This window comes from Donghicola sp., assembly GCF_025210255.1.
Lineage (GTDB): Bacteria > Pseudomonadota > Alphaproteobacteria > Rhodobacterales > Rhodobacteraceae > Donghicola > Donghicola eburneus.
Genome location: NZ_JAOARZ010000029.1, coordinates 169,230 through 216,152 on the forward strand (window position 1 = coordinate 169,230; position 46,923 = coordinate 216,152).

Annotated in this window: 54 protein-coding genes and 1 tRNA gene (1 of these 55 cut by a window edge); 21 read left to right on the plus strand and 34 right to left on the minus strand. The window is 54.9% G+C overall.

Annotation, left to right across the window (positions count from 1 at the left end; all coding sequences use genetic code 11):
- From dnaN to mutM, 5 genes are all read right to left on the minus strand, one after another.
- Positions 1-507, minus strand: the beginning of a protein-coding gene (dnaN, locus tag N4A58_RS14595; protein ID WP_293710828.1) for a DNA polymerase III subunit beta. It extends 612 nt beyond the left edge of the window; only the first 507 of its 1,119 coding nucleotides appear in the window; it begins with the start codon at positions 505-507; its stop codon lies off the left edge, out of view.
- A 112-nt stretch (positions 508-619) separates the two neighbouring features.
- The gene (gene dnaA, locus N4A58_RS14600) at positions 620-2,002 is read right to left on the minus strand and encodes a chromosomal replication initiator protein DnaA (RefSeq protein WP_293710830.1); all 1,383 of its coding nucleotides are present in this window, start codon (positions 2,000-2,002) and stop codon (positions 620-622) included.
- A gap of 460 nt (positions 2,003-2,462) precedes the next feature.
- Positions 2,463-2,726, minus strand: coding sequence for a 30S ribosomal protein S20 (gene rpsT, locus N4A58_RS14605; RefSeq protein ID WP_072709104.1), 264 nt, complete (start codon positions 2,724-2,726; stop codon positions 2,463-2,465).
- Between the two features lie 112 nt (positions 2,727-2,838).
- Positions 2,839-3,615, minus strand: coding sequence for an enoyl-CoA hydratase (locus N4A58_RS14610; protein WP_293710833.1), 777 nt, complete (start codon positions 3,613-3,615; stop codon positions 2,839-2,841).
- Between the two features lie 63 nt (positions 3,616-3,678).
- Positions 3,679-4,530: a bifunctional DNA-formamidopyrimidine glycosylase/DNA-(apurinic or apyrimidinic site) lyase gene (mutM, locus tag N4A58_RS14615; protein WP_293710835.1), complete on the minus strand. Its 852-nt coding sequence runs from the start codon at positions 4,528-4,530 to the stop codon at positions 3,679-3,681.
- Between the two features lie 87 nt (positions 4,531-4,617).
- On the opposite strand from mutM, the gene ubiE reads away from it, so the two are divergent.
- Both ubiE and ubiB read left to right on the plus strand, forming a co-directional pair.
- Positions 4,618-5,373, plus strand: a complete 756-nt coding sequence (gene ubiE, locus N4A58_RS14620; RefSeq protein ID WP_072709098.1) for a bifunctional demethylmenaquinone methyltransferase/2-methoxy-6-polyprenyl-1,4-benzoquinol methylase UbiE — start codon at positions 4,618-4,620, stop codon at positions 5,371-5,373.
- A 3-nt stretch (positions 5,374-5,376) separates the two neighbouring features.
- The gene (gene ubiB, locus N4A58_RS14625) at positions 5,377-6,909 is read left to right on the plus strand and encodes a 2-polyprenylphenol 6-hydroxylase (RefSeq protein WP_293710839.1); all 1,533 of its coding nucleotides are present in this window, start codon (positions 5,377-5,379) and stop codon (positions 6,907-6,909) included.
- Here the strand turns inward: ubiB and N4A58_RS14630 are convergent.
- Both N4A58_RS14630 and N4A58_RS14635 read right to left on the minus strand, forming a co-directional pair.
- The gene (locus tag N4A58_RS14630; protein WP_293710841.1) at positions 6,906-7,562 is read right to left on the minus strand and encodes a flagellar hook capping FlgD N-terminal domain-containing protein; all 657 of its coding nucleotides are present in this window, start codon (positions 7,560-7,562) and stop codon (positions 6,906-6,908) included. The two genes, ubiB and N4A58_RS14630, sit on opposite strands and share 4 nt — an antisense overlap.
- Positions 7,563-7,565: 3 nt before the next feature.
- Positions 7,566-9,071, minus strand: a complete 1,506-nt coding sequence (locus N4A58_RS14635; protein WP_293710843.1) for a flagellar hook-length control protein FliK — start codon at positions 9,069-9,071, stop codon at positions 7,566-7,568.
- A gap of 93 nt (positions 9,072-9,164) precedes the next feature.
- Here N4A58_RS14635 and N4A58_RS14640 point away from each other — a divergent pair, with 93 nt between their 5' ends.
- The 6 genes from N4A58_RS14640 to N4A58_RS14665 all read left to right on the plus strand — a co-directional run bounded on the left by N4A58_RS14640 (position 9,165) and on the right by N4A58_RS14665 (position 12,902).
- Positions 9,165-9,437 carry a rod-binding protein gene (locus N4A58_RS14640; RefSeq protein ID WP_293710845.1) on the plus strand — a complete coding sequence of 91 codons (273 nt, stop codon included), beginning with the start codon at positions 9,165-9,167 and terminating at the stop codon, positions 9,435-9,437.
- Complete coding sequence (locus N4A58_RS14645; RefSeq protein ID WP_293710847.1) at positions 9,434-9,751, plus strand: hypothetical protein; 318 nt, start codon at positions 9,434-9,436, stop codon at positions 9,749-9,751. Before N4A58_RS14640 ends, N4A58_RS14645 begins: the two co-directional genes overlap by 4 nt.
- Positions 9,752-9,937: 186 nt before the next feature.
- Positions 9,938-11,287, plus strand: coding sequence for a flagellin (locus N4A58_RS14650; RefSeq protein WP_092464186.1), 1,350 nt, complete (start codon positions 9,938-9,940; stop codon positions 11,285-11,287).
- A gap of 66 nt (positions 11,288-11,353) precedes the next feature.
- Complete coding sequence (flaF, locus tag N4A58_RS14655) at positions 11,354-11,719, plus strand: flagellar biosynthesis regulator FlaF (protein WP_293710849.1); 366 nt, start codon at positions 11,354-11,356, stop codon at positions 11,717-11,719.
- Entirely contained in the window at positions 11,716-12,120 is a 405-nt protein-coding gene (gene flbT, locus N4A58_RS14660; RefSeq protein WP_072709082.1) for a flagellar biosynthesis repressor FlbT, read from the plus strand. Before flaF ends, flbT begins: the two co-directional genes overlap by 4 nt.
- The gene (locus tag N4A58_RS14665; RefSeq protein WP_293710852.1) at positions 12,117-12,902 is read left to right on the plus strand and encodes a DUF1217 domain-containing protein; all 786 of its coding nucleotides are present in this window, start codon (positions 12,117-12,119) and stop codon (positions 12,900-12,902) included. Before flbT ends, N4A58_RS14665 begins: the two co-directional genes overlap by 4 nt.
- Here the strand turns inward: N4A58_RS14665 and N4A58_RS14670 are convergent.
- Complete coding sequence (locus N4A58_RS14670; RefSeq protein WP_293710854.1) at positions 12,899-14,212, minus strand: FliI/YscN family ATPase; 1,314 nt, start codon at positions 14,210-14,212, stop codon at positions 12,899-12,901. The two genes, N4A58_RS14665 and N4A58_RS14670, sit on opposite strands and share 4 nt — an antisense overlap.
- Before the next feature lie 87 nt (positions 14,213-14,299).
- On the opposite strand from N4A58_RS14670, the gene N4A58_RS14675 reads away from it, so the two are divergent.
- Genes N4A58_RS14675 through N4A58_RS14715 form a run of 9 tightly spaced genes read left to right on the plus strand, consistent with a single transcriptional unit; the run spans position 14,300 to position 18,793 of the window.
- Entirely contained in the window at positions 14,300-14,665 is a 366-nt protein-coding gene (locus N4A58_RS14675) for a flagellar basal body protein (protein WP_293710856.1), read from the plus strand.
- Complete coding sequence (gene flgC, locus N4A58_RS14680; RefSeq protein WP_293710858.1) at positions 14,665-15,057, plus strand: flagellar basal body rod protein FlgC; 393 nt, start codon at positions 14,665-14,667, stop codon at positions 15,055-15,057. Before N4A58_RS14675 ends, flgC begins: the two co-directional genes overlap by 1 nt.
- A gap of 18 nt (positions 15,058-15,075) precedes the next feature.
- Entirely contained in the window at positions 15,076-15,363 is a 288-nt protein-coding gene (gene fliE, locus N4A58_RS14685; RefSeq protein WP_293710860.1) for a flagellar hook-basal body complex protein FliE, read from the plus strand.
- Entirely contained in the window at positions 15,360-15,632 is a 273-nt protein-coding gene (locus N4A58_RS14690) for a flagellar biosynthetic protein FliQ (RefSeq protein ID WP_092464184.1), read from the plus strand. The genes fliE and N4A58_RS14690 overlap by 4 nt, the downstream gene beginning before the upstream one ends.
- The gene (locus N4A58_RS14695) at positions 15,632-16,345 is read left to right on the plus strand and encodes a flagellar hook-basal body complex protein (protein WP_293710862.1); all 714 of its coding nucleotides are present in this window, start codon (positions 15,632-15,634) and stop codon (positions 16,343-16,345) included. Before N4A58_RS14690 ends, N4A58_RS14695 begins: the two co-directional genes overlap by 1 nt.
- A 12-nt stretch (positions 16,346-16,357) precedes the next feature.
- On the plus strand, positions 16,358-17,143 hold the full coding sequence (flgG, locus tag N4A58_RS14700; RefSeq protein ID WP_293710863.1) for a flagellar basal-body rod protein FlgG: 786 nt from the start codon (positions 16,358-16,360) through the stop codon (positions 17,141-17,143).
- A complete protein-coding gene (flgA, locus tag N4A58_RS14705; RefSeq protein ID WP_293710864.1) occupies positions 17,143-17,568 on the plus strand; it encodes a flagellar basal body P-ring formation chaperone FlgA in 426 nt (141 codons plus the stop codon). Before flgG ends, flgA begins: the two co-directional genes overlap by 1 nt.
- The gene (gene flgH / locus N4A58_RS14710) at positions 17,568-18,311 is read left to right on the plus strand and encodes a flagellar basal body L-ring protein FlgH (protein ID WP_293710866.1); all 744 of its coding nucleotides are present in this window, start codon (positions 17,568-17,570) and stop codon (positions 18,309-18,311) included. The genes flgA and flgH overlap by 1 nt, the downstream gene beginning before the upstream one ends.
- Positions 18,312-18,319: 8 nt before the next feature.
- Positions 18,320-18,793 (plus strand): flagellar basal body-associated FliL family protein, encoded by a 474-nt coding sequence (locus N4A58_RS14715; RefSeq protein WP_072709055.1) that lies wholly within the window; start codon positions 18,320-18,322, stop codon positions 18,791-18,793.
- Here N4A58_RS14715 and N4A58_RS14720 read toward each other — a convergent pair.
- From N4A58_RS14720 to N4A58_RS14760, 9 genes are read right to left on the minus strand one after another with little or no spacing between them, the layout of a single operon-like run.
- Positions 18,790-19,119: a hypothetical protein gene (locus N4A58_RS14720; protein WP_072709053.1), complete on the minus strand. Its 330-nt coding sequence runs from the start codon at positions 19,117-19,119 to the stop codon at positions 18,790-18,792. The genes N4A58_RS14715 and N4A58_RS14720 overlap by 4 nt on opposite strands.
- Positions 19,116-20,171 (minus strand): EscU/YscU/HrcU family type III secretion system export apparatus switch protein, encoded by a 1,056-nt coding sequence (locus N4A58_RS14725; protein ID WP_293710868.1) that lies wholly within the window; start codon positions 20,169-20,171, stop codon positions 19,116-19,118. The genes N4A58_RS14720 and N4A58_RS14725 overlap by 4 nt, the downstream gene beginning before the upstream one ends.
- Before the next feature lie 6 nt (positions 20,172-20,177).
- Positions 20,178-20,855, minus strand: a complete 678-nt coding sequence (locus tag N4A58_RS14730; RefSeq protein WP_293710870.1) for a flagellar biosynthetic protein FliR — start codon at positions 20,853-20,855, stop codon at positions 20,178-20,180.
- A complete protein-coding gene (locus tag N4A58_RS14735) occupies positions 20,848-22,899 on the minus strand; it encodes a flagellar biosynthesis protein FlhA (protein WP_293710872.1) in 2,052 nt (683 codons plus the stop codon). Before N4A58_RS14735 ends, N4A58_RS14730 begins: the two co-directional genes overlap by 8 nt.
- Positions 22,896-23,837 carry a hypothetical protein gene (locus N4A58_RS14740; protein WP_293710874.1) on the minus strand — a complete coding sequence of 314 codons (942 nt, stop codon included), beginning with the start codon at positions 23,835-23,837 and terminating at the stop codon, positions 22,896-22,898. The genes N4A58_RS14735 and N4A58_RS14740 overlap by 4 nt, the downstream gene beginning before the upstream one ends.
- On the minus strand, positions 23,827-24,681 hold the full coding sequence (gene motA / locus N4A58_RS14745; protein WP_072709043.1) for a flagellar motor stator protein MotA: 855 nt from the start codon (positions 24,679-24,681) through the stop codon (positions 23,827-23,829). Before motA ends, N4A58_RS14740 begins: the two co-directional genes overlap by 11 nt.
- Entirely contained in the window at positions 24,678-25,310 is a 633-nt protein-coding gene (locus N4A58_RS14750) for a hypothetical protein (protein WP_293710876.1), read from the minus strand. Before N4A58_RS14750 ends, motA begins: the two co-directional genes overlap by 4 nt.
- Positions 25,310-25,654 (minus strand): hypothetical protein, encoded by a 345-nt coding sequence (locus N4A58_RS14755; RefSeq protein WP_293710878.1) that lies wholly within the window; start codon positions 25,652-25,654, stop codon positions 25,310-25,312. The genes N4A58_RS14750 and N4A58_RS14755 overlap by 1 nt, the downstream gene beginning before the upstream one ends.
- Before the next feature lie 9 nt (positions 25,655-25,663).
- Positions 25,664-26,140: a hypothetical protein gene (locus tag N4A58_RS14760; RefSeq protein ID WP_293710880.1), complete on the minus strand. Its 477-nt coding sequence runs from the start codon at positions 26,138-26,140 to the stop codon at positions 25,664-25,666.
- Positions 26,141-26,252: 112 nt separating this feature from the next.
- Here N4A58_RS14760 and fliF point away from each other — a divergent pair, with 112 nt between their 5' ends.
- From fliF to fliP, 4 genes are read left to right on the plus strand one after another with little or no spacing between them, the layout of a single operon-like run.
- Entirely contained in the window at positions 26,253-27,821 is a 1,569-nt protein-coding gene (gene fliF, locus N4A58_RS14765) for a flagellar basal-body MS-ring/collar protein FliF (protein WP_293710882.1), read from the plus strand.
- Positions 27,818-28,411: a hypothetical protein gene (locus tag N4A58_RS14770; protein WP_293710884.1), complete on the plus strand. Its 594-nt coding sequence runs from the start codon at positions 27,818-27,820 to the stop codon at positions 28,409-28,411. Before fliF ends, N4A58_RS14770 begins: the two co-directional genes overlap by 4 nt.
- 3 nt (positions 28,412-28,414) lie before the next feature.
- Positions 28,415-28,669 (plus strand): FliM/FliN family flagellar motor C-terminal domain-containing protein, encoded by a 255-nt coding sequence (locus N4A58_RS14775; protein ID WP_072709031.1) that lies wholly within the window; start codon positions 28,415-28,417, stop codon positions 28,667-28,669.
- Positions 28,659-29,399, plus strand: a complete 741-nt coding sequence (fliP, locus tag N4A58_RS14780; protein WP_293710886.1) for a flagellar type III secretion system pore protein FliP — start codon at positions 28,659-28,661, stop codon at positions 29,397-29,399. Before N4A58_RS14775 ends, fliP begins: the two co-directional genes overlap by 11 nt.
- Positions 29,400-29,410: 11 nt before the next feature.
- Here the strand turns inward: fliP and N4A58_RS14785 are convergent, their stop codons facing one another.
- From N4A58_RS14785 to N4A58_RS14865, 17 genes are all read right to left on the minus strand, one after another.
- Positions 29,411-30,511, minus strand: a complete 1,101-nt coding sequence (locus N4A58_RS14785; protein WP_293710888.1) for a flagellar basal body P-ring protein FlgI — start codon at positions 30,509-30,511, stop codon at positions 29,411-29,413.
- Positions 30,511-31,479: a flagellin gene (locus N4A58_RS14790; protein ID WP_293710890.1), complete on the minus strand. Its 969-nt coding sequence runs from the start codon at positions 31,477-31,479 to the stop codon at positions 30,511-30,513. The genes N4A58_RS14785 and N4A58_RS14790 overlap by 1 nt, the downstream gene beginning before the upstream one ends.
- Entirely contained in the window at positions 31,479-32,801 is a 1,323-nt protein-coding gene (gene flgK / locus N4A58_RS14795; protein WP_293710892.1) for a flagellar hook-associated protein FlgK, read from the minus strand. The genes N4A58_RS14790 and flgK overlap by 1 nt, the downstream gene beginning before the upstream one ends.
- A gap of 10 nt (positions 32,802-32,811) precedes the next feature.
- Positions 32,812-34,107: a flagellar hook protein FlgE gene (locus tag N4A58_RS14800; protein ID WP_293710894.1), complete on the minus strand. Its 1,296-nt coding sequence runs from the start codon at positions 34,105-34,107 to the stop codon at positions 32,812-32,814.
- A gap of 49 nt (positions 34,108-34,156) precedes the next feature.
- Complete coding sequence (locus N4A58_RS14805) at positions 34,157-34,972, minus strand: flagellar motor protein MotB (protein WP_293710896.1); 816 nt, start codon at positions 34,970-34,972, stop codon at positions 34,157-34,159.
- Between the two features lie 284 nt (positions 34,973-35,256).
- Positions 35,257-36,555, minus strand: coding sequence for a calcium-binding protein (locus tag N4A58_RS14810; protein WP_293710898.1), 1,299 nt, complete (start codon positions 36,553-36,555; stop codon positions 35,257-35,259).
- A gap of 225 nt (positions 36,556-36,780) precedes the next feature.
- Positions 36,781-38,082: a hypothetical protein gene (locus tag N4A58_RS14815; RefSeq protein ID WP_293710899.1), complete on the minus strand. Its 1,302-nt coding sequence runs from the start codon at positions 38,080-38,082 to the stop codon at positions 36,781-36,783.
- A 140-nt stretch (positions 38,083-38,222) separates the two neighbouring features.
- A complete protein-coding gene (locus tag N4A58_RS14820) occupies positions 38,223-38,426 on the minus strand; it encodes a hypothetical protein (protein ID WP_293710900.1) in 204 nt (67 codons plus the stop codon).
- Positions 38,423-39,658 (minus strand): tyrosine-type recombinase/integrase, encoded by a 1,236-nt coding sequence (locus tag N4A58_RS14825; RefSeq protein WP_293710901.1) that lies wholly within the window; start codon positions 39,656-39,658, stop codon positions 38,423-38,425. The genes N4A58_RS14820 and N4A58_RS14825 overlap by 4 nt, the downstream gene beginning before the upstream one ends.
- 101 nt (positions 39,659-39,759) lie before the next feature.
- Positions 39,760-39,951, minus strand: coding sequence for a hypothetical protein (locus N4A58_RS14830; RefSeq protein ID WP_293710903.1), 192 nt, complete (start codon positions 39,949-39,951; stop codon positions 39,760-39,762).
- A complete protein-coding gene (locus N4A58_RS14835) occupies positions 39,944-40,186 on the minus strand; it encodes a hypothetical protein (protein ID WP_293710905.1) in 243 nt (80 codons plus the stop codon). Before N4A58_RS14835 ends, N4A58_RS14830 begins: the two co-directional genes overlap by 8 nt.
- A gap of 197 nt (positions 40,187-40,383) precedes the next feature.
- Positions 40,384-40,803, minus strand: a complete 420-nt coding sequence (locus tag N4A58_RS14840; RefSeq protein WP_293710907.1) for an HNH endonuclease — start codon at positions 40,801-40,803, stop codon at positions 40,384-40,386.
- The gene (locus N4A58_RS14845) at positions 40,800-42,338 is read right to left on the minus strand and encodes a DUF5906 domain-containing protein (protein ID WP_293710909.1); all 1,539 of its coding nucleotides are present in this window, start codon (positions 42,336-42,338) and stop codon (positions 40,800-40,802) included. The genes N4A58_RS14840 and N4A58_RS14845 overlap by 4 nt, the downstream gene beginning before the upstream one ends.
- A gap of 254 nt (positions 42,339-42,592) precedes the next feature.
- Entirely contained in the window at positions 42,593-43,939 is a 1,347-nt protein-coding gene (locus tag N4A58_RS14850) for a tyrosine-type recombinase/integrase (protein WP_293710911.1), read from the minus strand.
- Positions 43,940-44,119: 180 nt separating this feature from the next.
- Positions 44,120-44,195 (minus strand) — tRNA-Thr (locus tag N4A58_RS14855).
- Between the two features lie 69 nt (positions 44,196-44,264).
- Complete coding sequence (locus N4A58_RS14860) at positions 44,265-45,761, minus strand: heme biosynthesis HemY N-terminal domain-containing protein (RefSeq protein ID WP_293710913.1); 1,497 nt, start codon at positions 45,759-45,761, stop codon at positions 44,265-44,267.
- Between the two features lie 10 nt (positions 45,762-45,771).
- Positions 45,772-46,923: DUF6674 family protein (locus N4A58_RS14865; protein ID WP_293710915.1), on the minus strand; the 1,152-nt coding region annotated here is incomplete at its 5' end.

The following is a 46,923-nucleotide window of genomic DNA, read 5'->3' on the forward strand; positions in this document are numbered from 1 at the left end:
GCCCTCTTCGCCTTCGGACACGTGCATATACACACCATTCAAGTAGTACCGGGTCTCTTCGGTTGAGATTGCGAATTTCGACTTATCAAACAGGCGCCGCAGTACAGGCGCGGGCGCAGCAAAGGTCGTCTGGTATTCGGACGACGCCATGACCGGAAAGTCTTCTTTGGGCAGCGTCGCGAGCGAGAACATGGAGCGTCCTGCTTCGACCGTCAGGCGCCCTTTGCCTGCATCGTCGGTCAGCGTGACCAACGCACCGTCAGGCAGCTTGCGTACGATTTCGTGCAAAGTCACAGCCGACACAGTGGTCGAGCCAGCTTGTTCTACTTGTGCGGGTGCTTTGTCCACGACCTCGATATCTAGGTCGGTCGCGCGAAAAGAGACGGTGCTCTCAGACGCTTCGATCAGGACGTTTGCGAGGATCGGGATGGTGTTGCGGCGTTCGACAACCGACTGAGCCTGCGCCACTGCTTTGACCAGGACACCACGTTCGATGCTGAATTTCATTCCCTCGCTCCTGTCATTGTCGGGAGCGGTAAGGTACCGTAAATGGCAAACCGCTCAACCCTTTTTTAGATTTCTCCAAGGGTTTGAGCGGCCCGTCAAGGGTTCCTCGCAATTACGCTTCCAATGCGCGGCGCAAAAGCTCCAGATCTTCGGCCATTTGATGGTCTTTGATCTTCAGCTCTTCGATCTTACGAACACCGTGCATGACGGTTGTGTGGTCACGCCCACCAAAGCGGCGCCCGATTTCAGGCAGCGAACGAGTGGTCATCTGTTTGCACAAATACATCGCCACCTGACGCGGACGGGCAAAGCTGCGCACGCGCTTCGGACCGATCATATCGCTGAGGCGGATGTTGAAGTGCTCTGCCACTTTGCGCTGGATCTCTTCGACGGTGATCTTGCGATCGCTCGCCCGCAGCACATCGGCCAAGCAGTCTTGTGTCAGCTCGAGCGTGATTTCTCGGCCCACCAGCGACGCAAAAGCGAACAGACGGGTCAGCGCCCCTTCTAGAACGCGAACGTTGGTTGAAATGCGGTGCGCAAGGAATTCCAGAACACCGGGCGCAATCTGAAGCTCGGGGTACTGCAGTTTGTAGGCATCAACCTTGGACTGCAGAATGCCAAGACGCAGTTCATAGTCAGTTGGGTGCAGGTCGACAACCAGGCCGCATTGCAGACGGCTCTTGATCCGGTCTTCCAGATCCTTGATCTCACCGGGCGCGCGGTCTGCTGAAATGATGATCTGTTTGTTCTGATCCACAAGCGCATTGAACGTGTGGAAAAACTCTTCTTGAGTCGAATCTTTTCCCGCAATGAACTGGACGTCGTCCACCATCAGTACGTCTACTGAGCGGAACAGCTCTTTGAAGTCCATCATCTTGCGGTCACGCAGTGCCTGAACAAAGCGGTACATGAACTGCTCCGCGGACAGATACACCACGTTTAGATGCGGGGATTTCAAGTGTAACTCCCATGCAATCGCGTGCATGAGGTGCGTTTTACCAAGGCCAACACCACCGTACAGGAACAGCGGGTTAAAGCTGACGGGGCCACCTTCGGCAACGCGGCGCGCTGCTGCATGGGCCAACTCGTTCGGCTTGCCGACAACAAAGCGGTCAAAGCTGAAACGCGCATCCAGAGGCGCACCGGGCAGATCCATGTCACCGGGGCGGTCGGCCGATACAGGCGTTTCGACCTTATTCGCAGCCGCTGCAGGCGCCGTACCAACTGCAGCCTGCGCTTTGGCCTGCTGACGCGACGCAACAACGAACTGGATGCGGCGCACTGCAACGCCGGCAGAGTTCATCGAGGACAAAATCGTGTCCGCGTAATTTTGCGTTAAGTAATTGCCCATAAAGTTTGTGGGCACATTAAACGTAGCAATGCCGTCATGCAGGCTCTGGAACTGAAGGGGCTCGATCCAGGCAGTAAAATTGTTCTGTCCCAAAACCTGCCGAAGATCCTGACGGATCTGGCTCCATTGTTCTTGCGTCATTCTTCCCGCTCCAAGTCTTGCCGTCTAACTCGACGATCTCATTTGACACGCACACCACTTGCCTGCGCCTACAGGCAAATCGTTAACAAAACGTCACACCTCTTAACCTGCTACCAACAGACAAAAGGGGACCGTCCCGAGACACACACGTTTCTCGGGCACACTCTTTACATCAGTCGTCATGCTCAGAAGAACAGGGCAAAAGGAAACCGTCAGCACCGACAAAATCGGTGCGGTTTCAACTTTCGCATCTTGTTAGAAGATGCCTACCTCTGTTCCCCCAGGGCGATGTGACTCGCATGGATAACTTACCAACTGGCCTGACAGGGCGGCAACTGATCTTCGCTCTTGACGCTGAGATTCACAAAAAGAATCCCTAGAATCGGTCACAGCGTTGATTTTAAACGAAAAAGGGCATCACCGAAGTGATGCCCTTTTGTCAGTCAGACTTTCTGACTAATTATGCGATCGCTTTGACCCGAGCCGACAGACGCGACATTTTGCGTGCTGCGGTATTCTTGTGCACGAGGCCTTTGGTGACACCGCGCATCAGTTCGGGTTGTGCAGCGCGCAGCGCAGTCAGAGCTGCTTGCTGGTCGCCCGATGCGATGGCCTCTTCGACCTTGCGCAGGTAGGTCCGGATCCGCGAGCGGCGGGCCTTGTTAACGGCAAAGCGCCGTTCGTTCTGGCGGGCGCGCTTTTTGGATTGAGGCGTGTTTGCCATGTTGTCTCGGTCCTGTGCTTAGGATGAATTCGTGTAGGAGCGCTCTATAAGGGGCGACTCGCTTGTGAGTCAACGGGGCATCTGTGGAAAAGTGCCCCGAAGCCCGTTTTTCTTAGCGGTCGCGGAACTGCGGCTCGCGCTTTTCAAGGAAAGCGGACATGCCTTCCTTCTGATCTTCGGTCGCGAAAAGTCCGTTGAACAGGCGGCGCTCAAACTGAATCCCCTCGGCCAACGTTGTTTCGAAGCTGCGGTTAACCGCCTCTTTGGCAGCCAGAACGCTGATCATCGACTTCTCGGCGATCTTGTTGGCGGCGCTCATGGCTTCTTCCTTTAGCTTCTTGGCGGGCACCACACGGCTTACCAGCCCCGAACGCTCTGCCTCTTCAGCGTCCATAAAGCGACCAGTCATGTGCATATCCATCGACTTCGCTTTGCCAACCGCGCGCGTCAGACGCTGAGTCCCGCCAATTCCTGCGATGACGCCAAGGTTAATCTCTGGCTGGCCGAACTTGGCATTATCTCCGGCAATAATGAAATCGCACATCATCGCCAGCTCGCAGCCGCCACCCAGCGCGTAGCCGGATACTGCGGCGATCACAGGTTTGCGGGTCTTGGTGATCTTGTCGCCTTCGGCGCCAAAGAAATCAGACATGTACATATCGACGAAGGACATCTCGGACATTTCCTTGATGTCAGCGCCGGCAGCGAATGCCTTTTCCGAACCGGTGATGACGATGCAGCGCACCTTGTCGTTCTGATCCGCTTCGGCCAGTGCCGTGGCGAGCTCCCCGAGAAGCTGGCTGTTCAGCGCATTCAGCGCTTCGGGCCGGTTCAGGGTGATCAGTGCCACATGATCGTCGATATCGACGATGATCGTTTCAAAGGCCATTAACCTCGTCCCGTGTTACTTCGATCAGACCGATTCCTTAACAGTGTGAGCCGCTCGATCAAGTTATCTTTGACATGTCGGGCAGTAGAAGCTGGACCGCCCCGACTGCACGATTCGACGAACCTCAGCTTGGCACTCTTGGGTTTTGCAGGTCATCCCCTCTCTGCCATAGACGTCAAAATTGTGTTGAAAATAACCCAGTTCGCCGTCTGCTTGCCTGAAATCCCGCAGTGAAGAGCCCCCTGCAGCGATTGCTTCTTCCAGGACTTGGCGGATGATCGGCACCATCGATCTGACGCGACGTTCCGAAATCGCGCCAGCCTGCCGCGCAGGATGAATCCCAGCACGATATAAAGTTTCACAGACGTATATGTTACCCAGACCTGCCACATTCTTTTGGTCGAGCAGGGCAGATTTAATCGGCATTTTCCGTCCCTTGAGACGCGCCATCAAATGATCTTCGGAGAAGGCATTGCCCAAGGGCTCCGGCCCCAGACCCACCAGCCATTTGTGGGAATCGACCTCTGACGTTCGGGCCAAATCCATCGCCCCGAACCGGCGGGCATCGTTGAAAGTGATCCGCGCGCCGCCCACCATATTGAGGACAACGTGATCATGCTTTTCCGGTGCGGGGTGTGGATGCGCGAAGGCCCCTACCTGCGCGCCGGAAATCAGCATGCGCCCCGACATGCCCAGATGAATCAGCAGGGTCTCGCCGCCCTCAAGATCACAAAGGATATATTTCGACCGCCGCCGCAGCCCCACAACGCGCTGGCCTGTCAGCCGCTCCGACATATTTACGGGCAGAGGCCAACGTAAATCAGGACGGTTCACCTGCGCATGTTCAATGATTTTGTCGGTCATCACAGGCTCCAACCCGCGACGGACTGTCTCGACTTCGGGTAATTCGGGCATTGAGTCGCTCCTTCTTGGCAGGGGCTGCATTGTATCGGCCCCGCAGCGCCCTATAAGAAGGGGCAGTAACAAGGACGATCAAGACCCATGAGTACTGAAGACACCCAAGGCACCACCCATTTCGGCTTCCAGACCGTGAACGAAAGCGAAAAGGCAGGACGTGTGCAGGGCGTCTTTAACTCGGTCGCCTCCAAGTACGATATCATGAACGACGTCATGAGTATGGGGATCCACCGCGTCTGGAAGGATGCGATGATGGATTGGCTGGCTCCGCGCCCGAACACTCGTCTGCTGGACGTGGCTGGCGGCACCGGCGACATCTCGTTCCGCTACCTGAAACGGGCGGGCAACGCACACGCCACCGTTCTGGACCTAACCGAACCCATGCTGGTCGAAGGCCGCAAGCGCGCGGACGCCGAAGCGATGTCGGATTCGCTGGACTGGGTCGTCGGCGATGCGATGAAGCTACCGTTCGAAGCGAATACTTTTGACGTCTACACGATCAGCTTTGGCATCCGGAACGTCACCCGCCCCCAAGAGGCGCTGAACGAAGCTTATCGTGTGCTGAAACCTGGTGGACGTTTGATGGTGCTGGAATTCAGCCAGATCCCGAATAATGCGATGCAGTGGGTGTACGACCGCTATTCATTCAACGTCATTCCGCGCATGGGTCAGATGATCGCGAATGACTTTGACAGTTATCAATATCTTGTAGAGTCGATCCGCAAATTCCCAGACCAAGACACATTCCTTGGTATGGTGCGCAAGGCAGGCTTTGGCAACGCAAAGTACCGGAACCTGTCGATGGGCATCGCAGCCCTCCACTCAGGCTGGAAGATCTGATCAATGCGCGGTCCTCATAATATTCTTCGCCTGATCCGAACTGGTGCCACGCTCGAGCGCACGGGTGCGATGGGGCTGATCCTGGACGAGATGAAAGCACCGAACGCGCTGCGTGTGGTGCTCCGGACGCTTGCTTGGCCCTTCCGCTGGCTCGGCGAAGAGGGTGACCCTAATATGCCCCCTGCGCCGCGGGCGTTGAACGCGTTGGGACCCGCCTACATAAAATTTGGCCAGATTTTATCGACTCGCCCAGATGTCGTTGGTGCGGAAGTCGCGATGCAGCTGCGAGTCCTGCAGGACAAGCTGCCCCCCTTCCCCGTCGAAATCGCCAAAAAAATGGTGAACGAGGAACTGGGTCGGCCTGTCGAAGAAGTCTATTCGGAATTTAGTGAGCCACTGGCCGCCGCCTCGATTGCGCAGGTTCACAAAGCGCGTCTGTCCGAAACCGGCGAAGACGTTGCTGTTAAAGTCTTGCGACCAAACGTTGAGAAGGCGTTCCGCCGTGACATTGACGCGTTCTACTTCGCGGCAAAGGTCATCGAATTTTTGTCGCCATCATCGCGCCGTTTGCGCCCGACCGACGTGGTTGCGCACTTTGAAGGCGTGGTCATGGGCGAGCTGGACTTGCGCCTCGAGGCGAGCGCCGCCTCGGAATTTGCCGATAACACCAAGGATGATGCTGGCTTTACACTGCCAGAGGTCAAATGGGGCTATTCCGGCCGCCGCGTGATGACGATGGGATGGGCCGAAGGTATCTCTCTGGCTGACACCGAAGCGCTCGATCTGGCCGGTCACGATCGCACCGAACTTGGTGCGCGCGTGCTGCAACTTTTCCTTAGCCATGCGCTCCGAGACGGCTATTTCCATGCGGACATGCACCACGGGAACCTCAAGGTCGCAGCAAGTGGCGATATCATCGCCTACGACTTCGGAATCATGGGCAACATCGACGAATACACGCGCCGTGTGTACGCCGAAATTTTGTATGGCTTTATCCGCAAGGACTATCGCCGCGTCGCAGAAGTCCACTTCGAAGCGGGCTATGTCCCCGCGGACCGAGAGGTCGAAGAGTTCGCTCGGGCCCTGCGGGCCGTCGGCGAGCCGATCTTCGGCATGGACGCGACCCGAATCTCTATGGCCAAGTTGCTGGCTTATCTGTTCGAGGTCACCGAACGTTTCGGAATGGAAACCCGCACCGAACTGATTCTATTGCAGCGCACCATGGTTGTTGTCGAAGGGGTTGCGCGTTCTCTCGACCCCCATATCAACATTTGGGAAGTCGCCCGCCCCGTTGTCGAAGACTACATAAAGACAAATCTTGGCCCCAAAGCTGCTCTCAGGGATTTTGCCAAAACGGCCAAGGTTCTGGGTCGTTTCGGCCCTCGATTGCCTGGTCTGGTCGAGGCTGCATTGGTCGCTCAAGCGAACCCGAAGCCAATTCCCCAACCCAAGCGACGACTAAAGGATATCGCAATTGGCGGGGCTGTCGGCGCGGCTGCGGTAGCTGCGGCATGGACCGCGACGAACATCCACTAACGAATCGCAGTCACTTCTGATTCGTAGACGGTCTCCCCGTTCTCGAGGATGAGCGCACTATCGGTCCCGTCGGATTGCACTTGCCGGATCACTCCCCACGTGCGAGCTGAAGTCGTGGAGACCAGTTCGCCAGTGGCGTACCCCTCGATTGCGAATGTATACGTGCCTGCGCCTAGTTGCTGTCCGTCATCGGTCGCACCGCTCCAATTGATGACTTCTGGAGCGCCATCTAGCGCCCTTCGTCCTACTTCCACGCCGCTATCGTCCCGAATCACAAGCACGTGCGTGTCTGCGTCGGCCGAATAGTCGGGCGTCAGTTCAATCGTCCCGCCTGTATACTCAGACGCAGCCGCACTTTGTACAGAACGGCCTATCAACTGTGCTTGGCTTGCCAGTCCAGCTTTGCCAAATGCCAACGACAACTCATTCAGATAGTCGTTTGTCTGAACCTGCTGTTCGACTTGAGAGAACGTCGCCAGCTGGACCGCGAAATCTGTCGATTCAACCGGATTTAGCGGGTCCTGATTCTGCATCTGGACCGTCATCATTTTCAGGAATGTCTCAAAATCCGAGGACAGTGCACTGGCGCCTTTGGATGTTTGAGCCATCGTTGTTTGTACTGAGGCAGTGCTAGAAACATCGGTCACAGACATAGATCAGACCCTTATATCAAGATTTCCCGAGACGATCTCGGAATTCATTAGGCGATTCGCGTGAGTAGCAGCGTCCGACATATCGTCGCCAAAAGCTTTGGACCGTGATTTCCGCGCTGGTTGTTGCGGGTTTTGTCCTTCGCGCGTGCTCTGGCCAAAAGATCCACCCTCGAAACGGAAGCGCGGGACAATATCTCCCTGCGGTTTCAGGTCCGAAGACAAGTGTTCGAGGTGCCGCTTGATTTGCTCGACCGTCTCGGGCTTCTCAGCCTCCACGATGACGGTCATTCCCTGCTGGTCTTGCTTGAAAGTCAGCTTCATCCGGCCAAGATCAAGCGGCTGAAGCTCGACCTCAATTTTCCCGTCCATACCTGTCTTCGCAGCTACCCGAACCATTTCTTCGACTTGCGGCAGTGTCAGAACGATTCTGGTTGCCGATACGCTCTGTGTGGCCACAAAACTTCTTGAGACGCTCAGCGGCGTCTCAAATGCGGATAGCGGCTGTATCCGATTCTCTTCCGCCAGCTGTGTTTCCGGAGCCTCAGCAATAAATATGTCATCCGCACGCTTGGGTGCGGACTTGTTCAACGCGACAATATCCTCTTTTGGCGCGTGCTCTGGCACCATTTCAGAAGTCGGCAGGCTAAAATCTGATGCAATCTTCTGCGCAAACTCATCGTTCGTACCCACCTGCAACTCAGTCTTTTGCACTTGGCTATTTGCGATGATCTGGTTGAAAAGGATATTCTTCGCTGTTGTTTCAGACACGGCGTTCCGAGGCATATTCAAGCCATCATGCCGTAGTGGGCTTTCTCCTATGGCCTCTGCCAAAATTGGAGCCTCTTTACCGACTTGTCTGGTCAGAGCGGCTTCTGCCGCGGAAATGTCACGAAGAGCCGAGCTCGGAGATTTTGACTCAATCGCTCGTGCCAAAGGAAGCTCATTTACAGGCACGGTCCAAGCCTCAGGTACCTCTTGAACCTCGGTTCCACGTGAAACCAAGCTGCTTGAATGCCGCTCAACCGAACTCTCTGAAATCAGCGGGCTCGTGTCTTTGGGAGTGTCAGCTTGGTGATGCCTGTTTGAATCGAGATCATCAAAGGATTGCTCACAGACCTCTCCCTTTTTCTCTTCTGCCTGATCACTCTTTTCAGGGGTATCGACATCCGAAAGTCCGATCACATCGACGCTGTTGGCAGGAAATCCGGATTCAGCTTCTACTACCGCTGATTTACTCAGTTCATCTGCCCCGAGCACAACCAGTTCGCATGAACCAAAAGCTTCGGTTTTATCGGCAATGTCCTCGAATCTTTGAGCATCTAACGCCGTCTTGGACTCGTTCGAGCTAATCGTATCAGACGCTAGTTCGGCCGTGGCAGGGACTACGGCAGGGTTTCCATCACGGCGAAGGATGTCTTCAAACGAAATCTCGCCACTACTTTTCTCGGCGGCGCCCGCAGAGGTGCACAGCGAATCAAGCAAAGCAATCTGAACCAGAGGTGGAATCATTTCGGCCTCCTAAACCAGGCTCATTGCCTAAAGAGCCAAGGTTACGACTTCTTTACCGACACTTCGCATTCTCTCTGAAAATATGAGGGAAACATGATCCAGATAACTTCAAACACGACCCTGCCCGCTGCACGCCTCAACGAATTGAGAGAGACCGCGCAACAACTAGAGACCACTTTTACGACGGAGATGCTCAAAGCTGCGGGCCTCGGGAAATCTGTAGGCGGCCTAAATGGCGGTATCGGTGAAGAGCAATTTTCGAGCTTCCGCCTCGAACAGCATGCCGCTGCGCTGGTTCAAGCAGGGGGTTTTGGTCTGACCGAGGCACTGTTTCAGTCGCTGGTGCGATCGGAGGCCCAGACATGAGTTCTGCCGAAACAATTTTGCTCGGTGTGAAAAACGCTCTTATCTCTGGCAATTTTTATGAACTGAGCGAGATGCAAAATGATCTCGACTCGCTCGTTGGACTGCTTTCGGACACAGATCCATCTGAACTGCCGCGCATTCAGACTTTGGCGCAGCAGACAGCGAAGCTTCTGCAATCCGCGCAGCTGGGGATTCGAGAGGCGCGAAGCCTCTACGAAGACATCCAACATCCGGGCTCTCGCATCGTCGTATACCGTGCGGACGGGCAGAGACGCGACCTGTTGATCGGTGGACGCACTACAATTCGTGCCTGATTTTAATAAAGCTCTAGGCACATCAATGTTGGCCTTCATCGCTTGTTAGGAGTTGCCAGCCAGTACTGTAGAGGCATCGCAAGATGGCGCGGCGTAACTGCCGCAACTGTCAGAAAGACATGGAAAATGCCCGCTTTGGGCGCATCGTCAAAGGCGTCAAAACGCCATTAGTTTTTAGGGAAAAACATGTCCAGCATCCTGACCAATACCAGTGCAACCGTTGCCCTCCAGACCCTCAAGTCGATCAACAGCGACCTCAACAAAGTTCAGAGCGAAATCTCGACCGGTATGTCGGTTTCCTCGGCAAAAGATAACGCATCAGTCTTTGCCATTTCGAAAGTAATGGAAGCAGATGTCGCCGGCTTCGAAGCTGTCTCTGAGTCGCTTTCGCTTGGCCAGTCCACCGTCGCGGTCGCTGCAAGTGCCGCAGAAGAAGTTGGTGAACTGCTGAACGAAGTGAAAACCAAGATCGTCTCGGCAAACGAAGACAACGTGGACCGCAACAAGCTGAATACCGAGGTTCAGTCGCTGGTAGAGCAAATCACCGGCATCGTCGACTCGGCACAGTTCAACGGCCTGAACATTCTTGATGGTAGCAAAGACGGCAATAGCGGCTTTAGCGTTCTGTCCTCTCTGAACCGTAGCGCAGATGGATCGGTGAAAACCGGTAGCATCAGTTTCGATCCATCGCTGACCAACCTGTCGACCAAAAGCGGTACCGATCTGACCGCAGGCACCAACCCCGCGACCAACCTGACCACCCCGGTATCCTACGCGACCGCCGATATTGGTCCGGATCAGACCACCATTGCAACAATCGCAGGTGCGAACGGGTTTGGTCTGTCGCAGGCTTCGGGGGCTTCCGCCCAATTCGTGATCGGTGACTTCGAACTGCTGACCTCGGCAGGGGCCGTTGGCGGTGGCGTCGCCCTTGCCGCCAGCGACGTTGACCTGAGCGCAGCGACCGCAGATGACGGTCTAGTAGCTGGCGACAAAGTCTCGCTCACTCTTGGCAACACGGCAGCAACCTACACCATTGGCGTCGGTGACCGGACCGAGGATATCGCGTCCGGCCTGCGTTCTGCTCTGATTGAAGCTGGCCTCGACCAGTCTGAGTTCACGCTGGACACCAACGACAGCACTGGCTCGCTGACCATCGACAACAATACCGAGCAGACTGTGAACGGCTACTTCCAGATCAGCCGCGCATCGGGTGGCCTCGCAGGCCTAGATACGCTTGATGTATCGACTGCCACAGGTGCTTCGTCTGCACTGTCGCGGATCGAGAGCTACATTCAGACTGCCGTCGACTCGCAGGCGCAGCTGGGTACCACCGAAAAGCGTCTCGAAATCCAGAGCAACTTCATGTCGAAGCTCGTTGACAGCTTTAACAACGGCATCGGCTCGCTCGTAGATGCGGACATGGAAGAAGCCTCTGCGCGCCTGAAAGCTCTGCAAACCCAGCAGCAGCTTGGTGTTCAGGCTCTGTCGATCGCCAACCAGGCACCGTCGACCCTGATGACGCTGTTCCGCTAATAGCACTTCGGCACGGGGGAGAGTCCTCCGTGCCACTTTTTCTCCCACAAAATCGAGGATCATGCTGTGCTGGCTGAAAGAGCGCGCCAAGGATATGGTGCGATGGATCGTGGCGTCCATTCCCCCCGCGAAATTGAATACAAAGCATTTGCCAAGGTGACCCGAGCGCTAAAGCTCTCGGCCGATGATACGGCATCAAACATTGGCAAACGCGCCAAAGCATTACACGATAATCGACAGCTCTGGACCATTCTGGCAACTGATCTCGCCAGTGTCGGAAACAAACTAAGTGAAACTTTGCGGGCCGATCTGCTGTCGCTGGCGGCCTACTCGATCAGTCAAAGCAGCCGCGCCATCAAAGATCCCGCGCTCTTGCCTGGCCTCATCGAAATCAACACCAACATGATGCGTGGATTAGGAACAAAACAATGAGCGGCCTGATCCTGAAGTTACAACCCCGCGAGCGAGTGCTCATAAATGGCACGATCATCGAAAATGGCGACCGCAGAGCGCGCTTCAACATTTTGACCGCAGATGCCAAAGTGCTGCGCATGAAGGATGCTTTGCATCCCAACGAGGTAAATTCACCCGTGCGCCGCGTTGCTTACATCGCCCAACTTGCGATCATCGGGGATGCTGATCCCAAAGACGCCAAGCGGCAGCTCCTGAATGGCATTGAAAGCTTAAGCCAAATTCTGACCGACCACGACAGCCGCGTTCATTTGAACAAAGCGACCGAAGCTGTCATCGGGGACCACTTCTACAACTGCATGAAGGCCCTGCGCCAGCTTCTTCCCCGAGAGGACCGCCTTCTGGCGTATGATGGCTCATGACCATCTCGGCACTCGTGCCTATGGATGGTTTGGCAGGATACAGGTTCTTGCAGCGTACCAGAGAGCAGCAAGAAGACATGATCGCCCAGAGTCCCGTATCTCAGCGGTTGGAGGAGACTTTTCGGGATAGGATCGGCAGCATTACAACCGCAGCTCAGCTGGTGAACGAACGCGAACTCCTCGAAGTATCGCTGGCAGCCTTTGGCCTATCCTCGGACATCGATTCCAAATATTTCATCCAGAAAGTGCTGGAAGAGGGCACGACCGATCGATCGGCTTTGGCCAACAAGCTTTCGGATCAGCGTTATCTGGACTTTTCAAAAGCATTCGGTTTCGGCGATCGTGTCACCCCACGGACACAACTATCCACGTTTGCAGATGAAATTCTAACAGAGTTCAAAAGCAGCAGCTTTGAGACATCAGTCGGAGACCAGGACGAAACCCTGCGTATCGCCCTGAACGCTGACCGGCTCTTGGCCGAAGTCGCCGCCGAAGAGTCTACTGACCGCGCAAAATGGCTCGGCGTGCTCGGGAATGAACCTCTTTTACAGCTCGTCCAAGGCGCCTTGGGGCTGCCAGATAGTGTCTCGCAGCTTGCGCTTGATCGCCAAATCGAGATTTACGACGAGAAGTTGCAACGTCAGATGGGGTTCGAAATCAGTGACCTGACAAATGACGAGAACAGAGATTCGTTAATCGAGCGATACTTGTTGCGGAGCTCTATCAACACAACTGACAGTTCTTCGCCGGGTGCCATGGCCCTCACGTTGCTTAGCAGTTAACGGGCCCCAGACAATATATCCGCAAGCAGGCGAAATGCCCCCTCGGGACCCAGCGCATTCCGCTCGGAGATAAATCCATCCAGCCGCGGCCAAAGATGGATGGCGCGATCGAGCGAAGGATCAGCGCCCGGGCTGTGGAGACCGGCGCGGATCATCGGCTCTGCGCGCTCATACAAACCGATCGTCGCGCGCATCTCCGAAATCATGTGGTTTTCTATGAGGCTCGCGGCGGACGGCAAGCTACGAGAGACCGATTTCAGCACGTCTACGGCCGGATATCGTCCCCTTTCAGCGATCTTGCGTTCCAATATGATGTGACCATCCAATGTTCCTCGTACAAGATCCGCGATAGGCTCTTCCATATCGCTTCCTGCGACCAAGACCGTCATCAGCGCAGTAATATCGCCAGCATCTCCAGCACCAGGTCCAGCCCGTTCGGCCAAACGCATCAAGGCAGGCGTCATACTTGCGGGATATCCCCTCAGCGAAGGAGACTCGCCACCCGCGACGGCTATCTCCCGATAAGCCTCGGCGAAACGCGTGACCGAGTCGGCCAACAACAAAACTTGCTTTCCTTGATCACGAAAGAACTCGGAAACACACAGCGCAGCCGGTAAACATCCCAAACGCAGGAGCGGCGATTGATCCGATGTGGCGGCAATAACAACACTGTGCCGCAGGACCTCTTCGCCCAGAATATCGTCCACAAAGGCACCAAGTTCTCGCCCCCGCTCGCCAATCAGAGCGATGACGCGGACGTCTGCATCAACCCCTGTCGCCATTTGCCCAAGAAGGTGAGACTTCCCGACGCCAGACCCAGCAAAGATCCCCATTCTTTGTCCACGTACCAACGGCAGCACAGTATCAAAGACATTCAAACCAGTTGCCATACGTCGGCCCAAACCGCGCCGACGAGCCGCCGGAGGGGGCGACTGATCCAAGCTCATTGGATTGGGGCCGCTTACCAAGGGGCGTCCGTCCAGTGGCCGCCCCCATGGATCGATAATCCGGCCCAGCCAGCTCTGATCCGGCGCTATTCGGCGCCCTCCGCGAAATTCCACCGAATCGCCGATCGCGCAGCCGGTAGGGGACCTTTCGGGCAGAGCTATGAGTGTATTTTCCTCTAACCCTATGACCTCTGCTTCAAACCGATGATCATTTGTCTCCAGTCCCAACACGTCCCCCAAACAGGCACGGTGGGTTAAACCTGAGACTTCCAAAACGCCTGCTTTTATTGATGTTATGCGACCGGATTCCTTGAGCGCGCGCAATGCGCTGATCTGGTGTCCAAGATTTGCTAGGTTTGTCATCGAAAATCCCCGAACAGGTTTATGCAAACCGTTTCTAAAGGAATCGCAGTTAACCCTTGATTGAAGCTAATCGAGGGAGAAGCCCCGATGTTCGAAAATATCGGCATTTTCAAAGTGGCGACGGGCATGATGTCCCATGCCTCTGCGAGACAGAACGTGACAGCAACCAACATCTCGAACGCAGAGACGCCGGGATATACCGCGCAGAAAGTGCGCGATTTTGATCTGGAAACGCCGCGCGCACCGATGGCGATGCACGCGTCCAGAGGCGGCCACTTGGACGCCTTTGCCACTACAAACGCCAACGGGTTTGATCGGTTCGACACAGATCAGCCCGTCGACCTTGAGAACGAACTCCTCTCAGCCGCCAAGACACAGAGCGATCACCAAAGAGCGGTCAGCGTCTATCGCTCGACCCTTAGCATTCTGCGAACCAGCCTAGGGAAAATGTGATGACCGATCTTTCACAATCTCTAACCATCTCCTCTGATGGCCTGCGTCTGCAGAGTCAGCGGTTACGGCATGTATCCGAAAACGTCGCGAATGCGGATACGCCAGGCTATCAGCGCAAATTACTATCTGTGAAAACGACGCCCTTCTCCCTGTCCGACACCCAAGGACCGCAGGCGGGTCGCGTTATTCTGGACCAGACACCGGTTCAAGAAATTTACGATCCCGCACATCCCTTGGCCGATGCCTCGGGACATTACCGAGGGTCGAACGTGGATCTCGTGATCGAAATCGCAGATGCCCGCGCGGCGCAGCGCGCCTACGAGGCCAACCTAAAAATGTTCCAACAAGCCAGAGAGATGTCGGGCAGTCTGCTCGAGCTTCTGCGCAAGTAATCCAGAAGGATCAAAAAAATGGATATCTCCAGCGTTTTTGCCACCCAGAAATTCTCTGCGGCCAAGGAAATCCTAACCCCTGTCGCCGAGCCTGAGGTGCCCAAAGAGGCACTCAGCAAGGTTCAGAGTTTCGCAGACGCCCTGAAAGCCACCGAAGAAACTGCCGTCAGCGCGATGGCAGGCCAGACCGACACGGCAGCATTAGTGCAGGCAATTGCTCAAACCGAGCTCGCGGTCGAAACCGTCGTCACTGTGCGGGACAAGGTCGTTCAGGCCTACCAAGAAATCCTACGCATGCCGATCTGATGTCAGAAACGGTCATCTTTGATCTGATGCGCGTCGGGCTTTGGACAGCGGTGCAAGTCTCGCTGCCTATTTTGGCGGTCGCGCTGATCACAGGTCTGGTCATCGGCCTTCTACAGGCGTTGACCTCAATTCAAGAGATGACCCTCACCTTTGTGCCGAAACTCTTGGCCATCGTGATCACCTTCTGGATGAGCATGGATTTCATGACCGGCAGTCTCGTCGGTTTCTTCCAGAACGAAATCATACCGATTGTTGCGAGGTACCATTAATGGATCCGTCATCCCTTGCCCCATTGTCGCGGCAGCGCGGTTTGCTGCACGAAATGTCCGTGATCGCACAGAATATCGCGAATGCCCAAACCACAGGTTACCGCGAGCAAGGCGTTCTGTTCTCGGAATACCTAGCCCCAGAGGCAGCTCAGGACGGCGTTTCGATGACCCAAGCCCACGGGCGACTCGTCTCGAATGTTCAGGGCGCTCTACACGAAACAGGCGGACAATTCGATCTCGCGATCGATGGCCAAGGCTATTTTCAAGTCGACGACGGCGGCACAGCGCGCCTCACAAGGGCGGGACATTTCGTTCCAGACGCGGTTGGTACCCTGCGTACACCAGATGGCTATGCGTTGATGGATTTGGGTGGCATGCCCGTCCAAGTCCCCCCTGACGCGCAAGAGATCGCGATTGCTCCGGATGGGACAGTCTCTGCAGACGGACAACCCCTGGCGCAGATCGGTATTGTGAGCCCCGAAAATCCAAGCAATCTGACCCGCAGCGCGGGAGCAGTTTTTGCCGCACCCGATGGATTGATCCCCGCAGCCGACGGCATGCTGCGCCAAGGATATCTGGAATCCTCTAACGTCGACCCGATCAAACAGATGGCCCGCATGGTCGAGGTGCAGCGCGCCTATGAGATGGGCCAAAGCTTTTTGCAGTCCGAGGATGAACGCCTTCGGAACGCCATCGATACCCTCACCCGATAACGGAGCCCCAATATGCGAGCCTTAACCATCGCCGCCACAGGCATGAGCGCCCAACAGACCCGAGTCGAGGTGATTTCTAACAACCTCGCGAACATGAGCACCACTGGGTACAACGCCCGCCGTGCCGAGTTTTCTGACCTCCATTACCAGCAGGTGACACGGGCGGGCAGTATCAGTGCCAGCGACGGCAGCGTGGTGCCCACCGGCATCCAGCTTGGCCTCGGCGTGCGCCCCTCTGCGGTTTCGGTGAACTTGTCCCAAGGCGCCCTGACCGCAACAGGCGGTGATCTCGACCTAGCGATTGAGGGGGCGGGCTACTTCGAAGTCTCCCTGCCTTCAGGAGAGTCAGCCTACACTCGTGATGGCGCGCTGAAACGTTCCGCAGATGGTCTCTTGGTCACGTCAGACGGTCATGCGTTGAACCCCGATATCATGATCCCTGTCGACGCCCAAAGCGTCCACATCAATGCAGATGGGGAGGTGTACGGCTATTTTGCAGACAGCGCCGAAGGGCAGATTTTGGGGCAGATCGCTTTGTCGAACTTCTCGAACCCCCGCGGGCTAGAAGCGCTGGGGTCTAACCTGTTCCGCGAGACCGAAGCTTCTGGCGCCCCCTATAACGCGGACCCCGGCGAAGAGGGGCTTGGCACCCTGCGCCAAGGGTACCTAGAGGACAGTTCCGTCGATCCGGTTCGCGAGATCACAGCACTAATCGAGGCGCAGCGGGGCTATGAGCTGAATTCCAAGGTGATCTCGGCCGCCGACCAGATGCTTGGCGCGACCACGCAGGTTCGGTGATGCGAGCCTTGATTTTCGTGCTTTGTCTCTGCGCAGGATCGCAGGCGCAAGCAGAAACGCTGGTGGCCAGTCGCACCTTGCCCGCGCGGACGATCATCACGGAAACGGATATTACTATCGCAGCTGGAGACACAGCCGGCGCAGCAACTGCGATCACAGATGTTCTGGGTAAGGAAACACGCGCCACAATATATAGCGGTCGGCCCCTGTTTCTCTCGGCTCTGTCCGAGCCAGCTTTGATCGAACGCAACCAATTCGCGACGCTCGTGTACGAATTGGGCGCCCTGACAATTTCTGCCGAAGGTCGCGCAATGGAACGTGGCCCAGCTGGCGCGTTGGTCCGCGTGATGAACCTGTCGTCGCGCACGATCGTCCAAGGCACAGTGCAGCCGGACGCCACAATATCAGTATCTGGTAGTAGATAATGAAATCGTATCCCGTATTTAGCTTTGCTTTAGTCGTCACACTCACACTCGCTGGCTGCAACAGGCTGGATCACGTGGGACGCGCGCCGACGTTTTCCCCCGTTGAAACCGAGAATGCCGAGCATTCAGCGATGCTAAGCCCTGGTATCCCGCTTTATACGGCGGCGCCGGGAATGGTCGGCGACCAAGCCTCTTTGTGGGACGCAGGGCAAAAGTCACTGCTTGGGGACCGACGTGCTGAAAAACGCGGGGATATCATGACCGTCGTGATCGAAATCGACGACAAGGCAGAGATTTCGAATACGACCCAACGGTCCAGAGACGGGTCCGAAAGCCTGTCCGTGCCGTCGCTGTTTGGCCTACCCCAACGCATCCAATCGAGCCTGCCCGAGGGCGCGAGCCTAGCTGATGCGGTCTCGCTCAATTCCTCTGGCGAGAGTGCCGGTAAAGGGTCGGTCCGTCGGAACGAAAAACTTACCCTGCGGATTGCTGCTACAGTCACCAACGTAATGCCAAACGGTGTTCTGGTCATAGAAGGGCAGCAAGAAGTCCGGGTGAATTTCGAACTCCGCGAGCTTCTTGTCGAAGGTTTTGTCCGCCCCGAGGACATTTCGCGGGGGAACGAAATCACCTACGACAAGATCGCTTCTGCACGCATCTCTTACGGCGGGCGCGGCCAAATTACCGACGTACAGCAGCCCCGCTATGGCCAGCAAATCACAGACATTATTCTGCCGTTCTGAGGTCACATATGAAAATCCTTGTCCCTGCCATCATGATGATCGTCGGCCTTGGCGCTGGCGCCGGAGCGGGCTTCTTTGTCCCATTAGATCCGGAAACGCTGCCCTTCTTGCACCAGAAGGAAGCCTCTTCGATCGAAATGCTTGAAAGCCATGATGTGCCTACGCAAATCGTCAAGTTGAACAACCAGTTCATCGTGCCTGTGATCGAAGACGACGGAGAAAGCTCTCTTGTCATCATGAGCCTGAGCCTTGAGGTAACCGACGAAAAGAGCGACAGCGTCTTCGACCTTGAGCCGCGTCTGCGAGACGAGATCATGAAAGTGCTGTTCGAACATTCTAGTCACGGCGGATTTTCCGGGCGCTACTACACTGAAGACAAGATGGCCGTTCTGCGCAAATACCTGCTCGAGAGTGCCCAGGATGTCATCGGCGAAGATGTGCACCGCATCCTGATCACCGACTTGGTCCGGCAAACTGCCTAACCGGCTTCGTTGAAAATGTCCTCTAGCGCGATGCGGCGTCCCAAAGCCCGTCGCGCTTTTTGCTTGGCTGTTTCCTCGAGCAAAGTGGATTTGGCGAGTTCTAGGTTGAGCGCAGAGATTTCTCGCCGACGCCACTCGCCCCATGCATTCCCCATCACCTGAAGCCGCGGAGCTCCCTCATCGGGTCGCAACATTTCCACCGCTTTGAGCTGCTCGATCTTGGCACCGATTGCATGGGTTTGCGCCTTGCGCTCTGCCACTTTGGCGATTTCACGATCAGCGACCATTTGCGCGATCTCGATCAGGCTTTTTTGTTCTGGCGTCATGACGTGCCTCCGAACGGACTTTTGCGGGCTTGCTCTCTGACCCCGTCAGCAAACCGGATCGCGATTGCCACGGCAGCGTAAAGGTCAGGAGGGATTTCTTCGCCGACATCGCAGACCGAATGGATGGCGCGCGCAGTGGGAATGTCCTGGTGTATCGGCACAGCATTTTCGATCGCGATTGCTTTCAGATTCTGTGCGACCAGATCTTGTCCCTTGGCGATGCACATCGGCGCGGTGCCCTTCTCGCGCGTCCATTTCAGAGCAACAGCGATATGCACAGGATTCACGATCAGAACATCGGCTTCTGCAACATCCTGCATCATCCTTGAAGAACTGATCTCGTAGGCGCGCTGGCGGCGCTTTTGCTTAACCTCGGGTGTGCCTTCATTGTCCTTGTGCTCGTCCTTGACCTCTTGGTCGGTCATCTTGTTTTCGGTAAGGAACGCGTTCCGTTTGATCAGGAAATCAATTCCACCGAACAGAACAAAGATCAGCGCACAAATCAGGATCAGGCGCTTGAGGCCTTGCGCCGCAAGCCAAATGTGTCCCTCTAGACCCCGCGAAATCTGCAGATCGTCTATAAAGAGCAGCGTAATCACTGCCCCAAGGCATGAAACTGCGAACATTTTACCAAAGGACACGGCGAACGTGATCAGGCCCTTAGTGCCAAATTTCTGCATGGCGTTCTTGAGGGGATTTATCCTGTCCCATTTCAAGGACAGGTTTTCAGACCGCGGGTTCCACCCCTTCAGCAAGAAGCCAACGAGCAGCACGCCAACCACAGCCACTAAAAACAGCAGCGACATCACCCAAAAAGTTGCTGTCATCACGCCACCAATTTCCGGCGGCGCACCGGTATAAGCGAGGAAAACACCAAAAACCCGTAGGATCGATTGCCCCAAGCTGCCGCTCGCACCGAAGAAGCCCAGCGCCAGAATGATCAAAGAAATAGACGCAATCAGGTCGGGCGACTCAGGCACTTTGCCATCTTTGCGCAGACGATCCAGCTTCTGCGCACTTGCGGCATGCTTCTTCTGATCCTGATCTGCCACCAGCTCCTAGCCCCCATAAATCGAGGATACTTGGGTCAGCCACGTTGCGATGATTTGATCGGAGAAGCGCATCATGAATAGCAAAGCAAAACCGATGACCAATGGCGCAAACACGAGCATCACCATCAGCTGAGGCATCGCGCGGTTCACAAAGCCTGACAGCAGGTTAAACATGACAGAAAACACCAGGAACGGCGCAAAAACCTGCAAGGCGACTTGAGTTAGAAAATCGAGCAGAGACACGAACACAGCGACATCAAGCGCCAGCGGAATCGTTAAACCCTCGGCTGCGACCCAAACCGCGCCAAATGAGAGCATGGTTAGTGACACGCCCCATTTATAAAGCTCTGCCACGACGCCCGCGCTCGTTTCATGACTGGTGTTCAGATATTGCGACAGGCTGAACGACTGGCCGAAGGCCGAGGTCGCCAGATGAAGCAGAAGAAATGGCAGCCGGCAATACAGTCCCAAGCAGCAGCCCATCGCTGTCTGTATCAGAGTTCCAAACAGAGATGGCTGCGCGCTATCAGAGAAATTCGGCCAGATAGCTAGCATTAACCCCATAGACAGCACCAGTTTCGTCGTAATCGAGACACGAAAATCGTTAACGATGGGGGCAAATGCTACAAATCCACTGGACTTCAGGAACGCCCCCAAGAATGCAAAGAGAATTGCGTTATCCATCAAAGGGCACCACGCCCTCAAACTGGATATTGCCGCCCGATCCCAATTCCTCGAACGATAGAACAGGCATCCTGACCTGCGAGGCATCCAGCACTGACCGCAAGAAGCGGCGCCTCTTGGCGCTGACAACCAGAGCAACATTCGAGCCCGCTTGCGCTGCTTGGGCCGCACTTTCGGCAAGCCGCGTCGACAGCTTCTTCAGGTCACTCGGTTGGATCGCGATCTCTGATCCCTGTTGCGGCCGTTCTGATTGGGCAAAAACTTCTTCCCATCGTTGATCAAGGGTGATCGCACGATGATGTGCCTCTCCTTCGAATGCAGCGTCAACCACTTGGCGATTGATGCGTTGCCGGACGAATTCGATCGCGCCGTCTCCGCGGAAACCGTTGTTCTTAGCCTCGATCGTCGCGTCTAGAATAGCACTGAATCCTCGGATCGAGATCCGTTCTGCCAATAGACCTTTGAGAACGTCCAGCAGATACTCGTTGGAAATCTTATCTGGAATTGCCTCGGACAGGCATTGTTTGATGCCTTCGGATTTGACAGCATCGGACTGCGCGATCAGGGCATTCAACGTGTATTTCAGGGTCTTGGCTGTCATTAATGTATCTAGGTTTGCAACCACCACGTCCATGAGATGCGTTAGCATGACTTCGTCGCCAGACAGCGCGGTGTATCCGCCAAGGATCAGTTCGTCCCGCTCAATCGCGGGCACCCACTTGGCCGGTGCTCCGTAGACCGGATCTTTGACCCCCGAATGGACCTCTTCGTGATCGAGGAGCACCAATAGATCGTCGCCTTGTAACTCTCCCTCCGCGATGTTCGCGCCGTGCAGCAGAATTCGGTACTTCCCGCCCTCTAAACCAGGCCATTCTGAAACGCGCACCTGCGGGATCAATAGGCCGTATTTCTCGGCAATATGCATGCGAAGCGGCCTGATCCGGTTCTCTAGTCCGCTTTCGGACCGCAAGAAGTTTCGCGCAATCGAAGACGACACCTTGAGCAAGATATCGTCCGCTTCAATCAGGTCTTCGATTTTTTGCTCTTCGGCTACGGGAAGGATAGGCGCTTCTTCCGACACATCCTGCTGTTCAGCCAAGAGACGCAGGCGATACCAAAGGGCGCCTGAAACGGTCGAGACAGCCAGAAACGGAATCGTCGGCAAACTTGGGATAAAGGCCAAAGCAGTTGAAACCACGCACACCGCCAAGAGGACTTCCTTTTGCTCAACGACCTGCCTCGAAATCGCGTTCGAGGTTCTGGTGCGGTCCGACCCTTTGGCCAAAAGTAGACCGGTCGCAAACGAGATAATAAGCGCAGGGATTTGGGAGACGAAGCCATCCCCGATCGTCAGGAAAGAGTATAGCTTCAGGGACTCGCTCAAGGGCATATCGTAGCTCAGAACACCGAACGCGACCCCGATCAGCAGGTTGATCGCGGTCAGCAGTAATCCGAGCACCGCGTCACCTTTGACGAATTTCGCGACACCATCCAGAGATCCAAAGAACGAGCTTTCATTCGACAGCTTCTCTCGCCGTTGAGAGGCCTCTTCGTGCGAGATCGCGCCAGACGAGAGGTCGGCATCAATCGCCATCTGTTTCCCCGGCATTGCATCGAGTGAGAAACGCGCGGACACCTCGGCCATGCGCGAAGCGCCCTTGGACAGAACGAGGAAGTTCAGGAGCGTGAAAATAATGAAAACGACGATCCCGATATGGAGCCCCTCGCCCATCACGAACGTAGCGAATCCATAGAGCGTTTGACCCGCCACCTTGTCCCCATATGCCCCAGCAGTGAGGATCAGCTTGGTGGACGCGATGTTGATGTAGACCCTGAAGAACAGTGAAATCAGGATAAACTGGGGAAAGGCCACAAAGTCCGCAGCAGAGGACGTTAGGAGGACCAGCGACAAAATCAGGATTGCAATTGAGAATGAAACAGCCATCCCGAAGTCAAGAAGCATCGATGGCATCGGCATCAGCAGTGACACGAAAGCCAGCGCCGCAAAGACCGCTAAAATGATGCTGGAATCGAGCGCTTTCATTCCAACTCCGCCTTGTAGCTTTCTAGAAAACTGAGGGCCCGTGTATGGACATCGCTGTCGGCGTTTACCGATGTAACGGCAAGGGCTGGCACCTCCGGCTCTGGCTCTTGCTCTGGCGCATCGGCAATTGGGATCATTTCAGGATCTTGGGCTGGCTCGGCCTGTGTTGTCCAATCTATCGCCAGCTCACGGGTTTTAACCCACGCCAGTGTTTCCTGTTTTGACGCGCAGGCGGGGTGGTCGTCAGCCTCAGCCTGCCCCGTTCTAATGAACGGTTCGGAAGAGGCTCCTGCGGACATCTCATCAATCAAAAGCGCCGCTTCATCCCACCAGCCTTTGTCCAAATACGCGCGTAGACGTTCTGCTTGCGGTGCGGCAGATCCCTGCAGCGCAGTTAGATTAACGAGCGTTTCTGACGCAAACTGGCAATAGTCATCGTTGTCGATTTCAGGCTCGATCGACAACAAATCTTGGCACCATGCCCCCACGGAGCAAGACGCGAGGATCGAAGTTTTTGGGATTTTCCACTCTTGGAAGGCCGTATCAGGATGAGGCGCCGCAGACTGTGCAACCGGTTCTTTTCCTTCCGCGATATCAATGACGTAGTAGCCCCGATAATCGAACGTCTCCGCCTTGCATTCGCAATTCAGATCTACACGAACGCCGGATGAGTCGATCTCGATCCCTTGCACCCGCGCGCGGCCCAGTTTTTGCAGTGCAGACGTCAGATCCGATGTACCGACAGCAGCGGCACCTATGACACGAATTGAGTCCTCCGCCGTCTCTAGATGCGGCTCTGTCTGGCCGATTTTGCGAATGGCAATTCGTGTGAAATCGGCGTGCTCACCGGCCAATATGCTCTGTGCCTGCGCGGTCCCAGCACCACCTACCAAACTGGCCATTGCGATCAAACAGCGAAAAGGAAGGTTACGCAGCATTCAGACCCTCTTCGACTTCGTTGAAACTGGGACGGTAGGACGACGGCACACTTTGGCGTCCGACCTCAATGCACAAATTAGGTGAATGGCCAAAGAGATCGGCGACAAGTACATCCCGCACCACCGAATAGAATTTTTCTTCTGTCTCCGTTGTAGCTGTTACTTTCGCAGAGAACGGACCAACGATTCCGTAGGCCAGAAAAACCCCAAGGAATGTTCCGACCAGCGCGCCCCCAATCAGACCGCCCAGAACTTCGGGGGGCTGGTCGATCGACGCCATGGTTTTGATGACCCCCAAAACCGCGGCGACGATCCCCAGCGCCGGCAAAGCATCCGCAACGTTCTGCAGAGCATGCCCGGAATGCGATTGGTTTTGCGCGTGTTCCTCAATGCGTTTGCCAAGCATCTCTTCGACCTGATGAGGGTCATCGTAATTCAGACTACCTGCGCGGAAGGTATCGCAGATCAAAGAAGTCGCTTCTTTGTCCTGAAGAATTTTGGGATAAAGCTCGAACACAGAGGAATTTTCGGGATCTTCGATGTGGCTTTCCAGATCCACGGGGCTTTTGCGGCTAATTTTAATCAGCGCATAGAGCAGGCACAACAGGTCGCGGTAATCCTGCTTGGACCACTTCGCTCCTTTGAAAACTTTGGTGATATCGCTCAGCGTATGCTTGACCGTCGACATATCGTTGCTGAGCAAGAACGCCCCGGCCGCTGACCCCCCGATCATCATAAACTCGAAGGGCAACGACTTCATGATGATCGACATTTTGCCGCCAGCTAGCAAATAGCCACCAAACACCATGACAAAGGTGACACCAATCCCAACAATTCCGATCATTTGCTGTCTCCTGCGGCTAGAGACGGTGCGGTGGCCCCATGGGTTTCCGCCCAAGAGGCGTTTCGCCCCGCCAGAATAGCGCTAATCGAGTAAGCCTTGGCTGAAGGCAGGTTCCCCATGATCGCGGCTGCCGATTGCGCTTTCATGCGGCCCAGAAAACCTGCTGCGAACTCCATATCCATCTCTACGAACAGTCCTGCCGCATCCTTGGGTTTCATAGCCTCATAGACCTTGGTCAGCTTATCGAGATCGTCCTCGGCAGCCGTTTCCCCCATCCCCATCGTTCGGCGCAGGCGCTCATTTTCGACCTGAAGCTCTTCGATCAGGGTGATGGCTTCAGCCTTCTTGGCCTCAAGCGTTTTGAGCTTGGCTTCGATCAGCGCCTCGCGCTCTTCTAGTTCTTTGGTCCGTCGGTCATTATAGGCCTCGCGCTTGGCGAGCGCCGCGAACAGTTCCTTCAGCTCTTCTTCGCGGTAATCAACAAAGGGCTCTTCTTCGGAGCGCGGCATCTTTAAGTCCGGCACCAAAGCAATCGCCTCGGTCGCCGTCATCCCGATTTTCAACGCTCCGCCCACTGCGAACAGGGCGGCGATGGCAAGCAGGCTTCCTGATTTCTTTTTGCGGGCCATTACGCCCCCCGCTTCATCATGCGATGAGAGAAAATCGGCTCGGTCGTCGACGCCTTGGACTGCTCCATGTCATGCATCGACGCCACCATCAGCTCCAGTTTTTTGGCCACCGTCTCGGCGCGGTCAGTCAAAGTTTCGAGCGATTTACTCGAGGCATCCGCCGTACCTTTGGCCGTGTCGAGCGTCTTGGTCAGATCATCGACCTGAGCAGACAGGATCGCAACCGCGCCGCCTACGCCCTTTTCCAGGTTATTAAACTGGCGCAACCGGCGGGACAGCACCCAACAGTAGAAAGAGGCACCAAGCGCCCCAGCGCCAAGAATAGCATCGGTGATAAATTCCATCTGTTTTCCTCAGTTTGGGACAAGTTCCAGAATGAGCAGGTCGATCAGGGGCTCTTCGCCGATCACATCCACGACTCGGTGGCGCATGTGATCGCGGAACTGGTCAATCGCATCGGGATAATCGAAGTACTCGGCCTTGACCGAGCGCAGGAAGGTTTGCAGCACGTCAACCACGCGCGGCATGAGCACAGCGACTTTGTCAGCGTCCTCTGGACGAACCTCGAGCGCGCCGCGAAACCGCAAGTGACGCCCCGCCAAAAACGGTCCGTTCATCACGATGATCTGCGGAATGTCCAAAAAGACTCCGGCTGCCGGCGCCACATACCTTGGCTCTTCGACAGCGGTCTCTTCTTCGGGCCGAAGGTGCAGCAAATCGAGCCCGACCACTGCGTATCCACCAATGGCTGCCACGAGTCCGAGAATGATCCCCGGCACAACGCCAGAACCGCCTTTTTTCGCTTCACTTTCTGCTGCTTGATCGCTCATCGCTATCTCCTGCTACGGAAATCAGTTATGAGCAGCAGAAGCTAACCGATTGTTAAGCGTGATCCCCCAAAACGGAAATTGTCAGGCAGAAGTCGACGCTCCGGAGGTTCACGTGCAGCAGTTCATTACGTTATGGAAGAACTTTGACAGGCGGAAACAGATCATGGTCGTCGGGGCCACTCTGGGAACGTTCGTCGCTATTCTATCCCTTGTTTTCTTTGCGAGTCGGCCCAGCATGGTGCTGCTCTATGGGGGGCTCGATCCGGCCAGCGCAGGCGAGATCACGCAAAGCCTAGAAGGGCAGAATATCCCCTACCGCATTCAAGGCACGAGCATCTTCGTCGACGAATCCAAACGTGATTCTCTGCGGCTCTCTTTGGCCAGTCAGGGTCTGCCGGATTCGGGTGTAGCTGGCTACGAGCTTCTGGATGATCTGAATGGTTTTGGCACAACCACGCAGATGTTTAACGCCACATACCTGCGCGCCAAAGAAGGCGAGTTGGCACGCACCATTCAAGCCAATCCGCAGATTCGCGCCGCCCGCGTGCATATTTCGCAAGAGGACAAATCTCCGTTTCGCCGGAATGCCACGGCCAGCGCTTCGGTCTCATTGAAGCTGCAGGGCGGGTCGACAATCAGCCCTGCCCATGCCAAGGCGCTGCAATTTTTAGTGTCGTCCGCAGTCACGGGACTAGAGCCAACAGACGTCGCGATTATTGATGAACGGGGCACTCTGATTTCGGCTGATGCCGAAGACGCGATAATCACCGAAGATGGCTCTGCTGCCGAACGCATGGCGGCGCGAGTCGAACGAATGCTTGAAGCCCGCGTCGGCGCAGGAAACGCCGTTGTAGAGGTCAGCATAGAGCGCGTGACAGAGCGCGAATCGATCGTGGAGCGCTTGGTGGACCCCGACAGCCGAGTTGCCATCAGCAGCGAAACGCAGGAAAACTCGGCCACGGCCCGCAGCGCCGAAGCTGGCATGACGGTCGCTTCTGATCTGCCCGAAAATGCGGGCGCGAACGGTGGGGATTCGTCGGAAAATTCAAACGAAACCGTCGAGCGCGTGAATTACGAGGTCTCCGAAACCCGCCGCGAAGTGTTGCGCACCCCTGGCGCGATCAAGCGTCTCACCGTCGCCGTTTTGGTAAATGGCGTCCCCGACGACACCGGTGCGATTATCCCCCGAGAGCAGACAGAAATCACAGCGCTCACCGCCTTGGTCGAGGACATTGTTGGCTTTAACGAGGCTAGAGGCGATGAAATCACCTTGCAGTCGATGGCGTTTGTCGGGACGGATCCGGTGTACGCAACACCTGCGCCCGGATGGCTGGCCTCGACTGCACCTTCTGCGAATACAGTGATCCGGCTGGGTGTGTTGGCATTGGTCGCATTGGTGCTCGGGCTTTTCGTTCTCCGACCGATGCTGCGCAAATCAGACCCCGTTGAACTGCCCGCTCTGGCCGAATTACCCGCAGGTGATTTCAGCATGGCGCCCTTAGAAGGTGAGATTGAGGACATTGGCGAGTTTCAACCCCTATCGACCGATGTCGCAGGCCCCTCGCTAGATCTGCCCGAAGACCCGGTCACCCGAATGCGGGCTCTGATCGACGCTCGGAAAGAAGAAACCATGACGATCCTGCGCAACTGGCTTGAAGACGAGCAGGAGCAAGAGACATGAGTATTGAATCCTTGTTGATGGATTTCGGTACACCGACCGGAGCCGTCAACGACACCGCGCCCGAAGCCACGATGAACCTCGATTCCTTCGAAGAGGGCTATAACGCAGGTTGGGCTGATGCGGTAAAAGCCAACAAAGACGAGCAATCAGAACAGCAAGCGCAACTGGCAGAAAGCGTGAAAGACTTTGCTTTCTCGCGCACCGAAGTGCAGCAACATACGCTCCGAGAACTCCGCCCTCTGATCGAGGGCGTTTTGACGGCCATCCTGCCGGCGGCACTCCGACCTGCCCTTGCACCCATGATTGTCGAAGCTCTCGAGGAGATCGCAGCCGATAGCCTAAGCGATGAGATCGTCCTTGCAGTACCCGAAGGTCTTTCGGGCGCTGTTTCGGGACTGATCGACCTGACGGACTGGCCCGATTTGACCGTGTCCGAAGATGATCGCTTGGGGGATGGCCGCGCAGAGATACGCTGCGGTGATACGACCAAAGCTGTCGATCTCGGGGCCGTGCAAACCCAGATCACCCAACTTGTTTCCGAATTCTTCAATGATCCGCAGCTCACTGCGGCCACCGGCACAGAGGGATAATTCATGAGCAACCGTTTTTCCGCACTTCCAATTGAGGTTCACGTCTGTGTCGGGCGCGCCCGCCCTTCGCTCGGGGAGCTTCTTGACCTCGCGCCAAACGCGGTACTGACATTGGAGCAGCAAATCGATGACCCTGTAGACATCATGATTGGTGAACGAGTCATCGCCCAAGGTGTTTTAGAAGAGATCGAGGATGGTTCGCGCCGCGCACTATCCGTTCGGCTCACCTCGGTGAAGAGCTTTGAAAATGACGCTTAACGTCCGCGCAGTCAGTCTTGGAATTTTGATTACGGTGACTGCATCCGTGGCCAACGCCCAAGGTCTACAGATTGGTGACATGACGCTGGATGACGATCTGAGCCAGCGCGTGTTGCAAATAATAGCGACGGTCACCGCAATATCACTGGTGCCCGCGACTCTCATGATGGTCACGTGCTTTCCTTACATGCTGACAGTGCTTGTGGTCGTCAGATCCGGGCTGGGGCTGCAACAGTCCCCACCGAATATGCTCCTCATCACGATCGCTCTGTTTTTGACCTATTTCGTGATGGAACCGGTGCTCATGGAAGTGTGGGAGGGCGCAATCAAGCCACTCAATTCAGGAGTCATCTCGATAGAGCAGGCTTACGAGCGGTCCCAAGGACCGTTCCGGGGCTTCATGGAGCCTCGTATCGAGATTGACTCACTCTATCGGCTGGCAGAGATCCGCAACATGGAAACAGCGGGGCTAACGGTTCAGACCGCGCCTTTTTCACTGCTCGTACCGACGTTCATCCTGACAGAGCTGACACTGGCGTTTCAGGTCGGCTTTGTGGTTTATCTGCCCTTTCTGATCATCGACCTGATCGTTTCTGCGATCCTGATGTCGATGGGGATGATGATGGTCCCCCCGTCGGTCGTCTCTCTTCCGTTCAAGCTTGGGTTCTTTGTCGTCAGCGACGGCTGGTCTCTTTTGGCTGGTGGACTTGTAACGGGGTACATGGGCTGACGCCCATGCCCCTACTTCACCACCAGTTCTGCATACAGAGCACCGGCCGCTTTGATGCTTTTCAGGATATCGATCATATCACGCGGTGAGACCCCCAGCGCGTTCAACCCGCCGATTACCTGAGACAGAGACGTGCCGCCCCTTACCTCAGCCAAGCCAACTCCCTCCTCTTCCTCGATCGACGCTTTCGTGCGCGGCAGTGTAATCGTCTCTCCATCGGTAAAAGGATTCGGCTGAGACACAATCGGCTCTTCGCTGACACGCAGGGTCAGATTGCCCTGAGCGACCGCGACACGAGCGATCCTCACGTCATCCCCCATCACAATCGTACCGGAACGCTGGTCAATCACGACACGGGCACGACGCTCGGGCTCAATGAGCAGATTCTCGATCACACCAATCGCATGCGCCGGTGACGAGGCCCGCGTGGCAGACACATCCAGCTCGACCGTACCGGAATCGGTCATTCGCGCGACAGCGCGACCGAATTTTCCATTCACAGCACGTTCAATCCGCGCAGCCGTCGTGAAGTCCGGCTCGCGCAGAGCCAGTCTCAACCGATCCAACGAAGCCAACTCAAACGCAACTTCGCGCTCGACCCGAGCGCCAGACGGGATCGTGCCTGCAGTCGGAACGCCTTGGACGACTTCGGCCGCCTGCCCCGCAGCGACGGCGCCAGCCGCAATTATCGTCCCTTGGGCGACGGCATAGATATCGCCATCTGCCGCGTTCAACGGCGTCATAACAAGCGTCCCCCCAAGAAGGCTTTCGGCATCGCCAATCGCAGAGACGGTCACGTCAATCTGCGTCCCAGCTCTGGCAAAGGGTGGCAAGGTCGCGGTCACGAAAACACCCGCAACGTTTTGCGGGCGCAGTTGTTCACCAGTAACGTTCACACCAAGTCGCTCTAGCATTGTGCCGAGCATCTCTTCGGTAAACGGGGCATTGCGAAAGCCGTCACCCGTGCCGTTTAGACCGACGACCAGACCGTAGCCCACCAAGTCGTTTCCGCGGACACCATCAAACTCCACCAGATCCTTGAGCCGGATCGGAGAGGCTGATGCGCTTAGGGTCGAAAATACCAATAAAACAGTCACAAAAAGACGCAGCATCACATGAACTCCGCAAAATTCATGGCCGAAACGCGGGAGGTCACCAGATAGAGCCGCTCCAGAGCCATCTCATAATTTTCCAGCTCAGTTGCGGCCTCATACATATCTGGCGTGGTTAACTCGGCCAGGCGCAGCTCCATAGCGGTCGCTGTCGCGCCGTTGCGCGTTTGAACAGTCTCAATCCTCTCTTGCACCATGCCTAGCGTGCCGCGTGTGTCCGCGATCGCTTGCGCGCCACTCAACAAGTCAACCCCTGCAGTCACGGCTTGGTCAGCATTACTCACCAATGCGCCAGTCGCCATTGCCGCCAAAGATTGCCGCAAATCAGGCGACAGCGCTGTCACGTCTGAACGAACTGTCTGCCCCGGAGCTATGGTAAACGCGATACGTTCATCAGAGGCACCAGTGTAAGCTGCCGCGTACCCACCCGCATCATCTGTAAAAAAGGCATGAATATGAGAAGCCGCATCAGCATGCGACATGCCCGCAATTTCGACTTCCAGCGTGGCAAGCATGTCCTCGCCCGCGGGCAAAGGCGCATCTGTCACGTTTGCGCCCGAAAACAGGTATCGCCCGCCCGCGGCATAGTTCAGGGTGGACACTGCCTGAGTAAAAGCAGACCGAGCTCCCTCGGAGATCGTATCTAGGGTGCCTGTAGCCTCTGCCTCATGCGCTGCCACGATATCTTGTGCGAGCCCCGTGGAGAGATCACTGATCATGTCGAGCGCGCTCTGCTGCTGATCCACAAAGAACGCAGCCTGCGTAGACGCGCCCGAGTAAGCCGCTAGCCGACTGAGCGCGTTCTGAACAGCATTCAAGGGTTTAAAGTCTGCCTGCAGCGACGCTCTCAGGTTCTGGATTTTGCCTTCTGCAACTGTGGCCGCGGCGGCTTCGAATTTAGCGCTGGTTTGACCGTTGGCAGACCGCAACGCCATGTATTGCGCCAGATCGCTTGCTCCTGTGATCATCAGGTCATCCTCATCAAGGTATCCATCATTTCATCTACGACCGAAATCACCCGGGCGTTCGCGGTATACAGCTTCTCGATCATGAGCAGCGATTGCAGCTCTGCGTCGCTATCGACGCCTTCGCTGGCAGCGGCCTCTTGGAGCGCGGTGTGGCGCGCATTGGCCGAGGTTTCGCTCATCTCGGCACGCAAGAGCTGCGCGGACTGTTTGCTTACGTAGTTACCAAGACTGTCAGAGATGCTTTCCGTGCCTGCCGCAAGTGTATCCAAGAAGCCCGCATTCGCTACGTACCCCGGCGAGGTTGGAGTAAAGCCATCTCGCAAGCGCCATGGGTCCGCCGAAAGTTGCTCATTGACGGACAGCACCCCATCAACCTCAGTAAATAGGCCCGCTCCGTCAAACGCCGTCGCGTCCAGCATGCTTTGTCTTTCAGCAGCCAACTCGTCCGACGCTTGCGGCATCAATTTATCCCTGACCTGAAGCGTTGCAGCGATCTGGCCACCAATCAGGCGATTGCTGATGTCATCACCATCCCCGCCGACGATCGAAATCCCGGAGAGCGCCCCGCTGTCCAAGGTCATTGCCTCGTCCATCCCTTGTACAGGCGTAAATTCCAGCGTGACAGCTTTGCCATCCAACAAAACCTGTCCGCCTCTGCTGACCAATGCGACACTGCCATTGTCCCGCTCAAGGGTCCGCACAGGGATCAATTCTGACAGGGTGGCGATGGCCTGATCCCTCTGATCCGACAGAGTCGCTGCGCCGCGCCCGTTTTCCTTGGTTGAGATGATCTGTTTGTTCAGTTTCTCGATCTGGCTCAAGACTTCGTTGACAGTCTCTACATCGCGCGCAACAGCGTGGTCAGCGGACAAGCGCTCTGCTTGGATGGCGTCCCCTATTGCATTGAATCGCGCCGCCAAATCCTCTGCCGCGTATAGAACTTGGTTCAGCCGCACGTCGCTCTCGGGTTGGGCAGCCGCGCTGATCAGCGTATACTGCATGTCGTCCAAGGCAGTGGTCAAACTGCCACTGTCCCCAACTGTTCCGACCGCAGCATCGACAGCAGCCAAAGCGTGCGTGCGTACTTCGGCCGCCGCAACTTGCGCGGATTGTGCGTTGAGCGACGCTTGCACCGCAGCGTCGCGGTGGCGCTGTATGCCAGTAACCTGAACGCCGCCGTTCAGGTTCGAAACGAGGGAAACCTCGCGTTTGGCATATGCGGCATTGGATGCGTTCGACAGGTTGGAAGAGACAATCTCTGCCCCCAGAGACGTGGCCCCCAACCCCGACAGCGCATTGGAAATTGCACTCGTCAGAGACATTCAGGCCCCCTTATCGTTTGATGTTGGTGGTTTCTTGGAGCATCTCATCCACAGTTTGGATGATTTTTGCGTTCGACGAATAGGCCCGCTGTGTCTGGATCAGGTCAGTCAACTCGCCTGCTACGTCAACGTTCGACTCCTCTAGCGCATAACTGATGATGTCGCCCGTCGGGCCATCTCCTGCGTCCCACAAGAAGAAGCTGCCGCTATCCGGCGACGGTGCATAGGTCTGGCTGTCCATCGCGATCAAGCCATCAGGATTCGGCAAATCGACCAGTGGCACTTTGTAAATCGCGCGGGTGATCCCTGTGTCATAGAGCGCCTGAACGATCCCGTTTTCATCCACTTCGACCGAAGTCACGTTGCCAATCTCGTATCCGTCTTTGCTGATCGCCAAGGGCGCGAAACCATCTGAGAGCTGAGTCATACCGGACGCACTTCCCAAAGCGCCGATGTCAAATTCAATTGGACCGCCAGCAACATTCACAGTTAGTTTGCCCGTGGCGCTGTCATATGCCCCCCCAGATGTCGCAGTGACAGAAGCGAGCGTGCCGCCGGACGCACGGGAGTCGTCGAACGTCAGCACATATTCACCCACACTCGCCCCGCTCGACGCTCCATCACGGATCGTCATAGTCCATTGGTTGCTCGAGCCACTGGCCGGAATGGTTGGGGCGAACTCAATATCCAGGTTCTGAGAGGTCCCCAGATTATCGAAGTACTCAATCGACAGTTCTTGCGTTGAACCATCTGCATCAGAGGCCGTCTCACTCGCCGGTAAATTTACGCCGAGGCTGACCTGTGTGGTCGGCTCTCCAGAGAGTTGGTTTACATTGATCTGAACCGGCTCAAGCGCGTCAGCCGTGTCGCGCGCATAGGTTGGGAACGTCCCATCAGGCAGGGCCGGCCATCCCAGCAGCACCAAGCCCGACCCAGTGGTGAGATATCCCTCTGAGTCCGTACGGAAGGATCCCGTGGAGCTCAGCAGCATTTCTTCGTTTCCATTCACGATGGAGGACTGCTGCGTCACGGGCAAGAAACCCCTGCCCCGAACAGCCAAATCTGTCGAATTAGCTGTTGTGACCAACGATCCGGACTCTCCGATCCGCCGTTCAGTCGTGAACCTCACACCGCCAGCAGAATATTGGCCGCCATTTCCTCCGACGACCATAGAATGGAAGTCGGCCTCGGCCTTTTTGTATCCATAGGTCGAGGCATTTGCGATGTTGTCAGAGATGGTTGCCAGACGGCCTGCATTTGCGGCCAGCCCGGCGACGCCAGCATTGAGCGACGAAGAAATTGTCATGGGGCACCCTTGTGTTGTGCGGTCATGCCCCATGCTTAGGAACGGTGCCTTAATGCCTGACTAACGGAACCGGAGGTGGATTGCGCAGAATGATGATTTCGATCCTGTTGTTACCAATGGCCATTGGCGTTTCAGGGTACTTCAACTTCTGATCACCAAAGCCAGTGACGCGCTTTAGGCGATTACGCGGCAAACCACTATTTTCAAGTAATTCCCGTACCTTATCCGCTCTTTCCAAGGACAAACGCCACGTCGGATTATCCTCGAGAACAAGGGGTTTTGCGCCCATATGGCCTGCTACGACAAACGCATTTCCCGTTCCTTTTGCGGTCGCCGCCACCGTACGTAAAAATGACCGCAAAGTTGATGTTGGGGTTGCAGTCCCCTCGTCAAAGAGCCTCGAATCGCTACGCTCTTCCAATTCCAGAGCGGGGCCCTCGTCGGTCATGCGGAACTCGTAATGTCGACGCATATCCGCGTCTTCGGCCATTTCCAGCGCTTCTTCGAGGCGGAGTTCTAACTCCAGAGCCGCCCCACGAGCAGCCTCTTCTTTTGTTGGGTACAAAGAGGACGCTCCGCGCCCCTTAAGCGCAAGGCTCTCTTCGGATGCCAGGCTTTCGCCGCCAAAATTGCCCTGCCCGCCTCCTGAGACCCGCGCCACGGGAATGTCTGGCGTGAAGTAATCCGCCAACCCTTTGCGTTGCTGTTCTGTTGTCGCATTCAACAGCCACATCAAAAGAAAGAACGCCATCATAGCGGTCACGAAGTCAGCATACGCGACCTTCCAAGCGCCACCATGGTGCCCACCACCCGCGACGACTTTCTTTCTTTTGATGATGACTGGCGCGTTTGTCATCGCACCCATAGTCCACCACCTTTCCCACACTCTTGGAATAGGAACTGCGGGTTACCGAAGACTTAAAGCCGTCAGAAACTTGAATGGATGGTTAACAGGCAGAAACCACCAAAGTGCTGTAAGTGGCAGAGATAGCTGTGAAGAAGTGGTGCCGGTAAAGGGCAATCTAACTCCTATAAAAATCGATAAATAATAGAGACTTAGATGTGACAAGCGCGCCACATTTGGTCCAGTGAATGGTCCACAAAGTTCGACTGCCTGATTGACAGTCAGGCAATCGAGTTTCGTTCATATCACATGTAGTCGAAGCTTATATTATCGATCAGAGCTTCTGCTGTGAACACGCCTTCTACAAGCAAGCTTTTACGAGATCCAAACTCGAAAAGTACGCCCTCCGAAGTATCGGTTGCAAACTTCTCTACGAAACTTTCCGCATCTCTCAGCATGTTCGCACCATTCCGGTAAAAGACAACGGTATCTTCTTCTTCGAAGTCGGTAATTCGATCATGACCGCGATACGAGATGTCGAACATAAACGTGTCAGAACCCTCATCTCCGGTCATCACATCATTCTTACGCCCGCCATCTAGAATATCATGTCCAGAGCCGCCGAAAAGCTTATCTCTGCCGTGTTCACCAAAGAGCTTGTCTGCTCCGTTTCCACCGAAGAGCTTATCATTTCCTTCGCCACCAAATAATGAATCGCGACCAGCTCCGCCTTCTAGACGATCTTTGCCGAGAAGCCCATGAAGGGTGTCATTTCCACCTTTTCCAGAGATTTTATCCTCAGCATCTCCCCCGAATATCTCATTACGGCTCTTATCGCCTCGAAAAACAAGATCAGGTGTTTGGCTGGGAGGAGTAGAGGCTTCATTTCGAAGATCTATGATGCCTGCTCTCTCTAGAGAATCATTCGCATCTAAGATAAAGTCATTCTTTCCTTTTTCCTGCGATGCATAGATGAAATTTCCATCGGCATAGATACCAGTAGTGTCGTAGCCTTCGCGAAGCTCCATCGCATAAGAATTCAAATCATAAAATGCATTGTTCGTCACTTTCAGGAAGTCTTCACCGCCATACGTCGCCCATGACGAAATAGTAGCGCCGTAATAGCTATCCTTTACATTATAAAAAGTATTTCCCTCCACAACCATCTGAACTCTACTTACCCCGATACTCAGTCCGTCGGAGTTATTAAAGAAGTTATTTGTGAAATCGCTTTCCGAAACAGGGTACCAGATATAAAATCCAAAGACGTTGTCAAATACTGAATTTTCTACCGAGAAGCTTCCATAGTTACCGTCATCAAGAAAGCTTCCGCCGTCAAAAACTGCATTGTCTGCTATAATCTTTCCAGGCGTGCTGTAGTTTGAACCAAAATGTATATTGACATCTTCGAGCGTAGTGGCTCTTTTCGAATTCATGCTTCCAATTTTCAGTGTCCCAAAAGCTTGAATCTCATATCCATTTCCCTCGACGTGCACTCCTGGCTCAATTCGTAGCTTGACTCCATGTGCAACTTGGACCTTCTCAGTCAGCTCGATGTGAGAGCCCCTGCTCCACACCGTATCCTCTGTTATAATTTGTGTCACTTCTAACCCTTAGTGTTATCTTTCCGGCTGAACTCCTGAGGTAATTTTAGGAGCATCCGAGCTGCATTCACTCACAACCATGAAATGCAAGCAATACTAAAAGAATCTAACATAAGGTGTTTTTCGCAGGTACGTTCTTACATTTTCATCTCGTCGTCAGAGCGGAAGTTCAGCACATTTATCCGGAAGAGCAACCATAAGGTGGCTTATGTAAAATTGATCAATTTATCTCCTAAACTCCTTCACCTTCTGAATCATTTTCAGCGCATTCTTGGCGTCCTTAGAAGCCATTTCAAGATCATGTGAATCTTGAGGCAAGTCCAAAAAATTCCAAAACTCTCTATCTCCGTTGAATCTTAAGGAGTTTAATATATATCTAATGAGAAATGGGTGTACAAATTGCAACATTTGAAACGCAATAACCTCCTCATCTCCAGATATTACGTTGTGCCCGTGAGAAATTGAGTTTCTACGAAACTTAAGATGATTTCCAATAAGCTGCTGTTCTCTCCAATCCTCAAAGATGCTCGAACAACGAAGGATCTTGTTCTCAATCTTTTCGTTGCGCGTACCTGCAATGAATTCGAACAATCTCCACCCATCTAAAAACGCGTCCTCGAGGTTTGGATTTGAGAATGCCTTGAAGTATTTAACGAGTGACACTTCACAGTTCTTTCGCCATCTTGACTTACTCACCGCACTCCTTAGCTGACGGAAATTCCTTTCCCACCCATCGACTTGCTCTTTCTTCCTCAAATTAGCATTGGGACCATACGTCCAGTTCTCATACCAATAACCTTTATATTTCATGGCACCTTTTTCATCATGGATTGTTGAGTGCGGTGCAATTAATACCTCCGATATCGGTGGCCTCTTGAACCCGGGAGTACTTTGTCTTGAATATTTAGACCCATCAACTGCAAGATTTATCATTCCCAGAATTTTATATAATTCCCTTGTGCAAATTGCATTGGCGGATCTTGGACTTCCAGCCCGAATTGTAGCGACACATAATTTGCACTGCTCTATCTGATACACTTTCTGCCTATCAAAAAAAGGTGCAAATTCTGGCTTCGCTCTTTGAATTCTTCTTTCTTTGACTATCCTCTTAATTATTGGACTGCTTTTAGACACACCAAAATTAAGCGTGACATTATTAGACCTAATCCTACCATTTAGAAATCTCGGCGCATTCCAGATTGGAAATACGCATCGATACATTTCATCAACACCTGCCTGAAGCTCAGCTCGGGACTCATAGTATATCTTTTGGAAATTTCTCTTACTTGGGTCATTGTCCAATCTAGGATCTCTAATCGCCTTTTCTATAACCCGATCTTTATCAAGCAAAGCATCATCATCAATTGATATTGCGGACTGCATGATTGCAGAAACAGAATATACATCCAAAATCCCTCGAAGTGTAATAGAACCGTCATCATTTACCGACCTTGATTCCACTACCAGACGTAAAAGTTCGTTTATCTCATCATCTGAAAAACCATCCCGCCAGAATTTTTTCGACATGTTTACAAGCCCATTATTGTCAAAGCCGCTATTTCAGAAACCGGTTTATATTATTGGTTCAAGGGTTTAGTTTCGTTTATTCGCGATCAAAGCACAATCTCTTCGCCCCGCCCTCTGATGAGAGCGGGACGCGCTAAGGATTAGCTAGATCCCCTATGTGCCACATACCCCGCAAGGACATGCCAATAATGGCCCGCGCTCTCGAACCCTTGGGCTCTGGCGGCGAGGTTTTCGGCAAGATCCCGTGAGAGACCACCATCTGCTTCGATGATGGCAGCACGTTCCTCGAAAGCTTCGATGTCGGGGATCAGGAAGCGGTCTGGGTAGCTATATGGATCGTTCATAGGTCCACCCCATTCGGTAGCCTAATCTGATCCACGATCTCGCGCTTCTGTGCGTCGCTGATGCCCGCAGAGTAGAGGCCATAGGTCAGCTTATTGGCGCTTCTGGCGGATTGGTGACCGACCAGTGTTGCCGTAAAGTGCTCTGGCACCCCTGTTCGCTCACACTGGGTGATGAACCACTTGCGGGTACTGTGGAACACCACACCCTCCCGATCGAGACTCTGCTGTGCCCTGATCTTGGCAAAGGCTTTCACGACACGATCAACGGTCCACCCCGGAAAGAGCCGCCCCCGATTGCTGGGAATGATCCTTGTCAGGGTGTCAGTGATCATGCCATGGAGTGGGACTTCCCGTTCCGCCGCCTTGCTTTTCAGCTTGCGCACGTCATTGGGCCTGACTTTGACGAACCAACCGTAGTTGCCCTTCTGGATCAGATCGTCTTTGGTAAGCCCCACAGCTTCGCCAGAGCGCAGCCCTGTGAGCAGACAGAGTAGCAGAAGGTCTCGAAATAAACCCTCCCCATGGCGAACCAGAGTGATCACCTCTGCATCTGTCAGGGCGACATAGGGAGCGACCTCCGCCTTGCCCTTGGGTGCGAGCGCTTTCCACGGGTTATCCGTGATCTCGCCCTCGGAGCAGCACCAATCAAAGAACTGCCCCATTTGCCCCCAGATACGGGTTTGGGTTTGGACACTGATGGTCCCCTCCCTGAGGCTTTCCCCGAAGCAGACCAGCTCTGAGAGCCGAAGACCGTGGGCCTGACGCCATTTCCGCACGTTGGGGGATAGACGCTGGATGAGGGATAAGATGCGCTCTCCGTCGCTATGCGTAAGGTTCCCGATCGCTGTTTTGCGATGCTCCGAGACCAAAAGACCCACAGCAAAGCGCAGGGATTTAAAGCTGCCATACCGGAGTTCCTTGGCCCGCTCTGACAGGAAGGTATCAGCCAGTTGGCCTACTGTAGCCTCTCCGAGTAATCTCGGACGCTCAAAGCGCTGGCTTTGGACAGGGATAACCTTTGGGGTTTGGGCTCCCTTTGCCTCTGCCTCCGCTACGATCTGGACAAAGGTTTGATTGAGCTCTGCCACCCGTGTTCGAGCAACGCGAGCATCATTGGTTTTCAGGGACCGTTTCAGGGATGCGCCGAGCAGGGATTGCAGGTGACGCGGATAGGCTCTGCGGTAGATCCATGTGTTATGCCGTAGGTAGGCATACTTGATGTGTTTAGACATGACATATCCATCCCGGGGCAAAAGCCCCGAGTTCCTAGATGATTGATGATTTTGTGAAGATTTTCAGAGGGCTTCAGGGTTTAACCTGTTCCCTGAGGGGCTCATGGGGCCGAGATGACCTCTGCGATGAGCTCGATGTCGGGCTCGCCATACTCTCCGGCCAGAGGACCAGTGAGCGCGTGCCCTGTGACGCAGTCGTCAAAGACTGCCTCGATTTCGAAGTGATGCTCCGGTACCTCGTCAAAGGCACTAATGAGCACAGTCATGCCCGGAACGAGAATCAGGTCAGTCATGCCCTGCCCTCCGCTTGGTGAGCATATCCACCCCGACAAAGCCCAAGGTCAGGCTCAGCGGGAATGGATAGGCCACTGGACGGGCAAACTCAGGCATTGCTGCGAGTATGATCAGGGTAATTCCCAAGATATCCGGGATCACGATGTCACGCTGAAAGTAGGCTTTGACCGCCAAACCCAGCGCATAACGAAAAAGGCCGCCCGCGACAGCGAGCAGCCAAAACATAGAACTCATGGTTCAGTCTCCTTAGTGGGTTATAACCACTATAGATGCGTGGATTTTCTCGGTTTCTGGGCCAAACTCGCGCAAGTCGCAGGGCAACTCGCCCAAAAGTCGCTGAGATGAGCGCGACTCTATCTTACTGTTTTTATTATAGTATTTACCCAAGTCGCCAACTCGCTCAAGATTGGCAATTCTATATTTAGTAAGGGTCAGTCCTGACCCGCCCTTCTCAGGATTTCATCACGGATATTTTGCTGTTGGAGCCCATGGCAAAGATGCTCGGGGTTTATGCATTGCCGATTATGACAGCGATGCCGAACAACGTCCTGCCGACTAGGGATCAAGGCAGCATATACCCAGTAGAGATACTGATAGGCCCGCATCCGGCGACCTCGAACGCGAACCCGACACGGCTCTTTTCCTGCAATAATCAGACATCCCTGATCGTCATATTCAGCCTTTTCAAGGATACCTTTGAGGCTCCTTAGACACTTATCTTGCGCCAAGAGTTCATCATACCACCAAATACGGTCTTCAGTTTGAGGGCGCTCGATCCAATCATCAGCCGCGAAAGCAGCGAGGTTTTCCCCCGCCGCCTTCGTGATCACTGCTACATCAGCTTCGTTCATTTCTTGATCTTTGCGATCTTCGCAAGCATCGCCTCTTCTTCCTTCTCCTCTTTCGCCCAATATTCGTCGTACTCCACAACCTCTTGGGCAGATATCGCGTCAACCGTTGACCACTCCGCATCTAACGCTGGTTCGAGAACGTTCTCGAAGTAGCTTGAGACCTTCATCTTGGCTCCGTCGCTGCCGATGATTATCCCTCGCTCGACCTTCACCCCCTTCGGCGCATAGTAGCTAGCAGTTTTCTCTCCCTTCCAAGCCGCGCGATCCTTTTTCCAGCCTATCTCACTGAACAGGTGCTTGGCGGCATTGCCACGTCGAGAGCAAATCTTCTCCATCACCCGATCAACCATCTTCGCAGGGATGAAGTTCAGCCCATAGTGATCAACGAACTCCCGAAGCTGTACCGCATCAACGTCCGCCGAATAGTCCTGAATATCCCTCATGATCTCGGTGGCATGGCGGCCCACATCCAGCGAGTTGGCATCGAAGTCAGCAGAGAGCTTTCGTTCCATCAGCCAGCGATATAGCCCCGCAAGCTTTTTAGGATCGTCATACGTAGCCTTCACTTTGCCCACCAGTGCTCGGAACTCTTCGTATCTAGCAGCGCCATTACACCCGTCATGGTCGATATCGATCACATAGAACCGGCGATCCCCTTGCTCTAGCCACACCGGTTTATGGTTTGATGTGAACATGAGACAGGTTTTGTGCACCAGTGGCTCAGCATCCTTACCCTTCGCCTCCACAAGCATCTCATCCTCGGTGATGATGGTTTTAAGCTTGTTAGCTGCGTCAGACCCCTGCCCGACCTTCACTTCTTCGGCGTAGATGAACTTCTTTGTTAGAGCGGGCTTATTAAAGCGCTGGACGAGCTGTTGGACCCCTTGGAGCTCTGCCGTATTCCCCGTCCCGAACAGCGCCTTGCAAATCCCTGCGAGCGTTGACTTGCCGGTCCCATGCTTGGCTGAGTAGAGGAAGATCGCCCAACGGGGCTTCTCGCCTTCGTGCTGGAGCGACCACGCCAGCCAATCCGTGAGCATCTGGCGCTCATTGTCATTCGGCATGATCCACGCGAGGTACTCCTCAAACATTGATCCATCTGCGATCACATCTGCTTCGGAGCGGTACTCTGGTGCGACCCAAGTATTGATCGTCACCATCCCCTTTTCCCAGATGAGCCGATCAGTGTTTCCCGGCTTGCAAACCTGAGTCCCGTTCCAAATCGGAAAGCTCTGGTTCTTACGGTAACCATTCGCCCCCGTCAGCATGTCTCGCACTTCTTTGAGGCTGCTTTTGCTCCATCGAACATGGGAAAATTCCTCAGTGAGCCGCGTCGCAATGACACTCGCGATGTCAAAGAGCGTGAAGCGTCGGCTCAGATCATCCGTGTCGTAGAAGCGGTTTTCTTTCTGTACGTACCACTGGCTAGCGACTCGATATATCTCAGCTTTCTGCTTCCGTAGCGTCTCCTCCTCTCCTGCAATCTGTTTGTTTTCAATTACTTCAAAGTCTTCCTTTTTGTTTTGCATCGTCATGGTGGGATGTCCTTTTCTAAAATTTTGGCATAAAAAATCCCGCCGAGCTGAATGCTGAGCGGGTTGCCGAGAGTGATAATAATTTTGTTAAATTTGCTTGAGATCTGTTGGGTGGAGAGTGTGTTCGCTGAACTTTCGATCCTAAAATGTGACCATCGATGTCGCGTCTCTCGCATTCATCCCTCCTCGATCTCTGAGCGATTTCCTTACTAAATCAGTTTGAATAAAAATACAATCAAAAATTCGTAGCAGGATCATGCTTTGTTCTTTTGGTGGGTATGCCAAACTTTTTCCATGGCCTGCCCCATGACCGAGAGCGCGTAGCCCTTACCGTAGTTCGCGGCGACCGAATTCTCGCTATGACCAAGGATCGCCCGTGACAGGTGCTCCGGGCAATCCGTGTTCCGTAGCCCGTCTTTCATGGTGTGTCGCAACGAGTGGATGGTCTTCTTCTTGTCTTCGATCTTCGTTCGTAAGCGCTTCATCAGCATGGCAGAGGCACGATCATTTCCACGCTTCGCCGAATACTTCGCGAAGACCGGATCAGCGGCGCTCAAGCCCTCAATGCGCTTCGTCAAACAATTCAGCGCCTCAGGGCTTAATGGTACTTCTCGATCACTGCCCTTGGTCTTCAGCCCACGCAAACCATTAGGGCGGATCAGCAGGCTTTGGGTCTCTAACTTGATGTCCTGCACCTGTAGGCCCACCACCTCCCCCAGACGCGCTCCAGTGTCCCGTAAGACAACGAATAGGTCCAAGGCATCTGCGCTGCTTGTGAAGGCGTCTCGTGCCTCTCTGAGCTCCTCAGGCTCAAAGGGAAGCCGATCTTCTTTGCCAGCCCCTGCCCCATGCACAGGCAGCTTCGCGAAGACGTTCGAAATACCAAGCTCCTCCTCAACGATCACATAGTTCACAGCAGCCTTCAGGATGTTCATGTTCCGAAGAACAGAATTGGGAGCCATGCTTCGAAGCAAATAATCCCGGAGCGTTGCTGCATCCTTCCTTCGAATGTCCCCCAGAGGCTTGTGGGCGAACACTGCAGCACCAAGAGCCTGAGAAATCGCCCGCGCCAATCGCTCTACGCGCTGTTCTTCGCTCTTGGTGTCTTTGCCACGATCCCGCTTCCCCTGCAGGTACAGGTAAAACACGCGCTCCAACGTCATCGGGATTTCTTCGAGCCTGCCTGACCGAATCTGATCTGCGACCTCCTGGGGAACACGATGCTCGATCTTATCAGCCAGTTCTTCCAGATCGTCTTGCACATCATCTGGATAGACAAGGTACTGACCGCGTCCATCCTCAGCCGGAATCAAGACGCCGCCCTCATCAACCATCTCAGCAACGCGGGAACCAAGCTGTGACGAGATTATTGCTCGGGCTCTCTCAGATGGATGGGTCATACTCTCGACCCTAAAAATCTCTTCGATTTCCCTGTGAGCGATGGGCCGTTTGGCGAGCATTTCCTCGTAGGTACGCCCTAAACTCCGATAAAGAGTTTTCTTGCCGAGATACGGCCAAAGCTTCTTCGGAACGTTTCTTTTGTACCGATACGATCCATCTGCGCGTTCGAATACGTACTTGGGCAGCTTTTTATTGGACACCGAAGACCTCGCTTTCTAGGAAACGAGGCTAACCAGAAGAGACAGAACTGTCCCGCCCGAAAGTGACCTCTCTGGTCAGATTTCGACGTAAAATGGTCCACAAAGTGGTCCGAAAATGGTCCCTGTAAATTCAGCAACCAATGGTTTCTAAATGTTTTCTTGAAGATACTTGAGAAGAAGTGGTGCCGGTAAAGGGACTCGAACCCCCGACCCCATCATTACGAATGACGTGCTCTACCAGCTGAGCTATACCGGCACTTCTTCGGTGGACCCTATTGATCCGCGTGGAGTGCGATTTAGCATCGGCGCACTCCACGGAAAAGACCTATTTTGAGGTCTCTTTTTGCTCTTTTTCGGTCTCGATGACCTCTGCTTCCTCGATTGTATCGGCTTCTGCAGTCGGCTCGCTCGCGGGAACAATGGCGTTCTCTGCAGGAGCTTCGGGCGTCCCAACGATCAAGGGCAGCATTTCGGCGTTCAGGCCGGTGGTCGACAGCATCTGAGCAGGGGGCTGGCGCCATGCGAGTGTGTCAAAGCCTTTGCAGTGCTCGCAGATCGGAACCCATTCGTTGTGGATATGATTACAGTTGTCACAAATCCACGACTCACCACGGGGCGCAGTCACAGCACGAGCCAACCATCCGCGGACAACGGCGTCTTCGGCACCTTCGCCACGTTCGATAGCCGCCATCAGCGTCAGTGTACGAGTGTTAGGCATCTCTTGCGCAAGATCACCCAAGGCGCGGCGTGCGGCAGGGAAATCTTCGGCAGCGATGTTGAGTTCTGCCAAGAGCTGCTTGGATTCGACATCATCTGCGTTCTTACCCAGCAGAGTGCCGAAGCGCTTGAGGCGCTGTTGGGGCGTTTCGTCGGGCTCAATTTCGGCAAAGACGGCTGCGAGATCGGGATGCGGCTGCACTTCCCAAGCTTTTTTCAGCACGCGAACGGCGTTCCGCTTCTTGCCCTTTTCGATATAACCACGCGCGGCCATGCAGGCAGCGGGGATCAGATCAGGCGACAGGCGGTTTGCTTCGATCGCTTCTTCGCGGGCCTCGATCGAGGTCTCTTCTGCAATCAAATCCTTGGCTTCGGACAGCGCCAGTACGGCGTCACGACGCTTGTGAACGTCACGGGGCAGGGCGCCAGTCTTCAGCTTGGTGGCCAAAGTTTTGCGCGCGCCTTTCCAGTCATGGTTTTCCGACTGTAGGCGCAGCAGAACATCCTGAGTTTCTTCGTGCTTGGGCTTCAGGGCGAACGCAGTCTCGGCCAGTTTCAACGCTACCTCGTTGTTCCCTTCGGACAAACGCTGTTTCATCAGACCGCGCACACCGACGAAACGGGTGCGATTGTCCTTGAGCAGTTCTTTGTAGACCTTTTCGGCGGTTTTCTTGTCACCCATCATCTCGGCCGCTTGGGCCGTGATCAGATTGGTAAGTTCAGGACGGTTCAAATATTTGTCCGCCTGATGCGCCTTATTCATAGCTTCGCGCCCCTCGCCAGAAGCAAGAGCCAGCATGCCGTCGGACAGCGCCTTAAATCCTTTGCGCTCTCGATTCCGGCTGAAATAACGGGTCACCGCGGTTTCATCGCCATTGATAAAGCGCACAATCGCGACCAGCAGGCCCAGCAGTTTCAGCAGAATCCAAACCGCGATGATCAGCAGGATCCCTGCGATCACGGATTGCAGCGCACCGAGGGTGAATTCCATGCCACCAAAGGCAATCTGAATGCCGCCGTTGGCTTCCATGAGGTAACCAGCGGACAGGGTCAGCGCGGCGACAATGAGTACGAACAGGATAATTTTAGCAAGCGACCAGAGCATCGGGCGGGCCTCAGTTATTCAGGGTTTGTGCAAGCGAATCGGCCGCTGCGAGAGCATCCTGACGCGTGCGCGCCATTTCGATCCACGGGGCCATCGCGGGCTGCGCGACTTCGGGCAGACCGTCGAGTTCCGCGAGCGCATCTGTCAAACGCGCCTCTTTCAGTGCTGCCTCGGCACGGCTGAGGATCGCATCGGTTCCGTCACCTTCTTTGGGCTCCAGAGAGCGGGCGCCAAGCTGATTCATCAAGAATGCACTCACGCGATCCGCTGCGCCCCCATCAGCCGTCTCGGCGCGGGTGTCTGCCAGCGCCTCTCGGGCGTGGGCGGGGTAGGCGTCGATCAATTGTGTCAGGCTCGGAATCCCGTCCGCCGCAGGACCAGCGAGCGATGCGGCAATATCTGCACCAGTGTTCGCGCGCAGATCAGCCAGAGCCGTTTCATAGGGCGCGCCAGCATCAAGGGCTGACTGCACCCGTGTAAAAGCAGCGCGTGCCATCGCCTGACGAGAGGTTTCCTCGGCTGCGGCTTCGGCTTCGACGGCCTCTTTGGCCATGTTTTCGATTTCTTCTTTCTGTGCGGCCACTTCCTGACGCAGGTTATTCACCTCGTCTTCAAAGGCCGAAACAGCTGCATCGCTTGCCGCTTCGACTGGGCGCTGCTCCATGTCGGTCATTCGCTGTTCGAGTGCGGCGAGCGCCTCGGTCAGGCGGGTGTCGAGCGATTGGAGGTTTCCTTCGACCGAGGCAATGCGCTCTTCGATCGCGCTTGTGTCAGGCGTTGCAGGCACTGCGTTCGCAAGTTCGTCGATCCGCGCGGACAAGGCTTCCTGAGCAGCAGTTCGCTCAGCTTCGCTTTCTTCGAACTGAGCGGCGAAGTCTCCGTTCGCGCCAGACGCCGCAAACGGGCCGGTCTGGTAGTAGTAAGAAGTTGCGCCAAACCCGATGGCCGCCGCTGCGACACCGCCAAGGAGCATGGGGAAAAATCCGCCCTTCCGCTCGACCACAGTTTCTTTGATGACTTCTTTCGGAGCCTCGGTGGGCGCCGCTTCGGTCATGTCGATTTGCTCTTCATGCATCTCGACGGCTTCGGCTTCGGCTTCGGCTTCGGCTTCGGCTTCGGCTTCGGCTTCGGCTTCGGCTTCGGCTTCGGCTTCGGCTTCGGC

Coding starts and splice junctions, on each gene's coding strand:
- dnaA (WP_293710830.1), bottom strand. CDS start 2,002: ATGACGCAAGAACAATGGAGCCAGATCCGTCAGGATCTTCGGCAGGTT.
- rpsT (WP_072709104.1), bottom strand. CDS start 2,726: ATGGCAAACACGCCTCAATCCAAAAAGCGCGCCCGCCAGAACGAACGG.
- N4A58_RS14610 (WP_293710833.1), bottom strand. CDS start 3,615: ATGGCCTTTGAAACGATCATCGTCGATATCGACGATCATGTGGCACTG.
- mutM (WP_293710835.1), bottom strand. CDS start 4,530: ATGCCCGAATTACCCGAAGTCGAGACAGTCCGTCGCGGGTTGGAGCCT.
- ubiE (WP_072709098.1), top strand. CDS start 4,618: ATGAGTACTGAAGACACCCAAGGCACCACCCATTTCGGCTTCCAGACC.
- ubiB (WP_293710839.1), top strand. CDS start 5,377: ATGCGCGGTCCTCATAATATTCTTCGCCTGATCCGAACTGGTGCCACG.
- N4A58_RS14630 (WP_293710841.1), bottom strand. CDS start 7,562: ATGTCTGTGACCGATGTTTCTAGCACTGCCTCAGTACAAACAACGATG.
- N4A58_RS14635 (WP_293710843.1), bottom strand. CDS start 9,071: ATGATTCCACCTCTGGTTCAGATTGCTTTGCTTGATTCGCTGTGCACC.
- N4A58_RS14640 (WP_293710845.1), top strand. CDS start 9,165: ATGATCCAGATAACTTCAAACACGACCCTGCCCGCTGCACGCCTCAAC.
- N4A58_RS14645 (WP_293710847.1), top strand. CDS start 9,434: ATGAGTTCTGCCGAAACAATTTTGCTCGGTGTGAAAAACGCTCTTATC.
- N4A58_RS14650 (WP_092464186.1), top strand. CDS start 9,938: ATGTCCAGCATCCTGACCAATACCAGTGCAACCGTTGCCCTCCAGACC.
- flbT (WP_072709082.1), top strand. CDS start 11,716: ATGAGCGGCCTGATCCTGAAGTTACAACCCCGCGAGCGAGTGCTCATA.
- N4A58_RS14665 (WP_293710852.1), top strand. CDS start 12,117: ATGACCATCTCGGCACTCGTGCCTATGGATGGTTTGGCAGGATACAGG.
- N4A58_RS14670 (WP_293710854.1), bottom strand. CDS start 14,212: ATGACAAACCTAGCAAATCTTGGACACCAGATCAGCGCATTGCGCGCG.
- N4A58_RS14675 (WP_293710856.1), top strand. CDS start 14,300: ATGTTCGAAAATATCGGCATTTTCAAAGTGGCGACGGGCATGATGTCC.
- flgC (WP_293710858.1), top strand. CDS start 14,665: ATGACCGATCTTTCACAATCTCTAACCATCTCCTCTGATGGCCTGCGT.
- fliE (WP_293710860.1), top strand. CDS start 15,076: ATGGATATCTCCAGCGTTTTTGCCACCCAGAAATTCTCTGCGGCCAAG.
- N4A58_RS14695 (WP_293710862.1), top strand. CDS start 15,632: ATGGATCCGTCATCCCTTGCCCCATTGTCGCGGCAGCGCGGTTTGCTG.
- flgG (WP_293710863.1), top strand. CDS start 16,358: ATGCGAGCCTTAACCATCGCCGCCACAGGCATGAGCGCCCAACAGACC.
- flgA (WP_293710864.1), top strand. CDS start 17,143: ATGCGAGCCTTGATTTTCGTGCTTTGTCTCTGCGCAGGATCGCAGGCG.
- flgH (WP_293710866.1), top strand. CDS start 17,568: ATGAAATCGTATCCCGTATTTAGCTTTGCTTTAGTCGTCACACTCACA.
- N4A58_RS14715 (WP_072709055.1), top strand. CDS start 18,320: ATGAAAATCCTTGTCCCTGCCATCATGATGATCGTCGGCCTTGGCGCT.
- N4A58_RS14720 (WP_072709053.1), bottom strand. CDS start 19,119: ATGACGCCAGAACAAAAAAGCCTGATCGAGATCGCGCAAATGGTCGCT.
- N4A58_RS14730 (WP_293710870.1), bottom strand. CDS start 20,855: ATGGATAACGCAATTCTCTTTGCATTCTTGGGGGCGTTCCTGAAGTCC.
- N4A58_RS14735 (WP_293710872.1), bottom strand. CDS start 22,899: ATGAAAGCGCTCGATTCCAGCATCATTTTAGCGGTCTTTGCGGCGCTG.
- N4A58_RS14740 (WP_293710874.1), bottom strand. CDS start 23,837: ATGCTGCGTAACCTTCCTTTTCGCTGTTTGATCGCAATGGCCAGTTTG.
- motA (WP_072709043.1), bottom strand. CDS start 24,681: ATGATCGGAATTGTTGGGATTGGTGTCACCTTTGTCATGGTGTTTGGT.
- N4A58_RS14750 (WP_293710876.1), bottom strand. CDS start 25,310: ATGGCCCGCAAAAAGAAATCAGGAAGCCTGCTTGCCATCGCCGCCCTG.
- N4A58_RS14755 (WP_293710878.1), bottom strand. CDS start 25,654: ATGGAATTTATCACCGATGCTATTCTTGGCGCTGGGGCGCTTGGTGCC.
- N4A58_RS14760 (WP_293710880.1), bottom strand. CDS start 26,140: ATGAGCGATCAAGCAGCAGAAAGTGAAGCGAAAAAAGGCGGTTCTGGC.
- N4A58_RS14770 (WP_293710884.1), top strand. CDS start 27,818: ATGAGTATTGAATCCTTGTTGATGGATTTCGGTACACCGACCGGAGCC.
- N4A58_RS14775 (WP_072709031.1), top strand. CDS start 28,415: ATGAGCAACCGTTTTTCCGCACTTCCAATTGAGGTTCACGTCTGTGTC.
- fliP (WP_293710886.1), top strand. CDS start 28,659: ATGACGCTTAACGTCCGCGCAGTCAGTCTTGGAATTTTGATTACGGTG.
- N4A58_RS14785 (WP_293710888.1), bottom strand. CDS start 30,511: ATGCTGCGTCTTTTTGTGACTGTTTTATTGGTATTTTCGACCCTAAGC.
- N4A58_RS14790 (WP_293710890.1), bottom strand. CDS start 31,479: ATGATCACAGGAGCAAGCGATCTGGCGCAATACATGGCGTTGCGGTCT.
- flgK (WP_293710892.1), bottom strand. CDS start 32,801: ATGTCTCTGACGAGTGCAATTTCCAATGCGCTGTCGGGGTTGGGGGCC.
- N4A58_RS14800 (WP_293710894.1), bottom strand. CDS start 34,107: ATGACAATTTCTTCGTCGCTCAATGCTGGCGTCGCCGGGCTGGCCGCA.
- N4A58_RS14805 (WP_293710896.1), bottom strand. CDS start 34,972: ATGGGTGCGATGACAAACGCGCCAGTCATCATCAAAAGAAAGAAAGTC.
- N4A58_RS14815 (WP_293710899.1), bottom strand. CDS start 38,082: ATGTCGAAAAAATTCTGGCGGGATGGTTTTTCAGATGATGAGATAAAC.
- N4A58_RS14820 (WP_293710900.1), bottom strand. CDS start 38,426: ATGAACGATCCATATAGCTACCCAGACCGCTTCCTGATCCCCGACATC.
- N4A58_RS14825 (WP_293710901.1), bottom strand. CDS start 39,658: ATGTCTAAACACATCAAGTATGCCTACCTACGGCATAACACATGGATC.
- N4A58_RS14830 (WP_293710903.1), bottom strand. CDS start 39,951: ATGACTGACCTGATTCTCGTTCCGGGCATGACTGTGCTCATTAGTGCC.
- N4A58_RS14835 (WP_293710905.1), bottom strand. CDS start 40,186: ATGAGTTCTATGTTTTGGCTGCTCGCTGTCGCGGGCGGCCTTTTTCGT.
- N4A58_RS14840 (WP_293710907.1), bottom strand. CDS start 40,803: ATGAACGAAGCTGATGTAGCAGTGATCACGAAGGCGGCGGGGGAAAAC.
- N4A58_RS14845 (WP_293710909.1), bottom strand. CDS start 42,338: ATGACGATGCAAAACAAAAAGGAAGACTTTGAAGTAATTGAAAACAAA.
- N4A58_RS14860 (WP_293710913.1), bottom strand. CDS start 45,761: ATGCTCTGGTCGCTTGCTAAAATTATCCTGTTCGTACTCATTGTCGCC.